The 40,985-nt window shown below is 69.2% G+C and carries 40 protein-coding genes; 20 read left to right on the plus strand and 20 right to left on the minus strand.

Going from position 1 to position 40,985, the window contains the following annotated elements; genetic code table 11:
• Positions 1 to 68 precede the first annotated feature (68 nt).
• From AC3WOH_RS07510 to AC3WOH_RS07575, 14 genes are all read left to right on the plus strand, one after another.
• Positions 69 to 872, plus strand: a complete 804-nt coding sequence (locus AC3WOH_RS07510; protein WP_492228730.1) for an enoyl-CoA hydratase-related protein — start codon at positions 69 to 71, stop codon at positions 870 to 872.
• 14 nt (positions 873 to 886) lie between these two features.
• Positions 887 to 1,351, plus strand: a complete 465-nt coding sequence (gene paaI, locus AC3WOH_RS07515; RefSeq protein ID WP_492228731.1) for a hydroxyphenylacetyl-CoA thioesterase PaaI — start codon at positions 887 to 889, stop codon at positions 1,349 to 1,351.
• Between the two features lie 31 nt (positions 1,352 to 1,382).
• The gene (gene paaK, locus AC3WOH_RS07520) at positions 1,383 to 2,690 is read left to right on the plus strand and encodes a phenylacetate--CoA ligase PaaK (protein WP_492228732.1); all 1,308 of its coding nucleotides are present in this window, start codon (positions 1,383 to 1,385) and stop codon (positions 2,688 to 2,690) included.
• Positions 2,691 to 2,722: 32 nt separating this feature from the next.
• A complete protein-coding gene (gene paaA / locus AC3WOH_RS07525) occupies positions 2,723 to 3,730 on the plus strand; it encodes a 1,2-phenylacetyl-CoA epoxidase subunit PaaA (RefSeq protein ID WP_492228733.1) in 1,008 nt (335 codons plus the stop codon).
• A 24-nt stretch (positions 3,731 to 3,754) separates the two neighbouring features.
• Complete coding sequence (gene paaB, locus AC3WOH_RS07530) at positions 3,755 to 4,084, plus strand: 1,2-phenylacetyl-CoA epoxidase subunit PaaB (RefSeq protein WP_186457925.1); 330 nt, start codon at positions 3,755 to 3,757, stop codon at positions 4,082 to 4,084.
• An 11-nt stretch (positions 4,085 to 4,095) separates the two neighbouring features.
• Entirely contained in the window at positions 4,096 to 4,872 is a 777-nt protein-coding gene (gene paaC / locus AC3WOH_RS07535) for a 1,2-phenylacetyl-CoA epoxidase subunit PaaC (RefSeq protein ID WP_492228734.1), read from the plus strand.
• Entirely contained in the window at positions 4,872 to 5,411 is a 540-nt protein-coding gene (gene paaD, locus AC3WOH_RS07540; RefSeq protein ID WP_492228735.1) for a 1,2-phenylacetyl-CoA epoxidase subunit PaaD, read from the plus strand. The genes paaC and paaD overlap by 1 nt, the downstream gene beginning before the upstream one ends.
• Positions 5,412 to 5,445: 34 nt before the next feature.
• Positions 5,446 to 6,531, plus strand: a complete 1,086-nt coding sequence (gene paaE, locus AC3WOH_RS07545; RefSeq protein WP_184860449.1) for a 1,2-phenylacetyl-CoA epoxidase subunit PaaE — start codon at positions 5,446 to 5,448, stop codon at positions 6,529 to 6,531.
• Positions 6,532 to 6,665: 134 nt separating this feature from the next.
• Positions 6,666 to 7,295 carry a TetR/AcrR family transcriptional regulator gene (locus tag AC3WOH_RS07550; RefSeq protein WP_492228736.1) on the plus strand — a complete coding sequence of 210 codons (630 nt, stop codon included), beginning with the start codon at positions 6,666 to 6,668 and terminating at the stop codon, positions 7,293 to 7,295.
• A 115-nt stretch (positions 7,296 to 7,410) separates the two neighbouring features.
• Positions 7,411 to 8,568, plus strand: coding sequence for an ABC transporter substrate-binding protein (locus AC3WOH_RS07555; RefSeq protein WP_492228737.1), 1,158 nt, complete (start codon positions 7,411 to 7,413; stop codon positions 8,566 to 8,568).
• A 214-nt stretch (positions 8,569 to 8,782) separates the two neighbouring features.
• Positions 8,783 to 9,811 (plus strand): branched-chain amino acid ABC transporter permease, encoded by a 1,029-nt coding sequence (locus tag AC3WOH_RS07560; RefSeq protein WP_492228738.1) that lies wholly within the window; start codon positions 8,783 to 8,785, stop codon positions 9,809 to 9,811.
• Positions 9,808 to 11,715 carry a branched-chain amino acid ABC transporter ATP-binding protein/permease gene (locus tag AC3WOH_RS07565; RefSeq protein WP_492228739.1) on the plus strand — a complete coding sequence of 636 codons (1,908 nt, stop codon included), beginning with the start codon at positions 9,808 to 9,810 and terminating at the stop codon, positions 11,713 to 11,715. Before AC3WOH_RS07560 ends, AC3WOH_RS07565 begins: the two co-directional genes overlap by 4 nt.
• Positions 11,712 to 12,467 carry an ABC transporter ATP-binding protein gene (locus AC3WOH_RS07570; protein WP_492228740.1) on the plus strand — a complete coding sequence of 252 codons (756 nt, stop codon included), beginning with the start codon at positions 11,712 to 11,714 and terminating at the stop codon, positions 12,465 to 12,467. Before AC3WOH_RS07565 ends, AC3WOH_RS07570 begins: the two co-directional genes overlap by 4 nt.
• A gap of 122 nt (positions 12,468 to 12,589) precedes the next feature.
• On the plus strand, positions 12,590 to 13,753 hold the full coding sequence (locus AC3WOH_RS07575; protein ID WP_492228741.1) for an ABC transporter substrate-binding protein: 1,164 nt from the start codon (positions 12,590 to 12,592) through the stop codon (positions 13,751 to 13,753).
• 124 nt (positions 13,754 to 13,877) lie between these two features.
• Here AC3WOH_RS07575 and AC3WOH_RS07580 read toward each other — a convergent pair whose 3' ends face one another.
• Positions 13,878 to 14,783, minus strand: coding sequence for a LysR family transcriptional regulator (locus AC3WOH_RS07580; protein WP_492228742.1), 906 nt, complete (start codon positions 14,781 to 14,783; stop codon positions 13,878 to 13,880).
• Positions 14,784 to 15,041: 258 nt separating this feature from the next.
• Between AC3WOH_RS07580 and AC3WOH_RS07585 the strand changes: the two genes are divergently transcribed.
• Genes AC3WOH_RS07585 through AC3WOH_RS07595 form a run of 3 tightly spaced genes read left to right on the plus strand, consistent with a single transcriptional unit; the run spans position 15,042 to position 16,771 of the window.
• On the plus strand, positions 15,042 to 16,028 hold the full coding sequence (locus AC3WOH_RS07585; RefSeq protein WP_492228743.1) for a TerC family protein: 987 nt from the start codon (positions 15,042 to 15,044) through the stop codon (positions 16,026 to 16,028).
• Positions 16,029 to 16,044: 16 nt separating this feature from the next.
• The gene (locus AC3WOH_RS07590) at positions 16,045 to 16,209 is read left to right on the plus strand and encodes a hypothetical protein (protein WP_492228744.1); all 165 of its coding nucleotides are present in this window, start codon (positions 16,045 to 16,047) and stop codon (positions 16,207 to 16,209) included.
• Between the two features lie 10 nt (positions 16,210 to 16,219).
• Positions 16,220 to 16,771, plus strand: coding sequence for a DUF2062 domain-containing protein (locus AC3WOH_RS07595; RefSeq protein ID WP_492228745.1), 552 nt, complete (start codon positions 16,220 to 16,222; stop codon positions 16,769 to 16,771).
• Positions 16,772 to 16,782: 11 nt separating this feature from the next.
• Here the strand turns inward: AC3WOH_RS07595 and AC3WOH_RS07600 are convergent, their stop codons facing one another.
• The 4 genes from AC3WOH_RS07600 to AC3WOH_RS07615 all read right to left on the minus strand — a co-directional run bounded on the left by AC3WOH_RS07600 (position 16,783) and on the right by AC3WOH_RS07615 (position 20,802).
• Complete coding sequence (locus tag AC3WOH_RS07600) at positions 16,783 to 17,754, minus strand: Bug family tripartite tricarboxylate transporter substrate binding protein (protein WP_492228746.1); 972 nt, start codon at positions 17,752 to 17,754, stop codon at positions 16,783 to 16,785.
• 116 nt (positions 17,755 to 17,870) lie between these two features.
• Complete coding sequence (locus tag AC3WOH_RS07605; RefSeq protein WP_492228747.1) at positions 17,871 to 18,122, minus strand: DUF2783 domain-containing protein; 252 nt, start codon at positions 18,120 to 18,122, stop codon at positions 17,871 to 17,873.
• 17 nt (positions 18,123 to 18,139) lie between these two features.
• On the minus strand, positions 18,140 to 19,822 hold the full coding sequence (locus AC3WOH_RS07610) for an FAD-dependent oxidoreductase (RefSeq protein ID WP_492228748.1): 1,683 nt from the start codon (positions 19,820 to 19,822) through the stop codon (positions 18,140 to 18,142).
• Positions 19,823 to 19,845: 23 nt separating this feature from the next.
• Positions 19,846 to 20,802: an MBL fold metallo-hydrolase gene (locus AC3WOH_RS07615; RefSeq protein ID WP_492228749.1), complete on the minus strand. Its 957-nt coding sequence runs from the start codon at positions 20,800 to 20,802 to the stop codon at positions 19,846 to 19,848.
• Between the two features lie 154 nt (positions 20,803 to 20,956).
• Between AC3WOH_RS07615 and AC3WOH_RS07620 the strand changes: the two genes are divergently transcribed.
• Positions 20,957 to 21,769, plus strand: a complete 813-nt coding sequence (locus AC3WOH_RS07620) for an IclR family transcriptional regulator (protein ID WP_492228750.1) — start codon at positions 20,957 to 20,959, stop codon at positions 21,767 to 21,769.
• On the opposite strand, the gene AC3WOH_RS07625 is transcribed toward AC3WOH_RS07620, so the two are convergent.
• The 6 genes from AC3WOH_RS07625 to AC3WOH_RS07650 form a co-directional block, all read right to left on the minus strand.
• On the minus strand, positions 21,766 to 23,064 hold the full coding sequence (locus AC3WOH_RS07625; protein WP_492228751.1) for an O-acetylhomoserine aminocarboxypropyltransferase/cysteine synthase family protein: 1,299 nt from the start codon (positions 23,062 to 23,064) through the stop codon (positions 21,766 to 21,768). The genes AC3WOH_RS07620 and AC3WOH_RS07625 overlap by 4 nt on opposite strands.
• A gap of 30 nt (positions 23,065 to 23,094) precedes the next feature.
• Entirely contained in the window at positions 23,095 to 23,571 is a 477-nt protein-coding gene (locus AC3WOH_RS07630) for a CoA-binding protein (protein ID WP_492228752.1), read from the minus strand.
• Positions 23,572 to 23,595: 24 nt separating this feature from the next.
• Complete coding sequence (locus AC3WOH_RS07635) at positions 23,596 to 24,213, minus strand: thioredoxin family protein (RefSeq protein WP_492228753.1); 618 nt, start codon at positions 24,211 to 24,213, stop codon at positions 23,596 to 23,598.
• 100 nt (positions 24,214 to 24,313) lie between these two features.
• Complete coding sequence (locus tag AC3WOH_RS07640) at positions 24,314 to 26,503, minus strand: protein-disulfide reductase DsbD family protein (protein ID WP_492228754.1); 2,190 nt, start codon at positions 26,501 to 26,503, stop codon at positions 24,314 to 24,316.
• A gap of 57 nt (positions 26,504 to 26,560) precedes the next feature.
• Entirely contained in the window at positions 26,561 to 30,259 is a 3,699-nt protein-coding gene (locus AC3WOH_RS07645; RefSeq protein WP_492228755.1) for a DUF748 domain-containing protein, read from the minus strand.
• A gap of 151 nt (positions 30,260 to 30,410) precedes the next feature.
• Complete coding sequence (locus AC3WOH_RS07650; protein ID WP_492228756.1) at positions 30,411 to 31,166, minus strand: alanyl-tRNA editing protein; 756 nt, start codon at positions 31,164 to 31,166, stop codon at positions 30,411 to 30,413.
• A gap of 67 nt (positions 31,167 to 31,233) precedes the next feature.
• Here AC3WOH_RS07650 and AC3WOH_RS07655 point away from each other — a divergent pair, with 67 nt between their 5' ends.
• Both AC3WOH_RS07655 and AC3WOH_RS07660 read left to right on the plus strand, forming a co-directional pair.
• Complete coding sequence (locus AC3WOH_RS07655; RefSeq protein ID WP_492228757.1) at positions 31,234 to 31,746, plus strand: DUF1569 domain-containing protein; 513 nt, start codon at positions 31,234 to 31,236, stop codon at positions 31,744 to 31,746.
• Between the two features lie 18 nt (positions 31,747 to 31,764).
• The gene (locus AC3WOH_RS07660) at positions 31,765 to 32,643 is read left to right on the plus strand and encodes a creatininase family protein (RefSeq protein ID WP_492228758.1); all 879 of its coding nucleotides are present in this window, start codon (positions 31,765 to 31,767) and stop codon (positions 32,641 to 32,643) included.
• Position 32,644: 1 nt separating this feature from the next.
• On the opposite strand, the gene AC3WOH_RS07665 is transcribed toward AC3WOH_RS07660, so the two are convergent.
• From AC3WOH_RS07665 to AC3WOH_RS07705, 9 genes are all read right to left on the minus strand, one after another.
• Entirely contained in the window at positions 32,645 to 33,847 is a 1,203-nt protein-coding gene (locus AC3WOH_RS07665; protein WP_492228759.1) for an aspartyl protease family protein, read from the minus strand.
• 71 nt (positions 33,848 to 33,918) lie between these two features.
• Positions 33,919 to 34,590 carry a histidine phosphatase family protein gene (locus AC3WOH_RS07670; protein ID WP_492228760.1) on the minus strand — a complete coding sequence of 224 codons (672 nt, stop codon included), beginning with the start codon at positions 34,588 to 34,590 and terminating at the stop codon, positions 33,919 to 33,921.
• Positions 34,591 to 34,686: 96 nt separating this feature from the next.
• Positions 34,687 to 35,673, minus strand: coding sequence for a threonine dehydratase (locus AC3WOH_RS07675; protein ID WP_492228761.1), 987 nt, complete (start codon positions 35,671 to 35,673; stop codon positions 34,687 to 34,689).
• On the minus strand, positions 35,670 to 36,308 hold the full coding sequence (locus tag AC3WOH_RS07680) for a LysE family translocator (RefSeq protein ID WP_492228762.1): 639 nt from the start codon (positions 36,306 to 36,308) through the stop codon (positions 35,670 to 35,672). Before AC3WOH_RS07680 ends, AC3WOH_RS07675 begins: the two co-directional genes overlap by 4 nt.
• 6 nt (positions 36,309 to 36,314) lie before the next feature.
• The gene (locus AC3WOH_RS07685) at positions 36,315 to 37,034 is read right to left on the minus strand and encodes a VOC family protein (RefSeq protein ID WP_492228763.1); all 720 of its coding nucleotides are present in this window, start codon (positions 37,032 to 37,034) and stop codon (positions 36,315 to 36,317) included.
• Positions 37,031 to 37,909: a PhzF family phenazine biosynthesis protein gene (locus AC3WOH_RS07690; RefSeq protein WP_492228764.1), complete on the minus strand. Its 879-nt coding sequence runs from the start codon at positions 37,907 to 37,909 to the stop codon at positions 37,031 to 37,033. Before AC3WOH_RS07690 ends, AC3WOH_RS07685 begins: the two co-directional genes overlap by 4 nt.
• A 144-nt stretch (positions 37,910 to 38,053) precedes the next feature.
• Positions 38,054 to 38,914, minus strand: coding sequence for a PhzF family phenazine biosynthesis protein (locus AC3WOH_RS07695; RefSeq protein WP_492228765.1), 861 nt, complete (start codon positions 38,912 to 38,914; stop codon positions 38,054 to 38,056).
• A 29-nt stretch (positions 38,915 to 38,943) separates the two neighbouring features.
• Positions 38,944 to 39,570, minus strand: coding sequence for a glutathione S-transferase (locus tag AC3WOH_RS07700; RefSeq protein WP_492228766.1), 627 nt, complete (start codon positions 39,568 to 39,570; stop codon positions 38,944 to 38,946).
• A 5-nt stretch (positions 39,571 to 39,575) separates the two neighbouring features.
• On the minus strand, positions 39,576 to 40,775 hold the full coding sequence (locus tag AC3WOH_RS07705) for an aminotransferase-like domain-containing protein (protein WP_492228773.1): 1,200 nt from the start codon (positions 40,773 to 40,775) through the stop codon (positions 39,576 to 39,578).
• Positions 40,776 to 40,985: the final 210 nt, after the last annotated feature.

The raw sequence follows: 40,985 nt of genomic DNA on the forward strand, positions 1-40,985 counted from the left end.
CGGTCGGTCAATAATGTTTGCGATCGATCAAAACAGGTTTTCCCCCACCTTGATAGGCAGGAGCATCCATGTCTGAACCCCTGGTTCTTGTGACGCAGTCGGGCGCCGTGCAAACGCTGGCGCTCAGCCGGCCCGCCGCACTCAACAGCTTCACGGCCGAGCTGCATGCCCAGTTGCTCGCCGCGCTGGAGGCCGCCGCCGCGAACCCCGAGGTGCGCTGCGTGGTGCTCACGGGCACGGGCCGGGCCTTTTGCGCCGGGCAGGACCTGGCCGACCCGGCCGTGGCGCCCGACCTCACGCCCGGCGCCGCCCCCAAGGACCTGGGCGGGGTGATCGAGAAGCTCTACGGCCCCCTGTGCCTGCGCATCCGCAGCATGCCCATTCCGGTGGTGGCCGCCGTCAACGGCGTGGCCGCGGGCGCGGGCGCCAACCTGGCGCTCTCGTGCGACCTGGTGCTGGCCGCACGCTCGGCCAGCTTCATCCAGGCCTTCACCAAGATCGGCCTGGTGCCCGACACCGGCGGCACCTGGCTGCTGCCGCGCCTGGTGGGCCGCGCCCAGGCCCTGGGCCTGGCGCTGCTGGGCGACAAGCTGCCCGCGGCCGATGCCGAGCGCCTGGGCCTCATCTGGCGCTGCGTGGACGACGCCGCCCTGCAGGACGAAGCCCAGGCCCTGGCCCAGCGCCTGGCCACCATGCCGGTGAAGGCGCTGGTCGCCACGCGCAACGCCATGGACGCCGCGGCGCAGATGGACTACGGCCAGGCCCTGGCGCAAGAGGCTGCCGTGCAGCGCACCCTGGGCTCCTCCGCCGACTACCGAGAGGGGGTTGAGGCCTTCATCGGCAAGCGCGCCCCTGTCTTCAAAGACCGCTGAACCACGCATTCCCAATGGACTCCACCACCGCATCCATGGACCCCCAGGCCATCGCCGAGCGTGTGCGCACCGGCATGCTCGCCAACGACCGTGCCACGCAGGGCCTGGGCATCGCCATCACCGCCATCGCGCCGGGCCGGGCCACGCTGGAAATGACCGTGCGTGCCGACATGCTCAACGGCTTCGACATTTGCCACGGCGGCTTCATCACCACGCTGGCCGACTCGGCGTTCGCCTTCTCCTGCAATGCGCGCAACGACATGACCGTGGCCTCGGGCCTGTCCATCGACTTCCTGGCGCCCGCGCGCGAGGGCGACCGCCTCACCGCCGTGGCCACCGAGGTCTCGCTGGCCGGCCGCACCGGCGTGTACGACGTGAACGTGCACAACCAGCGCGGCGAGGCCATCGCCGTGTTCCGCGGCCGCTCGTACTGCATGAAGGGCAAGCACACCGTGCCCTTGTCCGACAACGCCCGCTGACCCCATACCCAGAACCCCACAGGAGACATCCATGGCCGTGCGCCACCCCGCCCCAGGCGACCTGGAGCCCATCGAAACCGCCAGCCGCGACGAAGTCCAGGCCCTGCAGTTGCAGCGCCTGCGCTGGACGCTGCAGCACGCCTACGACAACGTGCCGCACTACAAGAAGGCCTTCGACGCCAAGGGCGTGCACCCGTCGGACCTGAAGCAGCTGTCCGACCTGTCGAAGTTCCCCTTCACGGTCAAGAAGGACCTGCGCGACAACTACCCCTTCGGCATGTTCGCCGTGCCGCGCGAGAAGGTGGCGCGCATCCACGCCTCCTCGGGCACCACGGGCAAGCCCACGGTGGTGGGCTACACGCTCAAGGACATCGACACCTGGGCCGACCTGGTGGCGCGCTCCATCCGCGCGGCCGGCGGGCGCGCCGGTGACCTGATCCACGTGGCCTACGGCTACGGCCTGTTCACGGGCGGCCTGGGCGCGCACTACGGTGCCGAGCGCGCGGGCTGCACGGTGATCCCCATGTCCGGCGGCCAGACCGAAAAGCAGGTGCAGCTGATCCGCGACTTCGCGCCCAGCATCATCATGGTGACGCCCTCGTACATGCAGGTCATCAACGAGGAGTTCGTGCGCCAGGGCATGGACCCGCGCGAGAGTTCGCTCAAGATCGGCATCTTCGGCGCCGAGCCCTGGACCGAGGCCATGCGCCGCGAGATCGAGACCAAGGCCGGCATCGACGCGGTGGACATCTACGGCCTGTCCGAAGTGATGGGCCCGGGCGTGGCCAGCGAGTGCATCGAGAGCAAGGACGGCCCCGTGGTCTGGGAAGACCATTTCTACCCCGAGATCATCGACCCCGAGACGGGCGAGGTGCTGCCCGACGGCGCCGAGGGCGAACTCGTCTTCACCTCGCTGAGCAAGGAAGCGCTGCCCATGATCCGCTACCGCACGCGCGACCTCACGCGCCTGTTGCCGCCCACCTCGCGCGCCTTCCGCCGCATGGGCAAGATCGTGGGCCGCTCGGACGACATGCTCATCATCCGCGGCGTGAATGTGTTCCCCACGCAGATCGAAGAGATCGTGCTGCAGAACCAGAAGCTCTCGGGCCAGTACCAGATCCTGGTGGCGCGCGACGGCAACCTCGACCAGGTCACCGTGCGCTGCGAGCTGCAGCCCGGCGTGGCCGAGGGCGAGCGCAGCGAACTCACCGGCTGGGTGCAGCACCGCATCAAGACCCTGGTGGGCATCACCTGCCAGGTCGAGGTGCTGGCCACCGACTCCATCGAACGCACGCTGGTGGGCAAGGCCCGCCGCGTGATCGACCAGCGCGCACGCTGAAGCGGCGCACATCCGTACGAAAGGACACCACCATGTACACCCAGGCCATGGACACCATGGGCAAGGAAGCCGGCGACGGCAAGGCCCTGCGCAGCGCCGAAGAGATGCAGCGCCAGGAGGCCTTCGACGCGCGCATCGACGCGGGCGAATTCATCGAGGCCAAGGACTGGATGCCTGACCACTACCGCAAGACCCTGCTGCGCCAGATCAGCCAGCATGCGCACTCGGAGATCGTCGGCATGCTGCCCGAGGGCAACTGGATCACGCGCGCGCCCACGCTCAAGCGCAAGGCCATCCTCTTGGCCAAGGTGCAGGACGAGGGCGGCCACGGCCTGTACCTGTATGCCGCGGCCGAGACGCTGGGCACCTCGCGCGACCAGATGCTGGATGCCCTGCACACCGGGCGCGCCAAGTACAGCTCCATCTTCAACTACCCCACGCTGACCTGGGCCGACATGGGCACCATCGGCTGGCTGGTCGATGGCGCGGCCATCATGAACCAGGTGCCGATCTGCCGCTGCTCGTACGCGCCCTACGCGCGGGCCATGGTGCGCATCTGCCGCGAAGAAAGCTTCCACCAGCGCCAGGGCTACGACGCACTGTTGACGATGATGCAGCAGGGCACCGACGCCCAGCGCGCCATGGTGCAGGACGCGGTCAACCGTTGGTGGTGGCCTTCCATCATGATGTTCGGCCCGCCCGACGACCAGTCGCCCAACTCCGCGCAGTCCATGCGCTGGGGCATCAAGCGTGTCTCCAACGACACGCTGCGCCAGAAGTTCATCGACGCCACGGTGGAGCAGGCCCGCGTGCTCGGCGTGACCCTGCCCGACCCTGACTTGAAATGGAACGAGGAGCGCCAGGCGCACGACTACGGCGCCATCGACTGGGCTGAGTTCTGGCGCGTGATCGGCGGCGACGGCCCCTGCAACGAAGAGCGCCTGGGCGCCCGCGTCAAGGCCTGGGACGATGGCGCCTGGGTGCGCGAAGCCGCCCTGGCCCATGCCGCCAAGCAGGCCCCGGAGCGCGCTGCTGCCTGAATTTCCTGAATCCGAGATTTCCCCATGACGACCCCATCCTCTCCCTCCACCCCCGCCGCCGATCCCGCGATGGCCACCGAATGGCCGCTGTGGGAAGTCTTCGTGCGCAGCAAGGCAGGCCTCGACCACAAGCATTGCGGCAGCCTGCATGCGGCCGATCCGCGCATGGCCATCCAGCTGGCGCGCGACGTCTACACCCGCCGCCAGGAAGGCACCAGCGTCTGGGTCGTGCGCTCCGACCAGATCGTGGCCAGCGACCCCGGCGAGAAGTCCATGTACTTCGATCCCGCGCAGGACAAGGTCTACCGCCACCCCACCTTCTACGTGCTGCCCGAGTCCGTGGACCACATGTGAGCGCGCCCGCCATGCAAGCCACCAGCATCTCCATCAGCCAGGACGCAGGCGTGCAGTACCTGCTGCGCATCGGCGACACCTGCCTCATCCTGGCCCAGCGCCTCTCCGAATGGTGCGGCCACGGCCCGGTGCTCGAAGAAGACATCGCCCTGTCCAACATGGCGCTCGACCTCGTGGGCCAGGCGCGCGCCGTGCTCACCCGGGCCGGCCAGATCGAAGGCCGCGGCCATGACGAAGACCAGCTGGCCTTCCTGCGCGACGAGCGCGACTACCGCAACCTGACCCTGGTGGAGCTGCCGCGCGGCGACTTCGCCTTCACCATGGTGCGCAACGCCATGGTGGCCACCCTGCTCAAGCAGCTGTGGGAGCGCCTGCTCACCTCCAGCGACACGGAGCTGGCCGCCATCGCGGGCAAGGCCGTCAAGGAGGCGCGCTACCACCAGCAGCACGCGGCCGACTGGGTCGTGCGCCTGGGCGACGGCACGGCCGAATCGCGCCGCCGCACCGAAGCGGCCTTGAAGGCCCTGTGGCGCTACACCCCTGAGCTGTTTGCCGCCGATGCGGTGGACGAGTCCGCCCAAGCCACCGGCCTGGGCCCGCGCTGGGCCGACCTCCAGGACGCCTGGACCGGCGAGATGGCGCAGATCCTGGCCGCCGCCAGCCTGGCCACGCCCAAGGAATCGGCCTTCCTCAGCACCGGCAAGCAGGGCGTGCACAGCGAGCACATGGGCTACATCCTGACCGAGATGCAGTACCTGCAGCGCAGCTTCCCAGGAGGCGTGTGGTGATGGTGGCCGAAGCCATTGAACGTCCGGCAAGCACCGACGCACGCATCGCGCGCGCGTGGGAGGTGCTCGACGGCGTGCCCGATCCCGAGGTGCCCGCGGTCTCCGTGTGCGACCTGGGCATCGTGCGCGGCGTGCGCCTGGCGGGCGATGGCCTGGAGATCGTGCTCACCCCCACCTATTCGGGCTGCCCGGCCACCGAGGCCATCGAGCGCGACGTGCTCGCCGCCATCGAGGCGGCAGGACTGGGCCCGGCCCATGCCACGCTGCAGCGCGCACCGGCCTGGACCACCGAGTGGATCACCGAACGCGGTCGCGCCCGCCTGCTGGCCTACGGCATCGCACCGCCCGGCCCGCTGCCGCCCGGCACCGAGGTGCCGCTGCGCTTCATGCCGCGCGCCGCAGCCGCACCGGCCCTGGCCTGCCCGCGCTGCGGCAGCCTGCAAACCGAGCGCCTCTCGGCTTTCGGCTCCACGGCCTGCAAGGCGCTGTACCGCTGCATGGCCTGCCGCGAGCCCTTCGAACATTTCAAGCCCTTGTGAAGCACCCGCCTTCGCCCCCACACCAGACACCGACATGAGCGTCATCTTCCATCCCCTGCGCGTGCGCTCCATCGAGCCCGACACGGCCGAGGCCGTCATCGTCTCCTTCGACGTGCCGCCCGAGCTGCGCGAGGTCTTCGGTTTCACCCAGGGCCAGTACCTCACGCTGCGCACCGACATCGGCGGCCAGGACCTGCGCCGCTCGTATTCCATCTGCGCCGGCGTGGACGACGCCGAGCTGCGCGTGGGCGTGCGCAAGGTCAACGGCGGCGTGTTCTCCAACTGGATCAATGCGCAGCTCCAGGTGGGTGACACCCTGCAGGTCATGGCACCCCAGGGCCGCTTCTTCGTGCCCATACAGGCAGAGGCGCAGCGCCACTACCTGGGCATCGCGGGCGGCAGCGGCATCACGCCCATCCTGTCCATCATGAAGACGGTGCTCGCGCGCGAGCCCGGCAGCCGCTTCACGCTGATCTACGGCAACCGCACGCTGCAGTCCACCATGTTCAAGGAGGAGATCGAGGACCTCAAGAACCGCTACCTCACGCGCCTGGTGCTGCACCATGTGTTCTCGGCCGAACAGACCGACGCGCCGCTGAACATGGGCTTCGTCAACCGCGAGAAGCTCGCCGAGTTCCTGCAGGCCCTGATCCCCGCGCAGAAGATCGACGAGGCCTTCATCTGCGGCCCCTTCCAGATGAACGACGAGGCCGAGGCCGCGCTGCTGGCCGGCGGCGTGCCGGCCGAGCGCATCCACGTGGAGCGCTTCGGCGTGGCCTTGCCGGCCGGCGGGCAGGTGGGTGCTGTGGTGCACGAGGCGCTGCCGGGCGACGCCAAGGCCGCGCGCATCGCCATCGTGCGCGACGGCCTGCGGCGCGAATTCCCGTTCTCGGGCGAGCAGGCCAGCATCCTCGATGCCGCATCGGCCGCCGGGCTGGAGGTGCCGTTCTCGTGCACCTCGGGCGTGTGCGGAACCTGCCGCGCCAAGTGCGTGGAGGGCGAGGTGCGCATGGAGCGCAACTTTGCGCTCGACAAGAACGAGGTGGCCGCCGGCTTCGTGCTCACCTGCCAGTGCCGGCCGCTGTCCGACCACGTGGTGCTGTCCTTCGACGAGCGCTGATGGACGCAACCAGGGCATCGATCGCGCTGCACGGCACCCGCTGCCGTGGGGACATCTGCGCGTGCAGGCCCTGGGGGCGTCGGCATGCGGCAAGATGGCGGCCCTTCACTACCGGATGCAAAGGAACACTGTCCATGGCCCGAGGACGATCTCCCGGATACGACGACCAGCGCGAACTGATCCTCCGCCATGCCGCCGAACTGTTCGCGCGCCGCGGCTACCCGGCCACGTCGATGAACGAGGTGGCCGAAGCCTGCGGCCTGTCCAAGCCCACGCTCTACCACTACTTTCGCGACAAGTACAACCTGCTCGTGCACATCGCCGATGGCCATGTCTCGCGCCTGCAGGCCCTGGTGGAGGATGTCGAGGCACGGCAGCTCGAGCCCGAAGCACGGCTGCGCGAGCTGATCCACCGCTTCGTCGAGGAATATGCCGAGGCCCAGCATGCCCACCGCGTGCTGACCGAGGACGTGCGCTTTCTGCAGCCCGAGGACAGCGAACGCATCCTGGGCAAGGAGCGCGCCGTGGTGGCCGTGTTTGCCCAGGCGCTGGCGCAGATGCGGCCCGACACCGAAGCCGCAGGCCTGAGCAAGGCGCTGACCATGCTGCTGTTCGGCATGATCAACTGGATGTTCACCTGGCTCAAGCCCGACGGCGAGCTCGACTACCAGACCATGGCCCCCATCGTGGCGGACCTGTTCTTCGGCGGATTCCCCGCCGTCCAGATGCCCATGGAACTGGTGCAAAGGCCTGCGCCTCCATGACAATGGACCGCACGCACACCGCGTCCCCCCAACCGGCCGACAAGAGCCGGCGCAGCGCCGAAGGCTCCCTTCTGCGCTGACACCACCATCCTTTCTTTTCCACAGGAGACAACGCATGAAAAAATCCCGCTTTGCCCCACTCGCCCTGGTGGCCGCTGCCGCCGCCATGGCCTGCGGCGCCGCCCTCGCCGACATCACCGTCGGCGTCACCGTGTCGGCCACCGGGCCCGCCGCCTCGCTGGGCATTCCCGAGAAGAACACTGTGGCCCTGATGCCGCGCACCATCGGCGGCCAGAAGGTCAACTACATCGTGCTCGACGACGCTTCGGACACGACCACTGCCGTGAGCAACACGCGCAAGCTGATCAGCGAAAGCAAGGTCGACATCATCCTGGGATCGAGCACCACGCCCAACTCGCTGGCCATGATCGACGTGGTGGCCGAGGCGCAGACGCCCATGATCTCCATGGCCGCCTCGGCACGCATCGTCGAGCCCATGGACGCCAAGAAGAAGTGGGTCTTCAAGACGCCGCAGAACGACATCATGATGTCCCTGGCCATCGTGGACCACATGTCCAACGCGGGCGTGAAGAGCGTGGCCTTCATCGGCTTTGCCGACGCGTACGGCGAAGGTTGGTACCAGGAGTTCACCAAGGCGGCGGCCATCAAGAAGATCCAGATCGTGGCCAACGAGCGCTACGCGCGCACCGACACCTCGGTGACCGGCCAGACGCTGAAGATGATCTCGGCCAAGCCCGATGCGGTGCTCATCGCCGGCTCCGGTACGCCGGCCGCGCTGCCGCAGAAGGCGCTCAAGGAGCGCGGCTTCGCCGGCAAGGTCTACCAGACCCACGGCGTGGCCAATGCCGACTTCCTGCGCGTGGGTGGCAAGGACGTGGAAGGCACCTTCCTGCCCTCGGGCCCCGTGCTCGTGGCCTCGCAACTGCCCGCCTCGCACCCCGTGAAGAAGTCGGCCAGCGCCTATGTGGCCGCCTATGAAGCCGCCCATGGCAAGGACAGCGTCTCCACCTTTGGCGCCCATGGCTGGGATTCGGGCGTGCTCATGGCCGCTGCCGTGCCCGTGGCGCTCAAGAAGGCCAAGCCCGGCACAGTGGAATTCCGCGCGGCCCTGCGCGATGCGCTGGAGCAGATCAAGGAAGTGCCCGGCGCGCACGGCATCTTCAACATGTCCGAGAACGATCACCTGGGCCTGGACCAGCGCGCCCGCGTGATGGTCAAGATCGAGAACGGTACCTGGAAATACCAACCTTGACCCCCCCTGAGGCGCTGCGCGCCTTCCCCCCAGGGGGACGCTCCCAGCGCGGCGGGGCGGCCCTTGCGCGGGAGCACTGGCCTGCGTCGTGCCAGTTGCGTGGGCTGCGCGCGCTTTTGGGTCGTTGAGAGACGGGCTCGGTGCGCCTGGCGCCGTGGAGTGGGGGGCGACCCCTGTGCCCGCGGCGTGTCTGCCTTGTGAAAGAAAGCTGAATATGGATTTGCAGATCGCCCTGCTGCTGGGGCAGGACGGCATTGTCAATGGCGCCATCTATGGACTGATGGCGCTGGCGCTGGTGCTGGTTTTTTCCGTGACCCGGGTGATCTTCATCCCCCAGGGCGAGTTCGTGGCCTTCGGGGCGCTGACCATGGCCATGATGCAGGGCGGGCGCATTCCCGGCACGCTGTGGCTGCTGGTGGGCCTGGCCGCCGTGGTGCTGGTGGTCGAGGCCGTGCGCTACCAGCGCGGCAATCCCGTCAACTGGCCCGCCACCGTCGTCTGGTGCCTGGTGCTGCCGGTCATTGCTGCGGGGCTGATCCTCGGCCTGCGCCCTGCCTCGCTGGGCATGCAGGCGCTCGCCACGCTGATCCTGATCACGCCGATGGGGCCGCTGCTGTACCGCCTGGCCTACCGTCCGCTGGCCGATGCCACGGTGCTGATGTTGCTCATCGTCTCGGTGGCGCTGCACGGCGTGCTGGTGGGCCTGGGCCTCTTGTTCTTCGGTGCCGAGGGGCAGCGCACGCCGCCGTTTTCCGAGGCGCGTTTCGACCTGGGCGGCATCCCCCTCTCGGGCCAGTCGTTGGTGGTGCTGGGCGTCACGCTGGCGCTGGTGATGCTGCTGTTCCTGTTCTTCGGCCGCTCCATGGTGGGCAAGGCGCTGCGCGCCACGGCCCTCAACCGCGTGGGCGCGCGCCTCATGGGCATTCCCACCGAACTCTCGGGCGACGTGAGTTTCGCCCTGGCCGCGCTGATCGGCGCGGTCTCGGGCCTGCTGATCGCCCCGCTCACCACCGTGTACTACGACACGGGCTTTCTCATCGGCCTCAAGGGCTTCGTCGCGGCCATCGTCGGCGGCCTGGGCAGCTACCCCATGGCGCTGCTTGGTGCGCTGATCGTGGGCCAGCTGGAGGCCTTTGCTTCGTTCTGGGCCAGTGCCTACAAGGAGGTTCTCGTGTTCACCCTGATCGTCCCCGTGCTGTGGTGGCGTTCGCTCAACAGCCGCCATGTGGAGGATGAGGAATGAGCGCGCCCACCAAGACCGAATCGGCTGCCGGCGTGCCCGCCCCCAGCACCTCGCGCGGCATCGCCACGCGCACCCAGCTCACGCTCGCCGCCGTGGCACTGCTGGCCCTGTGCTGGGGCTTTCTGCCCGATTTCACCGTGGTCACGCTCAGCTACATCGGCCTGTACGCCATCGTCGCGGCGGGCCTGGTCATGCTCACCGGTGTGGGCGGCATGACTTCCTTCGGCCAGGCCGCCTTCGTGGGCGTTGGCGCCTATGCCACGGCCTGGATCTGCACCGCGCCGGCCTCGGTGCAGACGCTCTCGGGCATTGTCGGCATGGCCGGCCTGCCCTGGGTGGGCCTGGTGCTGGGCCTGTTGATCACCTTCGCGGTAGCCTGGGGCCTGGGCTCGGTCACGCTCAAGCTCTCGGGCCACTACCTGCCGCTGTGCACCATCGCCTGGGGCCTGTCGCTGTACTACCTGTTCGGCAACATGGAGTTCCTGGGCGGGCAGACCGGCATCACGGGCATTCCGCCGCTGGTCGTGGCCGGCTTCTCGCTGGCCTCGCCGCGCGCCATCGGCGTGCTGATCTGGGCCGTGCTGCTGGTGGCCCTGTGGCTGCTGCACAACCTGCTCGATTCGCGCGAGGGCCGCGCCATCCGCGCGCTCAAGGGCGGGCGGGTGATGGCCGAGTCCATGGGCGTGGACACCGCGCACTACCGCATCAAGCTGTTCGTGCTGGCGGCGCTGCTGGCGGCCATCTCGGGCTGGCTGTATGCGCACCTGCAGCGCTTCGTCAGCCCCACGCCCTTCAACCTCAACATCGGCATCGAGTATTTGTTCATGGCCGTGGTCGGCGGCGCGGGCCACCTCTGGGGCGCGGTGCTGGGCGCCACGCTGATCGCCCTGCTCAAGGAGAAGCTGCAGGACGTTCTGCCCTCGCTGCTGGGCACCAGCGGCAACTTCGAGGTCATCGTCTTCGGACTGCTCATGGTCTTCGTGCTGCAGCGCTTTGCCGATGGCCTGTGGCCCACGCTGAATCGCTTGGGCGAGCGCTGGCTGCGCCGCGAGGCGCCGCGCGCCGTGCGCGAGGCCGCCCCGCTCGGCCAGCGCACGTTGCCGGCGGCCGGTACCGTGCTGCTGCAGGCGCGCAACGTGACCAAGCGCTTCGGCGGTCTGGTCGCCAACAACAACGTCTCCATGGACGTGAAGGCCGGCGAGGTGCATGCGCTCATCGGCCCCAACGGCGCCGGCAAGAGCACCTTCTTCAACATGATTTCGGGCGTGGACGACGCGACCGAAGGCGAGGTGCGCCTGATGGACCAGGCCATGCTGCGCCGCCCCTCGCGCGCCTTTGCCCGCCTGGGCATGGCGCGCACCTTCCAGCATGTGCGCCTCTTGGGCCAGCGCAGCGTGGTCGAGAACGTCGCCCTGGGCGCGCACCAGCGCGCCCACCGCGGCTGGCTCGCCTCCATGCTGCGCCTGGACCGCGCAGAAGAAGCCGCTTTGCTGGTCGAAGCACGCCGCCAGATCGAGCGCTGCGGCCTGGGCGCCCATGCCGACACGCCCGCTGCCTCGCTGGCGCTGGGCCAGCAGCGCATCGTGGAGATCGCGCGCGCCCTGGCCGGCCAGCCGGCCATCCTGCTGCTCGACGAGCCGGCTGCCGGCCTGCGCCACCTGGAAAAGAAGGCCCTGGCCGACCTGCTGCGCCAGTTGCGTGCCGAGGGCCTGGGCATCCTGGTCGTGGAGCACGACATGGAATTCGTGATGAACCTGGCCGACCGCATCACCGTGCTGGAGTTCGGCACCGTGATCGCCGAGGGCACGCCCCTGGAGGTGCAGCGCAACCAGCGCGTGCTCGACGCCTACCTGGGCGGCGCCGACGACGACCTGCCTGCCGCCACCGAAGGAGCCCGCGCATGACCGCACCCCTCTTGCAACTGCAGGACCTGTCCGTGTCCTACGGCCCCGTGGAGGCCGTCCACCAGGTCCGGCTCGACGTGAACGAGGGCGAGATCGTCACCGTGATCGGCCCCAACGGCGCCGGCAAGACCACGCTGCTGTGCGCGGCCATGGGCCTGTTGCCGGCCAGCGGCGCCATCACCCTGGCAGGCGAGCGCATCGCCCGCCCCAGCGTGGAGGCCATGGTGGCGCGCGGCGTGGCCCTGGTGCCCGAAAAGCGCGAACTCTTCGGCGAGATGTCGGTCGAGGACAACCTGCTGCTGGGCGGCTTCTCGCGCTGGCGCAAGGGCCAGCGCGACCAGGCCCAGCGCATGGAGGAGGTGTTCGGCATCTTCCCGCGTCTGCGCGAGCGCCGCGCGCAGCTGGCGTCCACGCTCTCGGGCGGCGAGCGCCAGATGCTGGCCATCGGCCGCGCGCTGATGGCGCGCCCGCGCCTGCTGATGCTCGACGAACCCTCGCTGGGCCTGGCCCCGCTGATCGTGCGCGAGGTGCTGCAGGTCGTCTCCTCGCTGCGCCAGCACGGCGTCTCGGTGCTGCTCGTGGAGCAGAACGCACGCGCCGCGCTGCGCGTGGCCGACCGGGCCTATGTGCTCGAAATGGGCGCCGTGGCGCTGACCGGGGCCGCAGCGGACCTGCTCAATGACCGCCGCATCATCGATACCTACCTGGGCATGGGAGGGGCTGCGCACGCGCAGGCAGAAGAAGCCCACTGACAAGACACCCGAGGACCGCCGTGTAACGCAGCGGCGGTCTCCTCTCCACCCTTCCGCGGCCGTGCTGGCATCGGAAGGGTTTTTGCGTTGTGAAAAAGCATAAAGACGACAGGAGACAAGACATGAATGCAGGCGTTCCACCCCGCTTTTTGCGCAGGGACTTTCTGCGCTGGGGCGCGGCCCTGGGCCTGGCCGGCGGCCCGGCCTTCGCGCAGGACAGCGCAGGCGTGAGCGACAACGAGATCGTGATCGGCCAGTCGTGCCAGCTGAGCGGCCCGCTGGCCGCGCTCACCACCGAGGTACGCCAGGGCGCCAGCCTCTACTTCGACCACGTCAACGCCTCGGGCGGTGTGCGCGGCCGCAAGATCCGCGTGGTCGCCATCGACGATGCCTACGACCCCAAGAAGGCCGCCGAGAACACCAAGAAGCTGATCGACGAGGACAAGGTGCTCGCGCTGTTCCAGTACGCGGGCACCCCGCCCGCGCTGGCCGCGCTGCCCATCGCCGAGGAGCGCGGCGTGCCCTTCATCGCGCCCTTCACCGGCTCGGACGGGCTGCGCCAGCCCGGCAGCCGCTATGTCTTCAACATCAAGGCCGGCTATGCGGCCGAGCTCGATGCCACGGTCAGGCAGCTGGCCTCGGTGGGCATCTCGCGCATCGCCGCGGTCTACCTCAACAACCCCTTCGGCACGGGCGGCCTGGCCTCGGTCGAGAAGTCCGTGCAGGCCCACAAGGTCAGCCTGGTGGCCAAGGCCCCGCTGGAGGTCGACGGATCGAAGATGGCCGATGCGGTGGCCACGGTGGCCAAGGACTCGCCCCAGGCCATCATCGTCATCAGCGCGGGCAAGCCCAGCGTGGATTTCGTCGCGGCCTACCTCACGGCCGGCCACCGCTCCACGTTCTACATGCTCTCGGTGATCAGCAATGCACAGCTCGTGCAGGCCCTGGGCGAGCGGGCGCGCGGCGTGGTGGTCTCGCAGGTCGTGCCCTCACCGTGGAACCAGAGCATGCCGATCTCGCGCGAGTTCCAGACCCTGGCCAAGGCCCGGGGCATCACCGAATACACCTTCAGCCAGATGGAGGGCTTCATCTCCGCCCGTTTTCTGGTCGAGGCGCTGCAGCGCGCCGGCGCCAAGCCCACGCGCGCCGCCCTGGTGCAGGCCATGGAGTCGATGAAAAACGTCAGCCTGGGCGGCTACCCCGTGGAGCTGGCGCCCGGGCAGCACAGCTCGGGCAAGTTCGTGGACCTTCTCATGATGGGCCGCGACGGCAAATTCACGAAGTAGGAGCGACCCAAAAACTCTTCTGGGGTCGTTGCTGCGTCTTGTCGTGCTGCCTGCGACGCAGCGCCTCGCCGGAACCGCTTCGCTGAGTTTTTGAGCCGCTCTGGGGAGGGCAGGGCTGTCCCCTTCAGGATGTGAGGAGTGAGCCGTCTGCCGAGGCCTCCAGCAGCCGCGTGAGCAGCGGGTGCATGACCTTGCGCGCGTTGTAGATCAGGTGGAACTGCTCCTGCACGTCGGGCGTGGTGCCCACGTGCACCAGGCCATGCGTGCGCGCCAGGTGCTCGCCCACCGAGACGGGGGCTGGCATCACGCCCATGCCCGTGGCCGCAAAGGTGCTGAGCAGGGCGCTGTCCTCGAACTCGCCCACGATGCGTGGGCGGATGCGTTCGCGCTCCAGCCACTGGTCGATGCGTGCGCGCGTGGCCGCATGCCCGGTGGGCAGCAGCAACGGCACCACGGCCAGGCTGTGTGGGAACTTGCGCGCCGCTGCCTCGGCCCAGGTGGGGGGCGCATACCAGGCCACGTCGCTGGTGCCCAGCAACTGGCTGGTGGTCTTGAGCGAGGGGTTGGGCGGCGCGGCGCGGTCGGCGAGCACCGCGTCGAGCTTGTGCAGCGCCAGCTCGCCCAGCAGCGGCTGGAACTCCCCTTCATGGCACAGCAGGCGCAGGTGCGGCTCGTCGAGCACGGGCGTCAGCAGCCGGTGCATGGCCAGCTTGGCGATGCCGTCCGAGATGCCCAGGTTCAGCCGCAGCGTCTGGCCGCTCGCGGCCTCGCGCACGCGGTGGGTCAACTGCTCGCCCAGGGCAAAGATGTGGTCGGCCTCGTGCAGGGCTGCCACGCCGGCCTCGGTCAGCACCAGGCTGCGCCCCTCGGTGCGCAGGAGGCTGGTGCCCAGGGCCTGCTCCAGCAGGCGCACCTGCGCGCTGATGGTCTGCACGGCCATGTCCAGCCGCTCGGCGGCACGCGCGATGCCGCCTTCCTTGGCAACGACCCAGAAGTAGTACAGGTGGCGGTAGTTGAAGCTCTGGCTCATGTGTCTCGCTTGTCCCAACAGAGGGCAGGGGTATCCGGCGGAAAAGAATTTGGTTCGCAAAAACCAGATGAATGGTACCGAAAAGACAGGTTTTAAAGATACAAGGTCATCCCTACAGTGCGGGCTTGCCTTGAATTTCCCAGGAGATCCCTCATGCACGACACCGCTGTCCGCACCCCCGCCACCCCGACCCCGGGCCTGCCACCCCTGCCGCGTTCGCGGCGCTGACGCCGCTGCTGCGCGAAGGAGAACGACATCATGGAAACCATTGGAACCTGGTGGATGTGGGCGGGATTCGCCGTCTTCGTGGTCGTTGCCATCGGCATCGACCTCTTGGTCATGGAGCGCCAGGGTGCGCACAAGGTGACCACGAAAGAGGCCCTGAAATGGAGCGCCCTGTGGTTCGGCCTGGCCTTCGTCTTCGTGGCCGGCCTGTGGTGGTACCTGGACAGCAGCCAGGGCCGCGAGGTGGCCAACACCGTGTCGATGCAGTTCATCACCGGCTACCTGGTGGAGAAAAGCCTGTCCATCGACAACATCTTCGTCTTTCTGATGCTGTTCAGCTACTTCGCTGTGCCGCCCCAGTTCCAGAAGCGCGCCCTCATCATCGGCATCATCGGTGCCATCGTGCTGCGCACGCTGCTGATCCTGGCTGGCGCCTGGCTGCTGGCTTCGTTCCACTGGCTGCTCTACGTGTTCGGCGCCTTCCTGGTGTTCACGGGTGCCAAGATGTGGTTTGCTGCCGGCCAGGAGCCGGACATCGCGACCAACCCGGTGCTGCGCTTTTTGCGCAAGCGCATCCGCATCGCCGATGTGTTCGATGGCGAGAAGCTGACCACCACCATCAACGGCGTCAAGCACTACACGCCGCTGTTCGTGGTGCTGATCCTGATCGGCACCACGGACATCATCTTCGCGGTGGACAGCATCCCGGCCATCTTCGCGATCACCAGCGATCCGTTCATCGTGCTCACGGCCAACATCTTCGCCATCCTGGGCCTGCGTGCGCTGTACTTCCTCTTGGCCGACCTGGCCGACCGCTTCCACCTGCTGGCCTATGGCCTGGCCCTGGTGCTGGTGTTCATCGGCAGCAAGATGCTGCTCATCGACCTGGTCAAGATCCCGATCGGCTACGCCCTTCTGGTCACGGCGGGCCTGATTGCAGGCTCCATCGTCCTGTCGCTGCGCACTTCGTCGGGCAAGGTGCCGGAAGAAGAGGCCGCAGCTCTGCCCCCCAAGCACTGACCGCGAGGACACTGTCATGGAACTGGGATTGATCGAATCGGTGATGCTCACCATGCTGGTGGCCCTGGCGGGCACGGCCCTGCTGGCCTGGCGCCTGGGCAACGAGCGGCGCGATGTGGGCCTGCTCACGGCCCTGGCCACGCTCTGGGGTGTGGCCACCGCCGCAGCCTTCACCTGGTGAGCGGGTGCCGATGCTGAACGCCTTGCGCCGCAAGCTGCGGCACCTGGAGCCCAGCGTGCGTGTGCTGCTGGGCCGCACGGCCCTGGCCGGTGCCGTGCCCTGGATGGAGCGGCATGCGCTGTTCCGCTTCCAGCGCGAACCGCTGGCACGCGGCGTGGCGGCGGGCCTGTTCTGCGGGCTGATTCCCGGCCCGCTGCAACTGGTGGGCACCGTCGGTGCCTGCGCCTGGCTGCGCGGCAACGTGGTCGCCGGCGCGGTCACCACCTTCTATACCAACCCCCTGACCACCGTGCCGCTCTACGTGCTGGCCTTCCAGATGGGTTCGGCGGTGCTGCCGGGCGAGCAATCGCTGCCGCCCTTCAATGCCGATGGCCCGGCCGGCGCCTTCAGCGTGCAGGCCCTGGCCGAGTGGATGCAGGCCCTGGGCACGCCGCTGCTGGTCGGCCTGCCGGTGCTGGGCCTGGTGCTGGCGGCACTGGGCTATGCCATCGTGCAGGCGCTGTGGCTCGTGCCGGTGCTGCAGCGCTGGCAGCGCGCCAAGGCGCTGCGCGGCCAGGCCTGATCCGCGCGTGTTCAGTCGAGCTTGACGCCCACCTTGGTGATCACACGGCCCCACTTCTCGCGCTCGGCGCGCGCGTAGCTGCCCATTTGGGCCGGCGTACCGGGCAGGGGCTCCACGCCCAGGGCCTGCAGGCGCGCACGGGTGCGCGTGTCGGCCAGCGCGGTCTGCAGCGCCTTGCTGAACTGGGCCACGGCTTCGGGCGAGGTGCCCGTGGGGGCGACCAGCCCCTGCCAGGCATAGCCCTCGAATCCCTGCAGGCCCTGCTCCTGGAGGGTGGGCACGTCGGGCATGGTGGCCACGCGCTGCGGGCTGGCCACGCCGATGGCACGCACCTTGTTCGTGGCGAGGAAGGGGTAGACCGAGGCGCTGTCGATCCACATCGCGGGCACCTGGCCACCGATCACGTCCTGGATGGCCGGCGCCGCGCCGCGGTAGGGTACATGCGTGAGCGACAGGCCACTCTGCTCGCGGAACAGCTCACCCACCAGGTGGTGCGGGCTGCCCGGGCCTGCCGATGCCCAGTTCACGCCATTCGCCTGGCCCTTGGCCCAGGCCATGAATTCCTTGAGGTTCTTCGCAGGCACATTGTTCGAGACCACGAGGAACATCGGAAAGCGCACCAGCAGGCCCACGGGCTGAAAGTCCTTTTCGGCGCTGTAGCTGAGTTTGCTGAACAAGAAGGGGTTGGCCGCCAGCGTGGCGAAGTCGGCCGAGAAGACCAGGTTGCCGAAGTCCTTGTTGCGCGCCGCATAGTCGGCCGCGATGTTGGTGCCCGCGCCCGGCTTGTTGTTGATGACGATGGGCCGGCCCAGGCTGGTGCCCATGGATTCGGCAATGGTGCGCGCCACGATGTCCGAGCCGCCGCCGGCTGCGTAGCCGACCACCCACTCCAGGGGCTTGCTGTTGTCCTGCGCGTGGGCCCTCAGGGCGAAGGGCGTGAGTGCCAGGCCTGCGAGGGTGGCGAGGAAGTGTTTGCGCAGCATGGTGTTGTCTCCGGTGGTCAGGGGATGGATGGGGTTCGGGCACGGCGCTGCCGCAGGCCCCGTCTGTGCGGGGCTTGCGCGGCGGCGTTGGGTGGTGGGTTGGCGGCTGGGCGGCGTCAGGCCGCGGCGTGTACCGGGGCGACCGGGGTCACGGGCGCGATGCCCGCGTTGCCGGCAGGCACCTGGGTGCCGCGTGCACACTGCAGTGCCTGCAGCAGCGTGGCCTGGTCGCCGATGTGGTTGGCCAGCAACAGGATCAGGCGGGCATTCATCGCATGGCTCTCGGGCGGGGTCAGGCCGTTGTGGCTGGCGATCAGGGCCTCGTAGAAATCGTCGCAGGCCTGCAGGTGGGGCTGGGTGTCGAGCATGGTCATGGACTCCGTTGTCAGGCGGTTGCGAGGTCGGCCGTGGCGGCTGCGGGCTGGCGGCTCGCGGTCGCCAGCGCGGCGTGCACGGCGGCTTCGTCCAGGCTGCGCCAGCGCGCACACACATGCTGGTCGGGCCGCACGAGGTAGGCGGTACCGGGCCGGGCGTCCAGGCGCTTGGCCAGCAGGCCCTGGGTGTCCAGCACATCGGTGCCCACCTGCAGCAGCGTCACCTGGGGCAGGGCGCTGGCCCAGGCCGGTGCCTTGCCGAAGACGAGCAGGGTGAAGTCGGGGCCCAGCGTGCGCAGCAGCCAGCCGCTGCGGCCGCCATGCTGCACCGGTGCATCGAGCAACACCGCACCCGGCACCTGCGTGCCGGCGAAGGTGTCGCCATCCGGCGTGTTGAGCGCCGAGCCCTGCAGCGTGGCCGGCACCGACAGGCGCCCGCTGTTGACGATGCGGCGCGCGAACGGGTGCTCGCGCGCCAGTTCCAGCGCGGCGTCGCGGAACAGGCGACTGATCTCGCTCTTGGGCGTGATGAAGTCGGTGGCGCGCGTGGAGTTGGCGATGTTTTCGTCGGCCGCGTACTCGCGCTCGGGGCCGTAGGTGGCCAGCAGCGCCTGGCCGGCGCGGCCGCGCAGCACCCAGTCGAGCTTCCAGGCCAGGTTCTCGGCGTCCTGCACGCCGCTGTTGGCGCCACGCGCGCCGAAGGGCGAGACGCCATGGGCGCTGTCGCCTGCGAAGACCACGCGGCCGTGCACGAAGCGGTCCATGCGCAGGCAGGCAAAGGTGTAGACGCTGGCCCATTCGAGCTCGAACTGCGCATCCGGCCCCAGCAGCGCACGCACGCGCGGCAGGATGTTCTCGGGCTTTTTCTCTTCCTCGGGGTCGGCGTTCCAGCCCAGCTGGAAGTCGATGCGCCAGACATTGTCGGGCTGGCGGTGCAGCAGCACGCTCTGGTTGGGGTGGAAGGGCGGGTCGAACCAGAACCAGCGCTCGGTCGGAAAGTCGGCGCTGCTGGCCATCTTGACGTCGGCGATCAGGAAGCGGTCCTGGAAGATGCGGCCCTTGCTTTCCAGGCTCATCAGTTGGCGCATGGGTGAGCGCGAGCCATCGCAGGCCGCCACCCACTGCGCGTCGAGGCGGTAGCTGCCCTCGGGCGTTTCGATGGTGAGCAGTGCGCCAGCATCGTGCGGCGCAACGCCGGTCACCTTGTTGTGCCAGCGCAGCTCGATGTTCTGCAACTGCAGCGCCCGCTCCACGAGGTAGGCCTCGGCGTAGTATTGCTGCAGGTTGATGAAGGCCGGGCGCTCGTGGCCCTCTTCGGGCAGCAGGTTGAATTCGTACAGCAGCGCATCGTGGAAGAACACCTTGCCCACGTTCCACGACACGCCCTTGTCCACCATGCGCTGGCCCACGCCCAGGCGGTCCCAGATCTCCAGGGTGCGCTTGGCAAAGCAAATGGCACGTGAGCCGGTGGAGAGCCTGCAGTCGTTGTCCAGCACCACCACGCGCTGGCCACGCTGGGCCAGGTCGATGGCCAGCGACAGGCCAACGGGCCCGGCGCCTACCACCACGATCGGGTGCTGCACGGGAGTCGAGGCATCCTGATCGGAAGAGCGCTGGTAGGCAAACTCGATGGCCTGCACCTGGGCACCGGTGCCGTCGAAGGCGGGTGGGGCGCTTGCTGTGGCGGTTGTCATTCTTGTCTCCTCCGCTCTGGTCCTCAGCCTTCCAATGCCTTCCACATCTGGACATCGCGCTCGGCCGTCCAGATGCGCGGATCGGGGTACTGCGTGGCTTCGTCATAGGCCCGCGTCACGTCAAACGGCATGCAGTGGTTGAAGATCACCCAGTGGCCATACTTGGGCTGCAGTTTCGCGAACGTGGCTTCGTAGACCTTGCGCAGGTCCTCGCCCTTGGCGGCGCTGTCCTTGACGCTGGCGTACAGGTCGCTGATGAAGGCGCGCGTGCCGGCCAGGCCGGCCTGCACCTGCTCGGGCGTCTGCAGCGCGGCACCGCGGCCGGGCACCAGCTTCTCGGGCTTCAGGGCCGCGATGTTGTCCAGGGTCTGCGGCCAGTCCTGGAAGTAGGCATCGCCCGCGTACGGAGTGGCATCGAACTCCACCAGGTCGCCCGAGAACAGGATCTTCTCCTGCGGCAACCAGGCCACGGTATCGCCCTTGGTGTGGCCGCGGCCCAGTTGCAGGATCTGCACTTCCAGTTTGCCCAGCCACAGGGTCATCTTCTTGTTGAAGGTCATGGTCGGCCAGGTCAGGCCGTCAGGGACGCTTTCCACATTCTGGAAAAGGCGCGGAAAGCGGCCGATCTCGCTGTCCTTGTCGAACTGGCCGCGCTCGACGATCAGGTCGCGCGTGTCCTCGCTGGCGATGATGTGCTCGGCCCCGTAGGCGCTGGCGCCCAGCACGCGCACGGCGTGGTAGTGCGAGAGCAGCACGTACTTGATCGGCTTGTCCGTCACTTCGCGGATGCGGCGGATCACGTCCTGCGCCATCACGGGGGTGGCCTGGGTGTCGATGACCATCACGGCATCGTCGCCAATGATGATGCCGGTGTTGGGGTCGCCCTCGGCGGTGTAGGCGTAGGCATGGTCGGAGAGCTTGTCGAAGCTCACCTTCTTGACTTCCAGGTCGGCGGCAGAGGCAAAGGTCTTGGTGGTCATGGGCGGTTACCGGTTGATTTGGTTTAGTGAAATGCATTCATCTAAACAGAATGCTTTGATCATAGGCAATAAATTCGTCAATGTCTAATTCATTTGTTTAAGTGAAAACCCCAGGGTGGCCAGGATCGCTGCGGGCTCGGTGGACAATGGCGCTATGGACGACCTCCCCCGTGACCTTGCTTCTGCCGACGATGAAGACAGCCCGCGCGCGCCGCGTGGCATCCAGAGCGTGGAGGTGGGCGGGCAACTGCTCAAGGTTCTGGCCCGCACCGGTCGGCGCATGGCCCTCAAGGATTTGGCGCGTGCTGCCGACATGACGCCCGCCAAGGCGCACCCCTACCTCGTGAGCTTTGGCAAGCTGGGCCTGATCGAGCAGGACGCTGTGAGTGGCCACTATGGCCTGGGGCCGCTGGCCATGCAACTGGGCTTGATCAGCCTGCAGCAGGTCGACCCCGTGCGGCTGGCGATCGCCGAGCTGCCAGGCCTGGCGCAGCGCATCGGCTACACCGTGTCAGCCTCGGTCTGGGGCGACAACGGGCCCACCATCATCCGCGTGGAAGAAGGGCCCACCGCCGTCTACGTGGCCATGCGCCACGGCACGACCGCATCGGTGCGACACACGGCCACGGGCAAGGTGTTCGCCGCCTTCGGCCCGCGCGAGCGCACGGCGGCCGCCCTGGTGGCCGATGGCCATGCCGGGGCGCTCGACGACCCGGCCTTTGCCGCCGAACTCGATGCCGTGCGCACCCACCAGGTCGCCGAGGTCACGGACCAGCTGCTGCCCGGCATCAGCGCGCTGGCCACGCCGGTCTTCGACGGCTTCGGGCAATTGGTGCTGTGCCTGGCCGTGATCGGCCCGAGCGCCACGCTGCGCACCGAGCCGGACAGTGCTGCGGCAGGGCATTTGCGTGACACGGCGCGCAGCCTGTCGCAGCGGCTGGGTGCCGCTCAGAGTGGCGAACGCTAGGTTTTCGACAGCGCCTGGTCGATATCCCAGAGGATGTCGTCCAGGTCCTCGATGCCCACCGACAGGCGCACCATGTCGGCGCTCACGCCGGCGCGGGCCAGTTCCTCGTCGTTCAACTGCCGGTGCGTGGTCGACGCCGGGTGGATCACCAGCGTCTTGGCATCGCCGATGTTGGCCAGGTGGCTCAGGAACTCGCAGGCGTCGATGAACTTCTCGCCCGCCGCGGCGCCGCCCTCGATGCCGAAGGTCAGGATGCCCGAGGCGCCCGGCGTGCCGTCCACGGCGCGGAACTGTTTTTGCGCCAGCGCGTGGTACGGTGAATCGGCCAGACCCGGGTAGTTGACCCAGCGCACCTTGGAGTGCTGCTGTAGGAACTTCGCCACGGCCAGCGTGTTGCGGCAGTGCTCGCGCATGCGCAGGTGCAGGGTCTCGGCGCCCTGCAGCAATTGCCAGGCGTTCATGGGCGAGAGCACGCCACCGAAGGTGCGGTTGATCTCCATGCGCGCCTTCATGGTGTAGCCGAAGTCGCCGAAGGTCTCGTAGAACTTCACGCCGTGGTAGGCGCGGCTGGGCTCCACCATCTCGGGGAAATGGCCGTTGTCCCACGGGAACTTGCCGCCCTCGACCACCACGCCGCCCATGGTCGTGCCGTGGCCGCCGATGTATTTGGTGGCGCTGTGCACCACGATGTCGGCACCGAAGGCCAGCGGGTTGCACAGGTAGGGGCTGGCCACCGTGTTGTCGATCACCAGGGGCACACCATGGGCGTGCGCCACACCGGCCACGGCCGCGATGTCCAGCACATTGACCAGCGGGTTGCCGATGGTCTCGCCGTAGAAGGCCCGGGTGGTGGGGCGCACGGCGCGCGCAAAATTCTCCGGGTCGGCCGGGTCCACGAAGGTCGTCTCGATCCCCAGGCGCGCAAAGCCCACACCGAGCTGGCCCACGGTGCCGCCGTAGAGCGTGCTGGCCGCCACGATGTGGTCACCCGTCTTGAGGATGGCCAGCAGCGCCGCCATCTGCGCAGCCATGCCGCTGGCGCAGGCCAGGGCCGCGCGGCCGCCTTCCAGGCTGGCGATGCGCTCCTCGAACACGGCCACCGTGGGGTTGCTGATGCGGCTGTAGACGTTGCCGAAGGTCTGCAGGTTGAACAGGCTGCTGGCGTGCTCGGCGCTGTCGAAGACAAAACTCGTCGTCTGGTGGATGGGCGTGGCGCGTGCGCCGGTCACGGGGTCGGGAATCGCGCCCGCGTGGATGGCGCGCGTGCCGAAGCCGTAGTCTCTGTCCTTTTCCATGGGCGGGTGTCTCGCTGGTGTTCTTGTGGTTCAGTAGGGCAGTTGCTGCGGGCGCTTGGCGGAGATCACGCGCGTGTTCACACCGGCCCAGTTGAGCCCGCCGAACAGGCGCGCATGCTCGATCTTCACGCAGCGGTCCATCACCACCGACAGGCCGGCCGCACGGGCGCGCGCTGCTGCGTCTGCATTCACCACGCCGAGCTGCATCCACAGGCATCGGGCGCCGATGGCAATGGCCTCCTCGGCCAGGGGCGGAATGTCCTCGCTCTTGCGAAAGCAGTCCACCATGTCGATGCGGTGGTCGGCTGCGGCGGCGGTGACGCTGGGGTAGCTGCGCTCGCCCAGGATCTCGCTGGCCATGGGGTTCACCGGCACGATGCGGTAGCCATGGGCCTGCATGTACTTGGCCGCAAAGAAACTGGGCCTGTGCCATTGCGGCGACAGGCCCACGACCGCGATGGTGCGGCAGGTTCCGAGGATATGGCGCAGTTCGCTGATGGTGCTCATGCCACCAGTGTAGGGCGCTGTGCCCTATGCCGGGTCTTTGTACTTGATCGAGCAGCCGTAGGGGCGCGTGGTCGAGGCCGTGAGCGGCTTGCCCGCCAGTGCCTCCGCCAGCCCGGTCTTCACATAGTTGGTGGCGCGCGGAATGTCGTCGACCTTGGCCGAGGCGATGCTGTCGATGCCACCCGCATAGATCAGCTGGCCCTGCGGGTTCACGATGTACATGTGCGGCGTGGTGCGCGCGCCGTAGGCGCGGCCGGCTGTGCCTTCCTCGTCCATGAGGATGGCGGTGGGCACCGACTGGCGCTCCTTGAGCCAGCTGCTCAGCTTGGCGGGTTCCAGGTAGTCGCCGCTGGCCTTCTCGGTGGAGTTGACGGCGAGCCAGACCACGTCCTTGCCCGCAGCGTCCTTTTGCGTGGCAGGCATGTTGCCGCTGTCATAGTGCTTGCGCACGAAGGGGCAGCCGGGGTTGGTCCATTCGAGCACCACGTGCTTGCCCTTGAAGTCCGACAGGCGCACGGTCTTGCCCGTGGTGTCCTTCAGGGTGATGTCGGGGGCCGGCTGGCCCACGGTGGCGGCGGCCTGGGCGCCAGCTGCGGCCAGCAGCAGGGGCAGGGCGAAAAGGGTACGTCGAAGCAGCAACATGGACGGCATCTCCAGGTGAGGGACGAAGCAACCAGTATCCGGCAAGCGTGCGGCAGACTCCACAAGGAAGCCCTGTAGGCCGGCTGGTTTTAGCGCGGCATCACAGTGCTGCCACGGCCGCGCGCAATTCGCCTTCGCTGAGGATCTCGGAAAACACCACGGGCGCCTTGCCGGGCGCATGCAGCACATACACCGGCACACCGCTGCGGCCCAGCTGGGCCAGGGCTGCCGTGATGGCCGGGTCGCGGCGCGTCCAGTCGGCGCGCAGCAGGGCCACGTTCTTGGCCGCGAAATCGGCCTGCACGCCGGCGTCGGCCAGCGTGGTCTTCTTGTTGTACTGGCAGGTCACGCACCAGGCGGCGGTGAAGTCCACGAACACGGGGCGGCCGCTGGCCACCAACTGCTCGGCCGCGCCCGGGGTCCAGGCCTGCCACTGGGCCGTGCTGCCAGCCGTTGGTTGGGCGGCAGGGGTGGCCGCCATGTTGGTGATGTGGGGCGCGAAGGTCCAGGCCAGCAGCGCCAGCGCCAGCACGGAGACCGGCGCCATGAAGCGGCGCGCCGTGCCCGCGAGCGACAGCGCCCAGGCCACCATGCCCAAGGCCACCAGCAGGATCAGCAGGGCGCCTGCGCCGTCGATGCCGCTTTGCTGGCCCAGCACCCAGACCAGCCAGACCACGGTGGCCAGCATGGGGAAGGCCATGAACTTGCGCAGCGTGTCCATCCATGCGCCGGGGCGCGGCAGGGCGCGTGCCACCGCGGGCACGAAGGCGGCGGCCAGGTAGGGCAGGGCCAAGCCCAGGCCCAGTGCCGCGAACACGGCCAGCGCCTGGGGGCCGGGCAGCGTGGCCGTGAGGCCCAGCGAAGCACCCATGAAAGGGGCGGTGCATGGCGAGGCCACGGCCACGGCGAGCACGCCGGTGAGGAAGGAGTCGGCCACCGGGTGGCGCGCCTGCAGGCTGGCCACCGACGAGGGCAGGATATGCCCGAACTCGAACACCCCCGCCAGGTTCAGCGCGATCAGCGTGAACAGGGCCGCGAGGCCCGCGACCACAGCCGGCGACTGCAGCTGGAAGCCCCAGCCGATGGCCTCGCCCGCGGCGCGCAGGCCCAGCATCAGCCCGCCCAGCGCGATGAAGGACAGCACCACGCCCGCCGTGTAGGCGATGCCGCTGAGCCGGTGGGCGCGCCGGTCCTGCGCATGCTGGGCAAAGCCCACCACCTTGATGGCCAGCACCGGGAACACGCAGGGCATGAGGTTGAGGATGAGCCCGCCGACCAGCGCTCCCAGCAGGGCGGCCACCAGCGTGGCGGCAGGCGCTGAGGTGGTGGTGGCTGGCGGCAGCGCGGCGGCTGCATTGGCCTTGAGCGCCGCCTCCAGCGCGGGCGATACCGTGGCCGCTGCGGCCACCGTGGGCCAGGCACCGACTACTTTGAGTTCGGCCCGGTAGCCCTGGCCACCGGCGGCCAGCACCACGGGCATGGGGTCGGGGCTGTTGCTGCGCTGGGCCGAGAGCGGTACCTCGGCGGTCCACACGGCGCCCTTCCAGGCCTGGGTCCAGGCGGCGGCGTTCTCGATGACTTCGGGCGTCTCGGGGAACAGCTCCAGCGTCTTGCCGCGCAGCGCCTCGGGCAGGCCCTGCACGCTCAGCTGCAGGGTGCTGCCTTCGATGCGGGCCTGGCTCTCCTTGGCCTCCACGGATTGGGGCTGGGCGGCCAGGGCCGCGTCGAAGGCTGCGCCGTGCATGGCCGTGGTGCTGCGCGCGGGGATGGCCAGGGTGAAGTCGCCTTCTTCAGGAATGCATTCCTTGCGGCAGACCAGCCAGGTGGCATGCAGGCGCACCGTGGCATCGCCCGACAGCACCTTGGGCGCGAAGGTGCTGGCCACGGTGACCGGCACGGGCAGCAGCACCGTGCCCTCGTAACCGTAGTTGGCCAGCGTGCCGATGGGGATCTTCTTGGGCAGCGGCCAGGCGATCTCGCCCGCGTCCAGGCCCGCTGGCAGGGTCCAGGCCATCTCGATGGGCAGGCCCGAATCGCCGGGGTTCTTCCAGTAGGTGTGCCACTCGGGCTGGTGGGTGATCTGCAGGCCAAGCCACAGGGGCTGGCCGGGCTCGATCCCCTGCGGTGCATGGGCGACCAGTTCGGCGCGCACATGGGGGGTGGTGACCACAGCGCTCGCGGCACCGCCGTTGCCCTTGGTCGGCAACTGGGCCCAACTGCCCGCACCGGCCAGCAGGAATGCTATGAAAAAGATAGCTTTTGTGAACAGGGACGGCGAGCGGTGGAGCATGTTGCAGGGTGTGAGCGCCGAAACCGCGGATTGGTTCCGGCGCGATGGCGTGGCCCCTTATTGTGTCGCCAGGCTCATCTGTGCCTGGGGCGTCCATTTCTCGGGCTGGCTTCCCGCCCGCGGCGCGGCCAGGAACAGGCGCTCCACGGGCAGCTTCTGCGCGAGCAGGTAGCTGCGCACCGCCTGGCCCCGCTGGGCGGCCAGTTCCTGTGCCATGGCCTCGGTGGCAGGTTGGTTGGCCAGCAGCAGGGCTTCCATCTCGGGCACCGTGAGCTCGCGCGCCAGGCCTACGAGGTTGCGCGGCTTGGGAATGTCGGCGCGGCGGTAGACCTCCTTGAGCAGGGCCGGGTATTCGGCGGCCTGCACGGGGTCGGTGCCGGCGGGGCTGGCGCGGCGTTTTTCGGCCAGCACCAGCTGCTGCAGGTGCTCGCGCTGCAGGCCTTCGCGCTCGGCCTGCAGGCTGGCCTGGCCGGTCACGGTCAGGCGCAGGTTGGGCCGGTCGGTGAGCGCCTTGACCACCTTGGCCAGGTTCTGCTGCGCCTCGGTCGTGAGGCTGGCGCTGCCGGGGGCGAAGGCCACGGTGCTCAGCTCGTCACCGCCGCCCAGGGCATTGGCCAGCAGGCTGAAGGGCGCGGTCAGGGCCTTGCCAATCAGGTTGACGACGATCTTCCAGATGACCGGGCCCACGCGGAACTCGGGGTCGTTGAGCGAGCCGCTGAGTGGCAGGTCCAGGTCGATCACGCCCTGGCGGTCGGCCAGCAGGGCCACGGCCAGTTTCACGGGCAGGCTGTTGGGGGCGCCGGCCACGGGCTCGCCGAAGCTCAGCTGGTTGAGCACCAGCCGGTTGCTGGCCGTGAGCTGGCCGCTGGGCAGCACCTTGTAGGCCACGTCCACGCTGAGCTTGCCGCGCTCGATGCCATGCCCGGCGTACTTCACGGCATAGGGCGACAGGGGCGGCAGCTCCAGGTCGCGCACCTTGCCCGCGATGTCGAGCGCCAGCGGCTTGGCCAGCGGGTTGAGCTTGCCCGTGATCTCCAGCGAGGCCGTGCCCTCGGCCTTGCCGCGCAGTTCCAGATCGGCCAGCACCGGCTCGCTCCCGGGCGCGGTGGTGGAGAAGGCGCTGAGCCTGCCCGTGAGCTCCGACAGGTCGGCCGAGTAGTTGGGCTTGATGAAGAAGTCCGAGAACAGCACCTTGCCGTTGACCAGGCTCACCGGCCCGAACTGCACCACCGGTGCCAGCGGATCGGCCGGCGCTGCCGCCACGGCGGCCGACGCGGTGGATGCTGCGGGTACCGGCGCGGGCGGCACCGATTTGGCGGCGCTGGCGGCATTGGCCGCCTGGGCCTCGGCCGGGGTCTTGGCGATGTCGCCCAGGTTGACGCGGCCGGCCTCGTTGATGGTGATGCGCGCGAAGAAGTCGGCCAGGCTGGTTTCCTTCACTTCGATGCGCGGTGCCGTGCCGGGGGCGGTGGCCAGGGCCAGGCCGCGCAGGTTCAGGCTCTTCCAGGCCAGCAGTTCCTCGCCCACCTGGGCCTCGGTCTTGGGGGTGGAGGCCGAGGTGCTGTTGGCCTTCAGGTCCTCGACCACGGCATCGCCAGACAGGCGCAGGCTGGGGCCCTTGTCGCCCTGGGCAAAGGCCAGGTCGCCGCGAAAGCCCACGTCGGCGCGCAGCAGCTCGATGGACAACTGGCTGGCCAGGTAGCCGTCCAGTGCATGCAACGGCAGGCGCGTGGCGTTGAGCTTGCCCTGTGTGGCCAGCGGCTGCAGCGCCAGCGTGCCCTGGTAGTCGAGCTTGCCCGCGGCATTGCCCTTGCCGCCTGCCGCCACCTGGGCCGACAGCTGCAGGGCCTCGGGCTTGCTGCCATCGGTGGCCAGGTTCTTCGCAGCGATGCCCAGGGCCGACAGCTCCAGCGCCACAGGCCGGGCCTGGGCCCTGTCGGCCAGGGACACCGCGCCGCCCTGCAGGCTGAAATCGGCCACGCGCAGCACCCAGGGCGCGTCTGCCGCAGCCGCGGCTGCCGTGTCTCCGGCAGGGGCTGGCTTCATCCAGCGTTCGAACATCCAGCGGCCGTCCGCATCGCGGTCCACCGTGATTTTGGGCTGGGTGAGCGCCAGGCTCTCCAGCGTGGCGGTGCGCTGGTCCAGGGGCAGTTGCAGGCCCTTGATCTCCAGCCGGCCCAGGCTGGCCAGTTGCGCCTTGCCCTGGCGCAGGGCCAGTTGTTCCAGCGCCAGCGGCCCGGCGGTGAGCGTGACACCGGTCGCAGTCGGCGCGTCGGCCGCAGCCCATTGCACGCCGATATCGCCCGTGAGCTGGCCTGCCACGCTGGGCTCCAGCACCTGGGCGAGGTAGGGTGCGGCCAAGGGCAGGGCCAGTGCATTCAGGCTGGCCTGCACCTGGGCCTTCTGGTCCGTGGCTTCGCCTTTGAAGGCCAGGCTGCCGTCCTGTAGCTTCAGGCCGCCCTCGAAGGTGACGGGGTGGGCCCAGGGCAGGGCCAGGTCCTTGGCGTCCAGCGTGAAATCGCGGGCCTCCAGCGCCGCGGCGGGGCGGGTGGACTGGTCGGCCCAGCGCAGGGTGCCACCGCGCACCAGAGTGTGGGCGACCTCCACGGTCCAGGGCTTGGCGGTGGCGGCCTTGCCGTTGGCCGACGATGCGGGGCGAGAGGCTGCGTTGGCCGCTGCCGCGGGAGCAGTCGGGGCGGGTGCGGCCAACTGCGCCAAATTGATCTGTCCCGCGGCATCGCGCGTGGCGCTCAGCACCGGGGCCGTGAGTTCCACCTGCGACAGGCGCACCACCTGGTCGAGCGGGCGCACATCGGCCAGGTCGATCTTCAGGCGCTCGTAGGCCAGCAGGTCCTGGCCCTGGCGGTCGGCCACGCGCACCTGGCTGGCCTGCACGCTGCCCGTGAGCTTGACAGCCATCTTGGGCGCCTGTTCGAAGGCGATCTTCACGTCCACGTCCAGCGTCGCGCCCTGCACCTTCACGGGCAGGCTGGCGGGCAGGTAGGCCAGGTAGGGGGCCAGGTCCACGCCCTCCCAGCGCACGCTGGCATCGGTCTTGCCAGTCTGGGCAAACGGCGTGCCCTGGGCGGACGAGTCGAAGCGGCTGCCGTTGAGCGTGAAGGCCAGGTGGGGTTCCACCTTCACCTCGCGCTGCGAGGGCAGGGTGCTGATGAAGGGCACCTTGAGTGCCAGCTCGCGCAGCTGGTGCTGCTTGCCCACGCTGCGGTCGTCGTAGTCGATGCTGCCGCCAGTGAGCGCCAGGTTGTACAGCGCCAGGCGCGCGGGGCCGGTGTCGGGCTGGGGCTCGGCCGGCGGGGCGGTGACTTTGGCGATGATGTCGTCCACGTCGTAGCGGCCCTCGCCCAGGTGGGCGATGTGCAGCACGGGCGACTCCACGGTGAATTCGTCCACCACGGGCGCCAGGCGCAGCAGGGACTGCAGCTCGCCGTCGATGTGCACGCGCGCGATGGTGAGCTGCGGTGTGGCGCTGTTCCCGGCGCCGGCCACGGCGATGTCGCGCAGCGTGAGTTCCAGCGACCAGGGCGCAAAGTCGATGGCACCCACCGTCACGGCCCGGCCCAGCTGTTCGCTGGCCATGCGCTGCAGCGGCCCCTTGAGCAGCGGTGGCACGGCCAGCCAGGTCAGCAGCCACAGGGCCAGCAGCGCGGCCAGGGCGATGGCGGCGCGGCGGGCCCAGCGGTGCTGGCGCAGGGCGGCCAGAGAGGGGCGGGTCAGGGAAAGCTTGGGGACGGGCATGGAGGCAGCGGAAAACGGGCGGGCGGTCAGGACTACCCTGCCGCTTGGAACAGGTTCTCAAGGGCGGCAGGCCGCCCAAGGTACCACCGCGCGGGGCGGCGCGGTGTTTCCAGGGGTTCGGTTGATGCTTTTTGACGATTGGCCTGGGGCCTCAGGCGCCGAAGCCCAGCACTACCCGGCGCGTGGTAGCACTCTTCTTCTCGATCTTGGTCACCACGATGGCGCCGATCTCTGCGGTATTGGCCACATGCGTGCCGCCGCAGGGCTGCAGGTCGATCAGCGGGGCGCCGCCCTCGCCGCCGCCGATGCGGATGGTGCGGATGCGCCCTGTGCCGCGCGGCGGCTGCACGCTCATGCTCTTGACCAGGGCCGGGTTGGCGTCGAGTTCCTCGTCGCTGATCGAGGCCACGGTGAGCGGGTGGGCCGCGGCCACCAGGGCGGCAATGCCTGCGGTCAGCACATCCTTGTCGAGCGGGTCGGTCATCGAAAAGTCCAGCCGCGCGTACTCGGGCGTGATGGAGCAGCCGTTGACCAGCTGCGGCACCAGGTGGCACAGCAGGTGGGTGGTGGTGTGCAGCCGCATCAGGCGGTGGCGGCGCTCCCAGTCGATGCGGGCCGTCACCGGCATGCCGGTCGCTAGCGCGGCCAGGCGTTCCTCCTGGCCCGGGGCCGGCACATGCACGATATCGGTCGTGGGCTGGCCTTCGGCATCCTTGCCCTTGCGCGTGTCGGCAATGGCGATCGCCGTGCCATCGGCCAGCAGCAGGTGGCCGCTGTCGCCGGCCTGGCCGCCGCCCAGCGGGTAGAACACCGTGCGGTCGAGCACGATGCCGGCCTCGGTGATCGCGGTGATGTGGGCGCTGCATTCGCGCAGGTAGCTGTCTTCTCGGAACAGATCGTGGGTCATCCCTGCATGGTAGCGGGAGCCGTGCGCGACTGCAGGCGCCGTGCCGCGGCGCTACCATCGGCACACCATGAAACGCCGCACCGCCCTGATCGCCGCCCCTTTGGTCCTGGCCCCTGCCCTCGGCTGGGCCGACGAGCCCAAGGTGGCCGACCTGTCCGGCGCGCTGCGCTGGCTCGACAAGCTGGAGGCCACGCCCCAGGCCCGCACCACGGGCGCCTGGCCCCTGGTGGCCGTGCTGGAGCACCTGTCGCAGAGCATCGAGATGAGCATGGACGGCTTTCCCAAGGAGAACAGCGCCCTGTTCCAGCGCACGCTGGGTGCGGCAGCATTCGGCTTCTTCGGCTGGCGCGGGCGCATGTCGCATGGCCTGGCCGAGCCGATCCCCGCAGCGCCAGCGCTCACGATGTCGGGCGACTGGAAGCCCGCCGCCCAGCGCTTGCGCGCCGCCATCGCACGCTTTCAGGCACACACAGGGGTGCTGCGGCCCCATTTCGCCTACGGCGCGTTGGACAAGGCCGACTTTTCCCGTGCCCACACCTTTCACATCGCCAACCACCAGGACGAGATCGTTCTCGCCTGAGGCCGCTACCATGGCGGCATGACGCAGCCCCCGGTGCCCCCATCCTCTTCCACAGCCTCCACGCCCACCCGCTGGTGGGCCGAACTCGGCACGCGCGACTTCGCGCAGCGCAAGGCCTCGGGCCTGGCGGCGCAGACGGTGGCGGTGCTGCCGGTGGCCGCCGTCGAGCAGCACGGGCCGCACCTGCCGCTGTCGGTCGATGCCACGCTGCTGCAGGGCGTGATCGATGCCGCGCTGCCGCTGTTGCCGGCGGAGCTGCCGGTGCTCTTTCTACCGCCGCAGAACGTGGGCCTGAGCCCCGAGCACATCCGCTACCCCGGCACGCTCACGCTGTCGCCAGCCACCATCATCGCGCTGTGGACCGAGCTGGGCGAATGCGTGGCGCGCGCCGGTGTGAAGAAGCTCTTGCTGTTCAACGGCCATGGCGGCCAGGTCAGTGTGATGGACATCGTGGCGCGCGAATTGCGCACGCGCTGCGACCTCCTGGTCTACAGCGCCAGCTGGTTCAGCCTGCCGCTGCCCGAGGCCGTGGCCGGCCAGTTCAGCGCGCAGGAGCACCGCTTCGGAATCCATGCGGGCGAGATCGAGACCTCGATGATGCTGCACCTGGCGCCCGGCACCGTGCACATGGAACACGCCCAGGATTTCCGCTCCACCTCGCAAGACCGCTCGGAGCGCTACGCCATCCTGGGCAATGGCAAGAGCGCCAAGCTCGGCTGGCAGATGCAGGACTACCACCCCGCCGGTGCCGTGGGCAATGCCGCGGCCGCCACGGCCGACAAGGGCCGCCAGGTGGTCGATGCCGCCGCCATGCAGTTGGTGGCCCTGCTGCAGGAGATGGTGGCGCTGCCGCTGAGCACCCTGCGCGACCAGCCGGACGGCGCCCCCCCGCCCTGAGTCAAACCAGTTCCTGCAGCGTCAGCGTGGTCTGGCGCTCGGCACCCTCCGGGCCACGCAAGCGCAGGGCGAGCGCCGTGCCGGGCGGTGCGGCCAACCGCTCGCGCAGCCAGCCGGCATCGCTGGCGCCGAGTTCGCGTCCCTGCACCGCCAGCAGCGCGTCGCCTGGCCGCATGCCGGCCTGGTCCGCAGGGCCGCCGGCCAGCACATGGAGCACCTCGAAGTGCGTGCCATTCCAGCGCGCCAGCAGCCCGCTGCGCGGCCCGGAAAAGGGCTCGCCAAGGGCGGCCTGTGCGTCCAGGTACAGCGCCCCGCCAGCCACATCGAGGGTGAGGGCGAAGCGCCGCCACAGTTCATTGCCCAGGTTGCCCATCCAGGCATCGCTGCCGAACAGACCATCGGAGGCCAGCGCCAGGTGCACCGGCACCTGCGGCAGCTGCCAGGGGCCGATGCCGAACTGCGGCAGGCGTGCGACATCGGCCCAGGTGATGCCGCCCACGCTCACGCCCGTGGGCATGCGCACGGCGGGTTGCAGCGCGGCGCGCAGGCCCAGCCGCTCCACCGTGGGCCGGAACAGCGTGACGGCGCCGCTGTCGCCCGTGTCCAGCGAAAACCAGCCCGCATGCCCGGCGGCGCTGGCCTGCACCAGCAGCTTGCCGCCGGGCAGCACCTGCAGGGGCAGGCGCACGGCCTCGGGTGGCACCGGCATGCGGCCCGGCAGGTCCAGCGTGATTTCGCCGCGCGCAAAGTCCAGGTGCGTGGTGAAGGCGCGCCAGAGCGGCGCGCCCAGGATGCCGTCGTAGGCGAACTCGGCGGGCAGCGGTATGACGAAGGCCAGGGCCTGGCGCAGGCGCGCGCTGCCGCCCAGCACGATTTCGTCCACCCGGGTCCAGGGCACGGGCTGGTCCGAGGCCTGTGCGCCGGAGCTGGGCACCCGCTCCTCGGACAGCGCCAGCCCGAGCGCCTCGGCCGTGCGCGGGGTGAGCACATGCTGGTCGGCCCCGGTGTCGAGCAGCAGGCGCAGCGGCCGGCCATTGGCCTGCGCCACCACCGACACATGGGTGAGATCGCGTTGCAGGGGCAGGGTGGTGGGGCCGCTGGCCAGGGCCTCACCCTCGGGGCTGCGCCCCATCGAGCCGCCGCAGGCGGCCAGCACGGGCACAGCGCTCAGCAGGCTGTGGCCCAGGAAATGTCGACGGCGCATGGCAACTCCCGCAAAGCGTTGGAGTTGCTATTAAACAGTAAAAATTTATTGTTTTGCAATAAATTTAAGTCTCACGCGTGCGTCAACCAGTCCGCATGTTCCAGCGCATGCAGGTGCGGCAGGGTGTTGAAGGTCTGCAGCATCAGGCGCTTGGGGCTGATGGTGAACTCCGTGACCGCGCTGTTGCGGATGCGCATGTTGAGCGCAATGGTCACCTCGGGCGCCGTGCCCAGCACCTGGCCCACGGCGGTCGAGATCGGGCCGCCGCTGCTCACCAGCAGCACGTTGTGGCCCACATGGTGCTGGCGCACATGGTCGAGCGCGCCGCGCACACCGGCGCTGAACTCGTTCCAGCTCGGCATGCCCTGGGGGCTGATGACGCCCGCCATCCACTGCGCGAGCGCGTCGCACAGCAATCGAAAGTGGTGGCGGTACAGCTCGGGCGTGTCGGGCCGGGGCAGGGGCTGCGGGTGGATGGCGGTGATCAGCGCATGGCTGTCGTACTCGTTGAGGCCGGGCATCTGCAGCACCTCGGGCGTGGCCTGCAGGCCTTGGGCAATGCCTTCGAGCGTCTGCGTATGGCGGCGCAGCGTGCCGGTGATCACGGCGTCGAACACCACGCCGTGCTCGCGCCAGTGCTCGCCCAGGCGCACCGCCTGCTCGCGCCCGCGGGCGCTCAACTGGTCGTAGTCGTCTGCGCCAAACGAGGCCTGGCCGTGGCGCACGAGGTAAAGGGTTCCCATGCGCCGGATTGTGGGCAGGCACCGGCCCGGCCGTTTGTCTCCCAAGCGACCGGAGCTGCGCCGCCAGTAGCCTCGGCGACAGTTCAGCGATGTGGCTCAGCCCGCCAGCACGCGGCTGAACACCGGTGCGTCGACATTGCCGCCCGTGAGCGCCAGGCCCACGGCCTGGCCACGCAGGCTGTCGCGTTCCTGCAGCGCCGCAGCCAGGGCGGCGGCACCCGCACCTTCGGCGACGTTGTGCGTGTCGGTGTAGATCGCGTGCATGGCCGCAGCCACCTCGGCGTCGCTCACCTGCACGATGTGGTCGATGCGCGGCGCGAGGATGGCCAGTGCGTCCGCATCGGCCACGCGGCAGGCCATGCCATCGGCCAGTGCGGTGGTCACGGGTGCCTCGACCACGCGGCCTGCGGCCAGCGAATCGGCATAGGTGGTGGCATGGCTGCTCACCACGCCGACGATGCGCACGCCGTGGCCGAGCGCCAACTTGGCCGCGATGGCCGAGCAGGCGCCCGAACCCTGGCCGATGGGCACGTACACCACATCGAGCTGCGGCACCGCGCGCAGGAACTCCCACCAGTAGGTGCTCACGCCGCGCAGCAGGTCGCCATGGAAGCTGGGCACCATGTGCGCACCGCGCTCGGCCGCCAGTTGCATGGCGTGCTCGCGCGCCTCCTGGAAGTCGTCGCCGTGTTCGATCAGCGTGACACTCAGCGCGCGCATGGCGGCATTCTTCTCGACCGAGTTGCCCCGGGGCACGACGATGGTGCAGGCCACCCCATGGCGGCGCGCGGCCCAGCCCATGCTCTGGCCGTGGTTGCCGCGCGTGGCGCTGACCACCTCGCGCGGCAGCGCGCCGCGCCGGGCCAACTGGTCGAAATAGGTGAGCCCGCCGCGGATCTTGAAGGCCCCCACGGGCGTGTGGTTCTCGTGCTTGAGCCAGCAGTCCGTGCCCAGGCGCTCGCTGAGCAGGCCCCAGCGGTACTGCGGCGTGGGCGCAAAGTCGCGGTACACGACTTCGGCTGCCGCCTCGATGTCGGCCAGGCCGGGCAACCAGGGATGGGAGGGTGTGGGCAGGGCGCTCATGCGGCAGGCCTCTTTTCGGTGAGCAGGCGCACGGCCAGCAGGCCCAGCACGGTGCCCATGACATAGCGCTGGGCGCGCATCCAGCCCTGGCTGCGGTTCATGAACAGCGCCACGCGGGCTGCGAACAACACCAGGAGGGCGTTGACCAGGCCACTGATGCTGATCTGCACGGCACCCAGGGAGAGGCTTTGCAGCAGCCACTGGCCGCGCTCAGGGTGCAAAAACTGCGGAAAGAACGACAGGTAGAACATGGCCACCTTGGGGTTGAGCAGGTTGGTCATGAAGCCCATGAGGAAGAGCTTGCGCGGCGTGTCGTGCGGCAGGTCGCGCGCCTCGAAGGGCGCGGCACCGCCCGGCTTCACGGCCTGCCAGGCCAGCCACAGCAGGTAGGCCGCACCCGCGATGCGGATGGCGTCGAAGGCCATGGGCACGGCGGCCAGCAGGGCCGTCAGGCCGAGCGAGGCCGCCAGCAGGTGCACACCGAAGCCCGCCAGCACACCGGCCAGCGACAGCAGGCCGGCGCGCGGCCCCTGGGTGAGGCTGCGCGAGACGCAGTAGATCATGTTGGGCCCGGGCGTGAGCACGAGCAGCAGCGCAGCGAGCGCAAAAAGCATCAGTTCCTGGGGTGTGAGCATGGGGGCTTACTCCGTTGAGGGGATGGAAGGGGCCGAGCGCAGGGCCACAGGGCCGCGCGGTGTGGCGAGGGCCGCCTGCAGCAGTGGCACCGGACCGGCGCTGGCCGGGGCAAGGGCGTGCAGGCCGGCGGCATCGCAGGCTGCAGCGAGGGCGGAGCCGTCCGGGTGCTGCAGCGCGAGCGATTGCAACTGCACACCGCTGGCTGGCAGGTGGTCGCAGGGGTGCGCGGCCCCCCACTGGATCAGCGTGGGCAGGCAGCCGTCCCACAGGCGCCGGCCGTCGGGCCGCACGGTGATCTGCCACTGCAGCAGGCCCTGCGGCGTGGGGCGGCTGGCGGCGATGGCGCGGCCCCGGTCCACGCCCAGGGCCGCAAGCGCCTGCAGGCTGGCCGCCACATCGCGCACCGAGGCCACCCAGTGGATGAGCTGCGGGCCGTGCTCGGCCACCTGCTGTTGCAGTGCCACGTTGTCCATGTCGAACCAGCGCCGGTCGCTGTCGGGAATGCTCTTGGTGCCCACGGGGTTGATCGCGATGATCTCCAGGTAGGCGCGCGGGTGCGCGGGGCTGGAGATGTTGATCAGGCGGTTGTGCGTGCCCATCAGCGGGTGCTCGCCGCCCGCCGCAGGCGTGACGCCCAGCGTGCGCTCGCACCACGCAACGCCCGTGGCCAGGTCGCTGGCCAGCACCACCAAGTGGTCGATGCAGGCGGCGGTGGGTGCCGTCACAGCAGCACCTCGCCCTGCACGCAGGTCACCGAATGGCCGCCGATCCAGATCTCGCTGCCCTCCTGGTGCACATGCACGCGCCCGGCGCGGCCCAGGGCTGTTCCCTGGCTAGCGATGTAACTCGTGGGTGCCAGGCCCGCGCCGATCAGCCATTGGGCCAGGGCGGCGTTCAGGCTGCCAGTCACGGGGTCTTCGGCCAGGCCTGCATTGCCGGGGAAGAAGGCACGCACCTCGAAGGCAATGTCCTCGCGCGAGGTATCTGCGCCAATCACGCCGACCTTGCCGCGCGGGCCCACCACGCCGATGTCCAGGCCCGCGAGGATGGCGCTGTCCGGCCGCAGGGCCAGTACCTGCTCGGCGGACTTCAACATCACACCGCGCCACTTGGGGCCGTTGTCGCACCAGGCGTGGTGCAGGATGTCGGCGCGGTCCACGCCCAGGCCGCGCGCGATCAGCGCCACGTCGGCCTCGTCCAGCGGGCCGCTGCGCAGCCGTTCGGGGGCGGCAAAGGCCAGGCGCGCACCGTCCTGGCGCAGCGGCACCAGGCCCACACCGCATTCCTGCACCACACGGCCCGGTGTCTGCGGCTTGCCGCCGGCGCTCAGCCAGGCATGGCAACTGCCCAAGGTGGGGTGGCCGGCAAACGGCAGCTCGCGCCCGGGGCAGAAGATGCGCACGCGGTAGTCGGCGCCGGCCGCGCGGCCCTCGGGGGTGGGTGGCAGCAAAAAGGTGGCTTCCGACAGGTTGGTCCAGTTCGTGAACTCCTGCATGGCCTCGGTGGTGATGCCCTCGCCATCGAGCACCACGGCCAGCGGGTTGCCGCGGTAGGCCTGTTCGGTGAAGACGTCGACTTGCTGGAAGGGGCGCAGTTTCATGGGATGCCTGTCTAGGTGGTGGTAGTGGAATGGATGAATAAATGCTGCTCGGCTGTTGGGCCACGCCAGGGGGCTGGCCTGGGCCGGGCGCACAGGCCGGCGGGCCGTTTCAGCCGATGGCGTAGATCAGGGCAGGGGACGGTTTCAGAGCAGCACCGTCCCTTCGATGCAGGTGACGGAGCGCCCACCCACCCAGACCTGGTGGTCGTCCTGGCGGATGTGCACCCGGCCCGCGCGGCCCAGGCATTCGCCCTGGGCCACCTGGTAGTGGTGGGGGGCCAGGCCTTCGGCGATCAGCCATTCGGCTAGGCTGGCGTTGAGGCTGCCGGTCACCGGGTCCTCGCGGTTGCCCATGGGCGCGGCAAAGGCGCGCACCACCACGCCGGGGCGGCTGGCGTCGCTGGCCTCCTTGCCCACATGGACCACGCCGACCGACTGGCCCAGGTCCATGAGCCGCGCATGGTCAGGCTCCAGGCCGAGCACGGTGTCGGCGCTATCGAGCAGCATGCCCAGCCACACAGGGCCGTTGTCCAGCAACTGGGTGCCCAGGATCTGCGCCGGGCGCACGCCCAGCGCGCTGGCGATCAGCGGCACCAGCGCCGGGCTGGGCGCGCTGCGCGTAAGCGGCGGGGCCGCAAAGGCCAGGGTGTGGTCTTCACGGCGGATGCGCACCAGGCCCAACGCACACTCCTGCACCACCAGCCCTGGCTCGCGCGGCTGGTGGCCTGCCTGCAGCCAGGCGTGACAGGTGCCCAGCGTGGGGTGGCCGGCAAAGGGCAGCTCGCCCTGGGGGCTGAAGATGCGCAAGCGATAGTCGGCCCCACCCGCGCGGCCGGCCTCGGTGGGCGGCAGCAAAAAGGTGGTTTCCGACAGGTTCATCCACGCGGCGAAGCGGCGCATGTCCGCATCGCTCAGGTCCTCGGCCTGCAGCACCACGGCCACGGGATTGCCGTCGCCGGGGCGGTCGCTGAAGACGTCGATCTGCTTGAAGGCGCGTGGCTGCATGGTGCGGTCTCTGGCGGGTGGTCGTCCGCTCAGGATAACGGCTGATCGAGCACGCCGCGCGCGCCGGGGCGCGCGCTCACGGCCTGGTACCAGCGCTCCAGGTGCGGCCGTGCGGGCCGTTCCTGCGGAAGGCCCCACCAGCGGTGGATCTCGCAGCCCACGGGGATGTCGGCCATGGTGAAGTGCTCACCCACCATGAAGGGCTGGCGTGCCAGGTGCGCGTCCAGCAGGTCCATCAGCGGCTCGGTGGCGGCCACCGAAGCGGCGATCAGCGCCTCGCTGCGATGTGCGGCGGGCGTGCGTATCCACTGGATGAAGGCATCGCGCCCGGCCGGGTTCAGCGTGGTCTGCTGCCAGTCCATCCACTGCTCGGCGGCAAAGCGGGCGGCGATGTCCTCGGGGTAGAGATTGCCCGGCGCATGCCGAGCGCACAGGTAGCGCACGATGGGGTTCGATTCCCACAGCACCACGCCGGTGTCCTCGTCCTCGATCAGCGGCACCAGGCCGTTGGGGTTCATCGCAAGGTAGCGCGCTTCGCGCACGATGCCGAACTGCCCGCCGGCATCGGTGCGCTGCAGGCTGATGCCGAGCTCCTGCGCGGCCCACACGACCTTGCGCACGTTGATCGACGATAGCCGTCCCCACAGGCGCAGCATGCCGCTCAGCCCTTGGCCTGGTGGTCGCGGATGGCGGCGGCCAGCGCGGCGATGCCGGTGGCGATCTGCTCGGCCGTGGAGGTCACGAACGACAGGCGCAGCGTGCGGTGGTCGGCATCGTCGGCGTAGAAGGCGGCGCCGGGCACGAAGGCCACATTGCGCTCCACGGCCTTGGGCAAGAGCTCGATGGCGCTCATGCCTTCGGGCAGGCGCACCCACAGGAACATGCCACCGTCCGGCTTGTTCCACTCGACCGACAGGCCCTGCATCTCCTTGGTGAGCGCGGTCAGCATCGCGTCGCGCTGCTCTTTGTACAGCGCGCGGATGGTGGGCACGTGCTTGTCCAAGAAGCCGCCCTTCATCACCTCGGCCACCATGCGCTGGTTGTAGCCGGGGGTGTGCAGGTCGGCCGCCTGCTTGGCCTGCAGCAGCTTGGGGTAGACCGACTTGGGCGCCACCAGGAAGCCCAGGCGCAGGCCTGGGGCCAGCACCTTGGAGAACGAGCCCATGTAGATGCAGCCCTCGGGGTTGCGTGCGGTCAGCGGCGCGGGCGGCGGGTTGTCGAACCACAGGTCGCCGTAGGGGTTGTCTTCGACCAGCGGCAGGTTCAGCTCGGCTGCCTTGGCCACCAGCGCGGCACGGCGCGCATCGCTCATGGTGCGGCCCGTGGGGTTCTGGAAGTTGGGCAGCACGTACAGGAAGCGCGCCTTGTCGGCACCGGTGCCGACCTTGGCCACGAGGTCGTCGACCAGCACGCCCTCATCGTCGCTGGCCACGGCCACGACCTTGGGTTCCATGGGCGTGAAGGCCTGGATCGCGCCCAGGTAGGTGGGCGTTTCCACCAGCACGCGGCTGTCGGTGTCGATCAGCACCTTGGCGATCAGGTCCAGGCCCTGCTGTGAGCCGGTGGTGATCAGCACCTGGTCTGGGTTCACGTCCCAGGGCAGGAAGTCGGCGATGGCTTCGCGCAGCGGGCCGAAGCCTTCGCTAGCGGCGTACTGCAAGGCCGAAGGGCCGTCATTGGCCAGCACGGCCGCCGAGGCCGCAGCGAACGCCGCGACAGGGAAGGTCTTGGGCGAGGGCAGGCCACCGGCCAGGCTGATGATGCCGGGCTTCTCGGTGACCTTGAGGATTTCGCGGATCACCGAGGGGTTCATGCGCTCGGCGCGGCGGGCCAGGGTCCAGGTTGTTGGCAGGTCGTTCATGTTCACTCTCGTTCTCCTTCGGGTGGCCCATAAGAACCTGTTCACAATTTATTCGGGGTCGCGTTGGGGCGCAATCGGGATGAGTGGATGCTTCGGATGCGCCGCATGGGCTCATGCCCATGCAAGCAGCCGAGGCGTCCAATCGCCCGATTTCGCTCCAACCCTTCGGGCAGTGGCCTTGGCGGGCGGTCTGCGGCGTTGCGGCGCTTG

The sequence above is a fragment of the Acidovorax sp. FW305-C-20-28 genome (assembly GCF_058783375.1).

What these genes read in the sequence shown, in the direction of transcription:
- AC3WOH_RS07635 (WP_492228753.1), bottom strand. Translation starts at nt 24,213, where the DNA reads ATGTTGCTGCTTCGACGTACCCTTTTCGCCCTGCCCCTGCTGCTGGCC.
- AC3WOH_RS07705 (WP_492228773.1), bottom strand. Translation starts at nt 40,775, where the DNA reads ATGAACGACCTGCCAACAACCTGGACCCTGGCCCGCCGCGCCGAGCGC.
- paaC (WP_492228734.1), top strand. Translation starts at nt 4,096, where the DNA reads ATGCAAGCCACCAGCATCTCCATCAGCCAGGACGCAGGCGTGCAGTAC.
- AC3WOH_RS07675 (WP_492228761.1), bottom strand. Translation starts at nt 35,673, where the DNA reads ATGAGCGCCCTGCCCACACCCTCCCATCCCTGGTTGCCCGGCCTGGCC.
- AC3WOH_RS07655 (WP_492228757.1), top strand. Translation starts at nt 31,234, where the DNA reads ATGAAACGCCGCACCGCCCTGATCGCCGCCCCTTTGGTCCTGGCCCCT.
- AC3WOH_RS07665 (WP_492228759.1), bottom strand. Translation starts at nt 33,847, where the DNA reads ATGCGCCGTCGACATTTCCTGGGCCACAGCCTGCTGAGCGCTGTGCCC.
- AC3WOH_RS07555 (WP_492228737.1), top strand. Translation starts at nt 7,411, where the DNA reads ATGAAAAAATCCCGCTTTGCCCCACTCGCCCTGGTGGCCGCTGCCGCC.
- AC3WOH_RS07565 (WP_492228739.1), top strand. Translation starts at nt 9,808, where the DNA reads ATGAGCGCGCCCACCAAGACCGAATCGGCTGCCGGCGTGCCCGCCCCC.
- AC3WOH_RS07585 (WP_492228743.1), top strand. Translation starts at nt 15,042, where the DNA reads ATGGAAACCATTGGAACCTGGTGGATGTGGGCGGGATTCGCCGTCTTC.
- AC3WOH_RS07695 (WP_492228765.1), bottom strand. Translation starts at nt 38,914, where the DNA reads ATGCAGCCACGCGCCTTCAAGCAGATCGACGTCTTCAGCGACCGCCCC.
- paaE (WP_184860449.1), top strand. Translation starts at nt 5,446, where the DNA reads ATGAGCGTCATCTTCCATCCCCTGCGCGTGCGCTCCATCGAGCCCGAC.
- paaI (WP_492228731.1), top strand. Translation starts at nt 887, where the DNA reads ATGGACTCCACCACCGCATCCATGGACCCCCAGGCCATCGCCGAGCGT.
- AC3WOH_RS07645 (WP_492228755.1), bottom strand. Translation starts at nt 30,259, where the DNA reads ATGCCCGTCCCCAAGCTTTCCCTGACCCGCCCCTCTCTGGCCGCCCTG.
- AC3WOH_RS07620 (WP_492228750.1), top strand. Translation starts at nt 20,957, where the DNA reads ATGGACGACCTCCCCCGTGACCTTGCTTCTGCCGACGATGAAGACAGC.
- AC3WOH_RS07600 (WP_492228746.1), bottom strand. Translation starts at nt 17,754, where the DNA reads ATGCTGCGCAAACACTTCCTCGCCACCCTCGCAGGCCTGGCACTCACG.
- AC3WOH_RS07510 (WP_492228730.1), top strand. Translation starts at nt 69, where the DNA reads ATGTCTGAACCCCTGGTTCTTGTGACGCAGTCGGGCGCCGTGCAAACG.
- AC3WOH_RS07595 (WP_492228745.1), top strand. Translation starts at nt 16,220, where the DNA reads ATGCTGAACGCCTTGCGCCGCAAGCTGCGGCACCTGGAGCCCAGCGTG.
- paaA (WP_492228733.1), top strand. Translation starts at nt 2,723, where the DNA reads ATGTACACCCAGGCCATGGACACCATGGGCAAGGAAGCCGGCGACGGC.
- AC3WOH_RS07650 (WP_492228756.1), bottom strand. Translation starts at nt 31,166, where the DNA reads ATGACCCACGATCTGTTCCGAGAAGACAGCTACCTGCGCGAATGCAGC.
- AC3WOH_RS07580 (WP_492228742.1), bottom strand. Translation starts at nt 14,783, where the DNA reads ATGAGCCAGAGCTTCAACTACCGCCACCTGTACTACTTCTGGGTCGTT.
- AC3WOH_RS07590 (WP_492228744.1), top strand. Translation starts at nt 16,045, where the DNA reads ATGGAACTGGGATTGATCGAATCGGTGATGCTCACCATGCTGGTGGCC.
- AC3WOH_RS07605 (WP_492228747.1), bottom strand. Translation starts at nt 18,122, where the DNA reads ATGCTCGACACCCAGCCCCACCTGCAGGCCTGCGACGATTTCTACGAG.
- AC3WOH_RS07550 (WP_492228736.1), top strand. Translation starts at nt 6,666, where the DNA reads ATGGCCCGAGGACGATCTCCCGGATACGACGACCAGCGCGAACTGATC.
- AC3WOH_RS07560 (WP_492228738.1), top strand. Translation starts at nt 8,783, where the DNA reads ATGGATTTGCAGATCGCCCTGCTGCTGGGGCAGGACGGCATTGTCAAT.
- AC3WOH_RS07570 (WP_492228740.1), top strand. Translation starts at nt 11,712, where the DNA reads ATGACCGCACCCCTCTTGCAACTGCAGGACCTGTCCGTGTCCTACGGC.
- AC3WOH_RS07640 (WP_492228754.1), bottom strand. Translation starts at nt 26,503, where the DNA reads ATGCTCCACCGCTCGCCGTCCCTGTTCACAAAAGCTATCTTTTTCATA.
- AC3WOH_RS07660 (WP_492228758.1), top strand. Translation starts at nt 31,765, where the DNA reads ATGACGCAGCCCCCGGTGCCCCCATCCTCTTCCACAGCCTCCACGCCC.
- AC3WOH_RS07700 (WP_492228766.1), bottom strand. Translation starts at nt 39,570, where the DNA reads ATGCTGCGCCTGTGGGGACGGCTATCGTCGATCAACGTGCGCAAGGTC.
- AC3WOH_RS07610 (WP_492228748.1), bottom strand. Translation starts at nt 19,822, where the DNA reads ATGACAACCGCCACAGCAAGCGCCCCACCCGCCTTCGACGGCACCGGT.
- AC3WOH_RS07625 (WP_492228751.1), bottom strand. Translation starts at nt 23,064, where the DNA reads ATGGAAAAGGACAGAGACTACGGCTTCGGCACGCGCGCCATCCACGCG.
- AC3WOH_RS07630 (WP_492228752.1), bottom strand. Translation starts at nt 23,571, where the DNA reads ATGAGCACCATCAGCGAACTGCGCCATATCCTCGGAACCTGCCGCACC.
- AC3WOH_RS07575 (WP_492228741.1), top strand. Translation starts at nt 12,590, where the DNA reads ATGAATGCAGGCGTTCCACCCCGCTTTTTGCGCAGGGACTTTCTGCGC.
- AC3WOH_RS07670 (WP_492228760.1), bottom strand. Translation starts at nt 34,590, where the DNA reads ATGGGAACCCTTTACCTCGTGCGCCACGGCCAGGCCTCGTTTGGCGCA.
- paaB (WP_186457925.1), top strand. Translation starts at nt 3,755, where the DNA reads ATGACGACCCCATCCTCTCCCTCCACCCCCGCCGCCGATCCCGCGATG.
- paaK (WP_492228732.1), top strand. Translation starts at nt 1,383, where the DNA reads ATGGCCGTGCGCCACCCCGCCCCAGGCGACCTGGAGCCCATCGAAACC.
- AC3WOH_RS07615 (WP_492228749.1), bottom strand. Translation starts at nt 20,802, where the DNA reads ATGACCACCAAGACCTTTGCCTCTGCCGCCGACCTGGAAGTCAAGAAG.
- AC3WOH_RS07690 (WP_492228764.1), bottom strand. Translation starts at nt 37,909, where the DNA reads ATGAAACTGCGCCCCTTCCAGCAAGTCGACGTCTTCACCGAACAGGCC.
- paaD (WP_492228735.1), top strand. Translation starts at nt 4,872, where the DNA reads ATGGTGGCCGAAGCCATTGAACGTCCGGCAAGCACCGACGCACGCATC.
- AC3WOH_RS07680 (WP_492228762.1), bottom strand. Translation starts at nt 36,308, where the DNA reads ATGCTCACACCCCAGGAACTGATGCTTTTTGCGCTCGCTGCGCTGCTG.